The organism is Nocardia sp. NPDC050378 (assembly GCF_040655675.1).
In the GTDB taxonomy this organism is placed as follows: domain Bacteria; phylum Actinomycetota; class Actinomycetes; order Mycobacteriales; family Mycobacteriaceae; genus Nocardia; species Nocardia coubleae.
Map to the genome: position 1 here is coordinate 55,201 of NZ_JBFAKI010000020.1, position 49,750 is coordinate 104,950.

General features: G+C 69.1%; 48 protein-coding genes (1 of these 48 cut by a window edge). 15 read left to right on the top strand and 33 right to left on the bottom strand.

Annotated features, from left to right (window positions below):
* From AB0I35_RS28780 to AB0I35_RS28790, 3 genes are all read right to left on the bottom strand, one after another.
* Nucleotides 1-74, bottom strand: the beginning of a protein-coding gene (locus tag AB0I35_RS28780) for a sucrase ferredoxin (RefSeq protein WP_357399474.1). The gene continues 838 nt to the left of window position 1, outside the view; only the first 74 of its 912 coding nucleotides appear in the window; its start codon is at nt 72-74; its stop codon lies beyond the left edge, outside the window.
* 149 nt (nt 75-223) lie between these two features.
* On the bottom strand, nt 224-1,726 hold the full coding sequence (locus tag AB0I35_RS28785) for a DNA polymerase Y family protein (RefSeq protein ID WP_357399510.1): 1,503 nt from the start codon (nt 1,724-1,726) through the stop codon (nt 224-226).
* Nucleotides 1,727-1,959: 233 nt separating this feature from the next.
* Nucleotides 1,960-2,715, bottom strand: a complete 756-nt coding sequence (locus tag AB0I35_RS28790) for a hypothetical protein (protein WP_357147100.1) — start codon at nt 2,713-2,715, stop codon at nt 1,960-1,962.
* Between the two features lie 188 nt (nt 2,716-2,903).
* Here AB0I35_RS28790 and AB0I35_RS28795 point away from each other — a divergent pair, with 188 nt between their 5' ends.
* Nucleotides 2,904-4,037, top strand: coding sequence for a serine/threonine-protein kinase (locus AB0I35_RS28795; protein WP_357399475.1), 1,134 nt, complete (start codon nt 2,904-2,906; stop codon nt 4,035-4,037).
* Between the two features lie 170 nt (nt 4,038-4,207).
* Here the strand turns inward: AB0I35_RS28795 and AB0I35_RS28800 are convergent, their stop codons facing one another.
* Nucleotides 4,208-4,843: a response regulator transcription factor gene (locus tag AB0I35_RS28800; RefSeq protein WP_067491188.1), complete on the bottom strand. Its 636-nt coding sequence runs from the start codon at nt 4,841-4,843 to the stop codon at nt 4,208-4,210.
* 161 nt (nt 4,844-5,004) lie between these two features.
* The gene (locus AB0I35_RS28805; protein ID WP_357399476.1) at nt 5,005-6,684 is read right to left on the bottom strand and encodes a PspC domain-containing protein; all 1,680 of its coding nucleotides are present in this window, start codon (nt 6,682-6,684) and stop codon (nt 5,005-5,007) included.
* Nucleotides 6,685-6,963: 279 nt separating this feature from the next.
* Here AB0I35_RS28805 and AB0I35_RS28810 point away from each other — a divergent pair, with 279 nt between their 5' ends.
* The 4 genes from AB0I35_RS28810 (at nt 6,964) to AB0I35_RS28825 (ending at nt 9,938) form a co-directional block, all read left to right on the top strand.
* Complete coding sequence (locus AB0I35_RS28810) at nt 6,964-7,593, top strand: MspA family porin (protein WP_357399477.1); 630 nt, start codon at nt 6,964-6,966, stop codon at nt 7,591-7,593.
* A gap of 100 nt (nt 7,594-7,693) precedes the next feature.
* Nucleotides 7,694-9,529, top strand: a complete 1,836-nt coding sequence (locus AB0I35_RS28815; RefSeq protein ID WP_357399478.1) for a PspC domain-containing protein — start codon at nt 7,694-7,696, stop codon at nt 9,527-9,529.
* Nucleotides 9,522-9,728, top strand: coding sequence for a hypothetical protein (locus AB0I35_RS28820; RefSeq protein ID WP_357399479.1), 207 nt, complete (start codon nt 9,522-9,524; stop codon nt 9,726-9,728). The genes AB0I35_RS28815 and AB0I35_RS28820 overlap by 8 nt, the downstream gene beginning before the upstream one ends.
* A 69-nt stretch (nt 9,729-9,797) precedes the next feature.
* Nucleotides 9,798-9,938 (top strand): hypothetical protein, encoded by a 141-nt coding sequence (locus tag AB0I35_RS28825; RefSeq protein ID WP_357399480.1) that lies wholly within the window; start codon nt 9,798-9,800, stop codon nt 9,936-9,938.
* 1 nt (nt 9,939) lies between these two features.
* Here AB0I35_RS28825 and guaA read toward each other — a convergent pair whose 3' ends face one another.
* Nucleotides 9,940-11,511, bottom strand: a complete 1,572-nt coding sequence (gene guaA, locus AB0I35_RS28830; RefSeq protein ID WP_357399481.1) for a glutamine-hydrolyzing GMP synthase — start codon at nt 11,509-11,511, stop codon at nt 9,940-9,942.
* A gap of 133 nt (nt 11,512-11,644) precedes the next feature.
* Between guaA and AB0I35_RS28835 the strand changes: the two genes are divergently transcribed.
* Entirely contained in the window at nt 11,645-12,445 is an 801-nt protein-coding gene (locus tag AB0I35_RS28835; RefSeq protein WP_357399482.1) for an alpha/beta hydrolase, read from the top strand.
* On the opposite strand, the gene AB0I35_RS28840 is transcribed toward AB0I35_RS28835, so the two are convergent.
* Both AB0I35_RS28840 and guaB read right to left on the bottom strand, forming a co-directional pair.
* Nucleotides 12,442-13,596, bottom strand: a complete 1,155-nt coding sequence (locus AB0I35_RS28840; RefSeq protein WP_357399483.1) for a GuaB3 family IMP dehydrogenase-related protein — start codon at nt 13,594-13,596, stop codon at nt 12,442-12,444. The genes AB0I35_RS28835 and AB0I35_RS28840 overlap by 4 nt on opposite strands.
* A gap of 111 nt (nt 13,597-13,707) precedes the next feature.
* A complete protein-coding gene (gene guaB / locus AB0I35_RS28845; RefSeq protein ID WP_067490877.1) occupies nt 13,708-15,252 on the bottom strand; it encodes an IMP dehydrogenase in 1,545 nt (514 codons plus the stop codon).
* 214 nt (nt 15,253-15,466) lie between these two features.
* On the opposite strand from guaB, the gene AB0I35_RS28850 reads away from it, so the two are divergent.
* Entirely contained in the window at nt 15,467-15,880 is a 414-nt protein-coding gene (locus AB0I35_RS28850; protein ID WP_022567296.1) for a DUF5319 domain-containing protein, read from the top strand.
* Nucleotides 15,881-16,008: 128 nt separating this feature from the next.
* On the opposite strand, the gene AB0I35_RS28855 is transcribed toward AB0I35_RS28850, so the two are convergent.
* From AB0I35_RS28855 to AB0I35_RS28865, 3 genes are all read right to left on the bottom strand, one after another.
* Nucleotides 16,009-17,079 (bottom strand): anti-sigma-D factor RsdA, encoded by a 1,071-nt coding sequence (locus AB0I35_RS28855; protein WP_357399484.1) that lies wholly within the window; start codon nt 17,077-17,079, stop codon nt 16,009-16,011.
* Nucleotides 17,072-17,650, bottom strand: coding sequence for a sigma-70 family RNA polymerase sigma factor (locus AB0I35_RS28860; protein WP_067490881.1), 579 nt, complete (start codon nt 17,648-17,650; stop codon nt 17,072-17,074). The genes AB0I35_RS28855 and AB0I35_RS28860 overlap by 8 nt, the downstream gene beginning before the upstream one ends.
* Before the next feature lie 156 nt (nt 17,651-17,806).
* On the bottom strand, nt 17,807-18,637 hold the full coding sequence (locus tag AB0I35_RS28865; protein ID WP_357399485.1) for a hypothetical protein: 831 nt from the start codon (nt 18,635-18,637) through the stop codon (nt 17,807-17,809).
* A 621-nt stretch (nt 18,638-19,258) separates the two neighbouring features.
* Here AB0I35_RS28865 and AB0I35_RS28870 point away from each other — a divergent pair.
* The 3 genes from AB0I35_RS28870 to AB0I35_RS28880 all read left to right on the top strand — a co-directional run bounded on the left by AB0I35_RS28870 (nt 19,259) and on the right by AB0I35_RS28880 (nt 20,560).
* Nucleotides 19,259-19,552 (top strand): WhiB family transcriptional regulator, encoded by a 294-nt coding sequence (locus AB0I35_RS28870; protein ID WP_022567299.1) that lies wholly within the window; start codon nt 19,259-19,261, stop codon nt 19,550-19,552.
* A gap of 179 nt (nt 19,553-19,731) precedes the next feature.
* Nucleotides 19,732-20,307: a sigma-70 family RNA polymerase sigma factor gene (locus tag AB0I35_RS28875; protein ID WP_067490885.1), complete on the top strand. Its 576-nt coding sequence runs from the start codon at nt 19,732-19,734 to the stop codon at nt 20,305-20,307.
* A gap of 1 nt (nt 20,308) precedes the next feature.
* The gene (locus tag AB0I35_RS28880) at nt 20,309-20,560 is read left to right on the top strand and encodes a hypothetical protein (protein ID WP_357399486.1); all 252 of its coding nucleotides are present in this window, start codon (nt 20,309-20,311) and stop codon (nt 20,558-20,560) included.
* A 56-nt stretch (nt 20,561-20,616) separates the two neighbouring features.
* Here AB0I35_RS28880 and groL read toward each other — a convergent pair whose 3' ends face one another.
* Both groL and groES read right to left on the bottom strand, forming a co-directional pair.
* Entirely contained in the window at nt 20,617-22,230 is a 1,614-nt protein-coding gene (groL, locus tag AB0I35_RS28885; protein ID WP_357399487.1) for a chaperonin GroEL, read from the bottom strand.
* A 78-nt stretch (nt 22,231-22,308) separates the two neighbouring features.
* A complete protein-coding gene (gene groES, locus AB0I35_RS28890) occupies nt 22,309-22,608 on the bottom strand; it encodes a co-chaperone GroES (RefSeq protein ID WP_067490891.1) in 300 nt (99 codons plus the stop codon).
* Between the two features lie 366 nt (nt 22,609-22,974).
* Between groES and AB0I35_RS28895 the strand changes: the two genes are divergently transcribed.
* Entirely contained in the window at nt 22,975-24,474 is a 1,500-nt protein-coding gene (locus AB0I35_RS28895) for an Hsp70 family protein (RefSeq protein WP_357399488.1), read from the top strand.
* Between the two features lie 167 nt (nt 24,475-24,641).
* Here the strand turns inward: AB0I35_RS28895 and tsaD are convergent, their stop codons facing one another.
* From tsaD to AB0I35_RS28930, 7 genes are all read right to left on the bottom strand, one after another.
* Nucleotides 24,642-25,685, bottom strand: a complete 1,044-nt coding sequence (gene tsaD, locus AB0I35_RS28900) for a tRNA (adenosine(37)-N6)-threonylcarbamoyltransferase complex transferase subunit TsaD (protein ID WP_357399489.1) — start codon at nt 25,683-25,685, stop codon at nt 24,642-24,644.
* Nucleotides 25,686-25,749: 64 nt separating this feature from the next.
* Nucleotides 25,750-26,265, bottom strand: a complete 516-nt coding sequence (gene rimI, locus AB0I35_RS28905; RefSeq protein WP_357399490.1) for a ribosomal protein S18-alanine N-acetyltransferase — start codon at nt 26,263-26,265, stop codon at nt 25,750-25,752.
* A complete protein-coding gene (tsaB, locus tag AB0I35_RS28910; protein WP_357399491.1) occupies nt 26,262-26,951 on the bottom strand; it encodes a tRNA (adenosine(37)-N6)-threonylcarbamoyltransferase complex dimerization subunit type 1 TsaB in 690 nt (229 codons plus the stop codon). Before tsaB ends, rimI begins: the two co-directional genes overlap by 4 nt.
* Before the next feature lie 66 nt (nt 26,952-27,017).
* Nucleotides 27,018-27,473 carry a tRNA (adenosine(37)-N6)-threonylcarbamoyltransferase complex ATPase subunit type 1 TsaE gene (gene tsaE, locus AB0I35_RS28915; RefSeq protein WP_357399492.1) on the bottom strand — a complete coding sequence of 152 codons (456 nt, stop codon included), beginning with the start codon at nt 27,471-27,473 and terminating at the stop codon, nt 27,018-27,020.
* Nucleotides 27,466-28,536 (bottom strand): alpha/beta hydrolase, encoded by a 1,071-nt coding sequence (locus AB0I35_RS28920; protein WP_357399493.1) that lies wholly within the window; start codon nt 28,534-28,536, stop codon nt 27,466-27,468. The genes tsaE and AB0I35_RS28920 overlap by 8 nt, the downstream gene beginning before the upstream one ends.
* The gene (gene alr / locus AB0I35_RS28925) at nt 28,533-29,687 is read right to left on the bottom strand and encodes an alanine racemase (protein WP_357399511.1); all 1,155 of its coding nucleotides are present in this window, start codon (nt 29,685-29,687) and stop codon (nt 28,533-28,535) included. Before alr ends, AB0I35_RS28920 begins: the two co-directional genes overlap by 4 nt.
* 276 nt (nt 29,688-29,963) lie before the next feature.
* Nucleotides 29,964-31,436 carry an NAD(P)H-hydrate dehydratase gene (locus tag AB0I35_RS28930; protein ID WP_357399494.1) on the bottom strand — a complete coding sequence of 491 codons (1,473 nt, stop codon included), beginning with the start codon at nt 31,434-31,436 and terminating at the stop codon, nt 29,964-29,966.
* Nucleotides 31,437-31,509: 73 nt separating this feature from the next.
* Between AB0I35_RS28930 and AB0I35_RS28935 the strand changes: the two genes are divergently transcribed.
* Nucleotides 31,510-31,929 (top strand): cupredoxin family copper-binding protein, encoded by a 420-nt coding sequence (locus AB0I35_RS28935; protein WP_357399495.1) that lies wholly within the window; start codon nt 31,510-31,512, stop codon nt 31,927-31,929.
* 3 nt (nt 31,930-31,932) lie between these two features.
* On the opposite strand, the gene glmS is transcribed toward AB0I35_RS28935, so the two are convergent.
* Entirely contained in the window at nt 31,933-33,810 is a 1,878-nt protein-coding gene (glmS, locus tag AB0I35_RS28940) for a glutamine--fructose-6-phosphate transaminase (isomerizing) (protein WP_357399496.1), read from the bottom strand.
* Between the two features lie 36 nt (nt 33,811-33,846).
* On the opposite strand from glmS, the gene AB0I35_RS28945 reads away from it, so the two are divergent.
* Complete coding sequence (locus AB0I35_RS28945) at nt 33,847-34,701, top strand: dienelactone hydrolase family protein (RefSeq protein ID WP_357399497.1); 855 nt, start codon at nt 33,847-33,849, stop codon at nt 34,699-34,701.
* 13 nt (nt 34,702-34,714) lie between these two features.
* Here the strand turns inward: AB0I35_RS28945 and AB0I35_RS28950 are convergent, their stop codons facing one another.
* From AB0I35_RS28950 to AB0I35_RS28975, 6 genes are all read right to left on the bottom strand, one after another.
* On the bottom strand, nt 34,715-35,827 hold the full coding sequence (locus AB0I35_RS28950; RefSeq protein ID WP_357399498.1) for a serine/threonine-protein kinase: 1,113 nt from the start codon (nt 35,825-35,827) through the stop codon (nt 34,715-34,717).
* 191 nt (nt 35,828-36,018) lie between these two features.
* Nucleotides 36,019-36,444 (bottom strand): hypothetical protein, encoded by a 426-nt coding sequence (locus tag AB0I35_RS28955; RefSeq protein ID WP_357147160.1) that lies wholly within the window; start codon nt 36,442-36,444, stop codon nt 36,019-36,021.
* A 41-nt stretch (nt 36,445-36,485) separates the two neighbouring features.
* A complete protein-coding gene (locus tag AB0I35_RS28960; protein ID WP_357399499.1) occupies nt 36,486-38,225 on the bottom strand; it encodes a hypothetical protein in 1,740 nt (579 codons plus the stop codon).
* An 8-nt stretch (nt 38,226-38,233) separates the two neighbouring features.
* Nucleotides 38,234-38,566, bottom strand: coding sequence for a hypothetical protein (locus AB0I35_RS28965; RefSeq protein WP_357399500.1), 333 nt, complete (start codon nt 38,564-38,566; stop codon nt 38,234-38,236).
* Nucleotides 38,567-38,650: 84 nt separating this feature from the next.
* Nucleotides 38,651-38,959: a DUF6802 family protein gene (locus AB0I35_RS28970; RefSeq protein ID WP_357399501.1), complete on the bottom strand. Its 309-nt coding sequence runs from the start codon at nt 38,957-38,959 to the stop codon at nt 38,651-38,653.
* A 90-nt stretch (nt 38,960-39,049) separates the two neighbouring features.
* Nucleotides 39,050-39,241 (bottom strand): PspC domain-containing protein, encoded by a 192-nt coding sequence (locus tag AB0I35_RS28975; RefSeq protein ID WP_357399502.1) that lies wholly within the window; start codon nt 39,239-39,241, stop codon nt 39,050-39,052.
* A 145-nt stretch (nt 39,242-39,386) separates the two neighbouring features.
* On the opposite strand from AB0I35_RS28975, the gene AB0I35_RS28980 reads away from it, so the two are divergent.
* A complete protein-coding gene (locus AB0I35_RS28980) occupies nt 39,387-41,027 on the top strand; it encodes an ABC-F family ATP-binding cassette domain-containing protein (protein ID WP_357399503.1) in 1,641 nt (546 codons plus the stop codon).
* A gap of 21 nt (nt 41,028-41,048) precedes the next feature.
* On the opposite strand, the gene AB0I35_RS28985 is transcribed toward AB0I35_RS28980, so the two are convergent.
* From AB0I35_RS28985 to AB0I35_RS29010, 6 genes are all read right to left on the bottom strand, one after another.
* Nucleotides 41,049-41,390, bottom strand: a complete 342-nt coding sequence (locus AB0I35_RS28985; protein ID WP_357399504.1) for a hypothetical protein — start codon at nt 41,388-41,390, stop codon at nt 41,049-41,051.
* 130 nt (nt 41,391-41,520) lie between these two features.
* Nucleotides 41,521-42,858 (bottom strand): phosphoglucosamine mutase, encoded by a 1,338-nt coding sequence (gene glmM, locus AB0I35_RS28990; protein WP_357399505.1) that lies wholly within the window; start codon nt 42,856-42,858, stop codon nt 41,521-41,523.
* Nucleotides 42,859-42,997: 139 nt separating this feature from the next.
* The gene (rpsI, locus tag AB0I35_RS28995; protein ID WP_084457283.1) at nt 42,998-43,519 is read right to left on the bottom strand and encodes a 30S ribosomal protein S9; all 522 of its coding nucleotides are present in this window, start codon (nt 43,517-43,519) and stop codon (nt 42,998-43,000) included.
* On the bottom strand, nt 43,516-43,959 hold the full coding sequence (gene rplM, locus AB0I35_RS29000) for a 50S ribosomal protein L13 (RefSeq protein WP_022567307.1): 444 nt from the start codon (nt 43,957-43,959) through the stop codon (nt 43,516-43,518). The genes rpsI and rplM overlap by 4 nt, the downstream gene beginning before the upstream one ends.
* Before the next feature lie 181 nt (nt 43,960-44,140).
* Complete coding sequence (locus AB0I35_RS29005; protein ID WP_357399506.1) at nt 44,141-45,442, bottom strand: hypothetical protein; 1,302 nt, start codon at nt 45,440-45,442, stop codon at nt 44,141-44,143.
* A 73-nt stretch (nt 45,443-45,515) separates the two neighbouring features.
* Nucleotides 45,516-48,053 (bottom strand): FHA domain-containing protein, encoded by a 2,538-nt coding sequence (locus AB0I35_RS29010; RefSeq protein ID WP_357399507.1) that lies wholly within the window; start codon nt 48,051-48,053, stop codon nt 45,516-45,518.
* A 107-nt stretch (nt 48,054-48,160) separates the two neighbouring features.
* On the opposite strand from AB0I35_RS29010, the gene AB0I35_RS29015 reads away from it, so the two are divergent.
* A complete protein-coding gene (locus AB0I35_RS29015; RefSeq protein ID WP_357399508.1) occupies nt 48,161-49,606 on the top strand; it encodes a metallopeptidase in 1,446 nt (481 codons plus the stop codon).
* Nucleotides 49,607-49,750: the final 144 nt, after the last annotated feature.

Genomic DNA, 49,750 nt, shown 5'->3' on the forward strand with positions numbered 1-49,750 from the left:
GCGTGCACCGCCGTACCGAGCAGCGGAAGGTCGGCAGCCGCCGCCGAACACACCATGCCCTCGAACGGATTCATCACCGCGCCTCCTTCCTCGCTCGCCGGGTCGGTCCCTGACCGGAGTTCACTGTAGAGGCGCCCCGCAGTGCACGGCTCACACCCTCGCTGAGCAGCGGTGACACCGAAGCAGTCCACGGCCGAGGAGATCGAACGGCAGCAGCGCGGTGCTACTCGTAGACCCCTTCGGCATGCCAGTTCCGCTCGTCGTGGACGAGTAGGACCGCGCGGATCTCGGTGGGACGGGCGTCGAGCTGGACCTGGACGCGGACGGCCGTGGTGGCGTGTTCGGCGGCGGACCACCAGCGTTCCACGACCGGCCAGGGACCTGCCCAGCCGAGCAGGGACCACTGTTTGCGGCCCCAGCGCAGGATCGCGGGGTCGGCGGTGAACAGGCCTCGGTCGGTGACGCCGACCTCGGTGCCGTCGGCGGCGGTCAGGTGGACGGTGGGACGGTGCAGCAGGAGCAGGGTGGGGGCCGGTTCGGGGAGGCGGCCGGGCCACGGGTGGGCGGGGTCCGCGCTCGGGGTGAGTTCGTCACCGAGGGCGATCATGGTGATGCGTTCGGCGGGGCCACGGCCGCCACTGAGCACACCGATGCGCACCGCTTCACCGCCGAGCAGACCCTGCACCCGCACCAGCGCGCGTCTGGCGCGTTCGGTCTGCTCCCCCTCACCGCCCCACAGACCGAGCTGCAACGCACCCGAGGCGACCACTTCGACCGGTTCCAGGGTGAGCGCGACGATGGGACCGGTCGGGCGGGCGCGATGGGTGAGCCAGCCGTCGAGTTGCCAGCGGACCCGGTCGGCGGTGTCGGGTGGGGTGAGCGGGCGCGCGCACCGCCAGATCCTGGTGAGTTCCTCACCGGTCTCGGTGCGGGCGGTGACGGCGAGCCGGGTGCACGACACCCCCGCCGCCGACAGGGCCGCGTGCAAGCGGGTGGACAGCTGCCTGCCCGCGAAGGCGGCCGCGTCGACCCGGTCGATGGGTGGGTCACAGGCCAGCTCGACGCTCAGTTCCGGGGCAGGTCTACGCGCCGAAGGCGGACGTTCCGGAAGGGCGCACGCCATGCGATGGGCGTGCCCGGCGTCGGCACCGAACCGGGACGTCACCTCGGCGGGCGTGAGCCGGGCGAAGTCGCCGATGCGGCGTAGACCCAAGCGGTGCAGCAGGTCAGCGAGGTCGGCGCGTTCCGGTGCGGCCAGGCTCGGTTCGGCCGCGAGCTCGGACACGGGCAGCGACGCGAGGTAGCGCGCACCCGCCCCCGGCTCGACGATCGCGCCACGCCTGGCCGCGATGACCGCCGTCGACATGGCATCGGCGATCCCGATCTGAGCCTCGGCGCCTGCCACCGCGACCGCATCGATCAACCGCTCGGCCGCCGCCTCCTCGGACCCGAAATACCGTGTGGCACCCCCTGCCGCGAGCACGATCAGCCCCGGCCGCAACACCTCGGCCCCCGGCACGGTGGCATCGACAGCCGCGACCACCGGTTCGAACAGTCGCGCATCCCGATCCGGATCGTCCTGGGCTACAACGAGTTCGGGACAGCACCCTTGCGCGTCCCGCCTGCGCATCCCACGCCGCACCCCTTCGGCCCGCGCGATCGCCGAACAGGCGACAACCCGGTTCCCGCGCAACACCGCGATCGGCCGCTGCGCCGCCACCCCCATCCCGGCCGCCGCCGCCACCGCAGGCCAATCCGGGCACCACACCGCGACCACCCGATCAGCGCGCCCCACAACAACACCTCGACCCCGCCGCGATCCCCCACGCCGACACACTCGGCCACCCCGCCACGGCGATCCGAGCCGAGCACCTTCGCACCAGCGCTCGCCCGACGGGTGCCAGATCGGCGACGCGGGTGTTCATGCCTGTCGCGCGGGGCTGGGTAACGGGCCGGTCGTCATGACACGGCCTCGCGTAAGGCGGTCACTTCGGTTGGGCGGGCGACGTTCTCGCGGGCCAGCCATTCGGTGCGGCCCGCGCGGGCGCACAGGTCCATGCGGCCCTGGCGGGGTGGGCCCGCCTTGGCGCTGACGCGCACGTCGAGGCAGACCGAGCGCAGGCGACCGCGGCCGGGGCCCAGTCCGTCGTAACCGGCGACGCGGGTGTCCAGGCGCAGCGCCGGGTTGGTCCACTCACCGCCCGCGACGACGAGAGTGGTGCCACGGTTGCGGGCGCGGGCGGCGAGCACGCGGCAGCGGGCCGGGGGGACGGCGAGGCCGTGCAGGCCGAGGACCACCAGGTCCAGGCCGTCGAGCAGGACCGCGGCCACCTCGGCGGGGTCGGGACCCGGGTCGGGGACGACCGCGAGCCGCGACAGCTGCGCACCCATCTCGGCGGCGGCCAGCAAACCGAGCCGCGGCAGCCCGACCACCGCCGCGTGACCACCGCCCGCGGTGACCGCGGCGAGCAGACCGGTGAGCAGCGAGTGCGCACCGGAGTAGGCGACCACCGACCCCTTCGGCAGTCCGCCGTCGGGAAGCAGGTCGGCCAACGGCGCGGGAACGGGCAGCAGATCGCGGCGAAGTGGCTGTTCACGGGGTATGTGCGCGGCCACGGACGCACCGCGCCCCGGCACCGAGGCCATCCGCCTGCGCAACTCGTCGAGCGTGTGCTCGCGCGTACCCGGCTCGGGCGGCAAACCGTTCGAACCCATCAACACCACCTACTTCCACGATGGACCCGCGAGCGGCGAACCGCTCGTCACCGAAACGACAGCACCGTTCCAGCTATCGATCGTATTCGAATATACGTTCGATCGCGACCAGGGTGACAGGCACCCCTGTCCCTGTCCACAGGGAAGATCCCGGCCAGTCAGCGGCAGATTCGGCTACCCTCGCACCCGTGACCGAACGTGCTCGCCCCCATATCGGCCCCGACTACCTGGTCGCGGGCCGCTACCGCCTGCAGTCGAAGCTGGGCGGGGGTGGCATGGGCGCGGTCTGGCTGGCCACCGATCGGCTGCTCAACCGGGAAGTCGCGATCAAGCAGGTGCTCACCACCGCCGGCCTGAGCGAGGCCGAGGCCGAGCGGGTACGCAACAGCATCGTGCACGAGGGCCGGGTGGCGGCCAAGCTGTCGCACGAACACGCCATCGCCGTCTACGACGTGGTGATCGAAGCGGGCGAACCCTGGCTCGTCATGGAGTACTTACCCTCGCGCAGTGTGGCCAAGGCGCTCGCGCTGGTGGACGCGCTGCCCGCGGTGGAGGTCGCCCAGATCGGCGCGCAGGTGGCCGACGCGCTCGCCGCCGCCCACGCCGCGGGCATCGTGCACCGCGATATCAAACCGGGCAACATCCTCGTCGCCGACCGCGGCCCCGACCTGGGCAAGGCGAAACTCAGCGACTTCGGCATCTCCCGCGGCGCGGGCGACGCGCACGGTGACGAACCCGACGGCGTGATCACCGGCACCCCCGCCTACCTGCCGCCCGAGGTGGCACGTGGCGCCCAGCCCACCGAGGCCAGCGACGTGTTCTCCCTCGGCGCCACCCTCTACACCGCGCTCGAGGGTCAGCCGCCGTTCGGTTTCGACGACGACGAGAACGACGTGGTCACCCGCGCCGCGATGGGCCGCATCATCCCGCCCACCCGCAGCGGCATCCTCACCCAGCCGCTGCTGCACATGCTCGAACCCGCGCCGCAGCGCCGCCCGACCATGGCCGAGGCCCGCGACGAAATCCTCACGGCCGCTTTCGGTCCCGGCACCGGCGCCTACATTCTCGGTGTCCCGCTGCGCACCGAGGACGGCACCATCCCGGCGTGGGCGTCGCGCAACGGCGCCAGCGGCGTGCGCAGCCCCAATGCCCAGCCGCTGCCCCGCCCGCACCGGGCACCCCTGGCCGCCGCGCAGACCGCGCGCCCACAACGCACCGGCAGCTTCTTCGACGACCTGCCCAACGGTGCGCCCTTGGCGATCGGCGCAGGCGTGCTGATCGGGCTGGTCATCCTCATCGCCCTCATCATCGCGGTGATGTAGGCGGGTCCGAGACGCCGTCGCCGAGCCATCGACCGTGCGCACGCCAGGTGCGAGCGCCGAGCGAGATTCGAGCCCGCGCGACTGGGCGGTGTGCCCGCGACAATCGAGCCTGCGCAATGCGACCGCGCGATCGTCGATCGGGCCGCGGCGGTGGCGTATGTGCCGAGCGATCACTCGATCCGGCGGCGATGGGCCCATCTGGTCAGTGCGTTGCGGTTGGACTGCTGCGTTTTGCGCAGCACGTTCGAGGCGTGGGTCTCCACGGTTTTCACCGAGATGAACAGGCTTTCGGCGATCTCGCGGTAGGTGTATCCGCGGGCGAGCAAACGCAGGACTTCCAGTTCGCGTGGGGTCAGTGAGTCCAGTTCGGGGTCGAGTGGCGGTTCGGGGACCGGGGAGCGGCCGGTGAACGAGTCGAGGACGAAACCGGCCAGCCGTGGACTGAACACCGCGTCACCGCCCGCGACGCGGCGGATGCCGTCGGCCAGCTCGGCGCCGGAGATGGTCTTGGTGACATACCCGCGCGCGCCCGCCCGGATCACCGCGATCACGTCCTCGGCCGCGTCCGACACGCTCAACGCCAAACAGACCGGGCCCGAGGCGATTCCGCTCAGCACCGCCACACCGCCGCCGTCGGGCATGTGCACATCGAGCAGCACCACATCCGGTTTCGCGGCATCGATCCCGGCGACGGCCTCCGCCACGGCCCCGGCCTCACCGACCACCTCCATGTCGGCTTCCCGGCTCAGTTCCGCTCGCACCCCCGACCGGAAGACCGCGTGATCGTCGACCAGAAACACCCGCACACTCACTCGAGACTCCTCATTCGAACCGCGAACCTGATGCTCATCGGTACCACACCACGATGTCCGCACGGCGCGATCGGGCCATCAGCGACCACACCACGGTGTCCGGGCACGCGACCACGCCGGCCACCTCACGACGTCCGGGCCACGCAACCGGGCCCTCAGCGGTCGACCGGATGATCGCGGTCCACCTGGTCCAGCCCCAGCGCGGCGGTGGGCGCATCGGCGGAGGCGGCGACCGGCTGTTGCTCCTCGCTCGGCTCGGCGGTACCGGAGTCCGTGCGCGGCATGACGATCCGCACCTCGGTGCCGCGCCCGACGGTCGAGTCGATCTCGGCGGTACCGCCGCGCCGCTCGACGCGCGCGCAGATCGACTTGGCGATCCCGCGCCGGTCGGCGGGCACCGACGACGCGTCGAAACCGGCGCCGCGGTCGCGGACGAAAATGCTCACCTGGTGCGGTTCTGTCTCGGCGAACAGGTCGATCTCGGGTACGTCGGCGTGCTTGGCCGCGTTGACCAGTGCCTCACGGGTGGCGCCGAGCAGGGCCGTGAAGTGCTCCTTGGGCAGCCCGGCGCCGGTGTCGCCGGGGTCCATCGCGACATCGCCGACGGTGACGGGGGTGACCTTCACACCGTGCTGGTCCTCCACCTCGCCCGCGATGGTGCGCAGGGCGGCGGACAGGCTCGAATGCGCGGGCGCGGCATCGTCGAAGAGCCATTTGCGCAGTTCGCGTTCCTGGCTGCGGGCCAGGCGCAGCACTTCCTGCGGGTCCTCGGCTTGCCGCTGGATCAGCGCGAGGGTTTGCAGCACCGAGTCGTGCAGGTGGGAGGCGATCTCCTCGCGTTCCTCGTTGCGGATGCGGGCGCCGCGTTCGGCGTTGAGGGCGCGGACCATGCGCAGCCACAGCGGCACCGTGAGCAGGCCCGCGCCGACCAGGGTGACGGCCACCGCGATCAAGGCCGAACCGAGCGAGCTCAGGTCGATACGGGCCAGCACGACGACACCGAGCCCGAACACGATCAGCGTCGCCCCGGCCACGATGCGCGACCAGGTGACCACCGACGGTCGCGCGGGCAACCCGAACAGCGCCCGGGGTCCCGGCGCGGCCACATCGTATTCACGCCACACCAGCGCGGCGCCGACCGCGACGACGACGACCGGCACGATCACCTTCGCCGCCGTGCCCTGGAACAACCAGCCGACGGTGACCGCGAGCACCATCCCGAGCAGCGCCAGCCCGATCGCCTGCCTGCGCTCGTCGCCGGTCGGTGCGGTCGCGTCGCCACCGGCGGGCGTGAAGATCCACAGCAGGCCGTAGGCCACCAGGCCCGCACCGACCAGCGCGGACAGCAGCACGAACGCCAGCCGCACCTTGAACACGTCGACGCCGAGATGATCGGCCAGGCCGCCCGCGACGCCACCGATCACCCGGCCACCGGTCCGCCGGACCAGCCGGGGAGTCGTCGGCGACGCCGGGTCGCCGGGTTCGGACGCGGGAACCGGGAGCACACCGGGGAGATACCCACGCGGCACGCCGTAACCCTGCGGCGGGACGGGCGAGTAGCCGACGGCCGGACGGTACGGCGGCGGCGTGGGCAGGTACTGCGCGCCAGGACGATACTGCTGGGCGACACCGTACTGCTGAGCCCCGCCGTACTCCGGGCCGCCACCGTACTGCTGAGCCGCTCGCCGGTACTGCCGGACAGCTTCGCGATACCGCCTGCCGATCGGCCGAGGCGCCACGTGCCCCGGCATGCGCGCGGAGCCGTTGATCCCGGGGGCGAAACCGGGCCCGGGTAGCCCCTGGGCGGCGGTGCGGGTGGGAACAGACGGATCCATACTTCGATACTGGCACGCGGGAGCGGTGGCCGACATCAGGAAAGACCCTGATCTGTGCCCCGATGTCCCCGGTTCCGTGCCGACCTGCGGCGCGCCCTCTCCGGTCCGGACAGAAATAAGCGATGACCTGCGACTATCCGCAAACCGGTGCGGCTGGGGAAAACCGGCGGAGGAGGAGCTTTCAGCGATCGCACCGGTATTTCGAAAGCCCGGGCACAGATGATCTTCCTACGTTGATGGCAGGCCGGAACCACGGCCGCCGCTTCAGGGGAGGAACACGTGAACATCATCACCACTGTGCTGGGTGCCGCCACCATCGGACTGAGCACTCTCGGGATGACACCGATCGCCTCGGCCACGCCGATGGCACCGCACGAATCGACCTATCACGGCCCAGAGGGCTTCCAGCTCACCATCGGCCATACCGACCAGTCCTACCGGCTGGTCCCGCCGCTCAACGCCATGCCGACCAACCGCGAGGTGTTTCTGAACAACACCGCCTACGTCACCGCACCGCCCGGCGCGACCGGTGACCTCAGTTCCGGTTACCTCGTGGCCTGTGCCGTCGACCTGGAATTGTCGGTCGGCATCGACGGCGGGATCTCGGTGGACGCGGGAGCGAGCGTCGGATTCGGGTCGTCGGGTCCAGACGCCTCGGTCGACCTCGGTCCGTCGATCTCGGCGGGTCTGGATCTGAGTTTGTCGCTCGCCCCCGGCGAGATCAAGAAGATCGACATGGGATCGATGCCGTTGAGCTCGGGCACCACCTACCTGGTGAACCGCGACTTCCACCTGATGGTCGGCAACTGCGGCGGCCCGCTCAATGTGTACTCGTGGGCGACGGTCACCGCCGGAACCGGGAATGTGGAGGCGACGAACTCGGTGTTCGGCGACACCATGTTCCTGTGAACGCGCCCGCCGAACCCGGCAGGTGACCACGCATCCCCGGGGCAATTATCAGGGTTCCCCCCGATGCGTCCGAGGGGTCGCACAGCACACCATGGAACCCATGAGCAGAACGAGCTTCGGCGATCAGGTTCAGCAGATGTGGCACACGCGGCCCGTCCGGCTGCCCAGGCAGGGGCCGATCGCCGGCGTGGCCGCCGGGTTCGGCGTGCGGTACGGCATCGACCCGGTGCTGGTGCGGGTGGCGTTCGTGGTGTCGACCATTTTCGGCGGGGCGGGGGTCATCCTGTACCTGCTGGCGTGGCTGGTGCTCGGCTCCGCGGGCAACGAGCCGTCGGCGGCCGAGTCGCTCAGCGGGCGCGGGTCGCACTCGCAGACCAAGACCATCGTGTTGATCGTGGCACTGGCCATCGCGGTGTCGACCATGGGCCCGGTCGGCTTGGGGCTCGGCGGGTCAGGGGTGATCAGCATGGGTCTGATGCTGGCCGGATGGTGGATGCTCTACCTGCGTCATCCGGAGCTGCCCTCCGGTTTCGACAGTCCTCTCGCCCCGCTCGGCACCACCGGGTATCCCGGCGCCGGCTACCCGAACGCCATGTACCCGTACACCCCCGAGGGGATGTACACGCCCTACACCAAGCTGCCGGATGCCTACGTCCCCGATCCGGCGACGACCGTGTTACCGCGCACCGAAAGTTCCGCGGCGACAGCGGAATCCACTCCCCTGCTGCGGGTGGACGAGGCCGCGACCTCGGTCCTGCACCGGCCGGCCGGTTCCGCGCCGTCGACCGCTGCCGACACCGTCGCACCGGACGCGCAGACGACAGTCCTGCACAAGTCCGCCGATTCCGCACCGTCCACGATCAACCGTGGCACCGCCACACCGGACGCCGAAACGGCAGGCGACGCAACCGGTGCGGTTCAGGCCTCGGCTACATCGGCGGACCCGGCACTCCAGAAGACCTCTAAGACAGACACCGGTCGTGAGTCCGACAACGACGGCATCATCGACCTCGAAAAGTCCGCGCAGACCGACCAGGTCGTAGCCGACGCCGAGTCTCCGGCGGCTTCCAAGTGGCCGACAGAAGGGGCGACAACCGACCGGCCGGCGACCGACCCGGCGCCCACCGCTCAGGTGCCGAACGCCCCGGCGCCGACCGCTCTGTCGCCGACCGGCCCGTCCCCGTCCGACCTGTCACCGACCCGCGACACCGCGATTCTGCACAAGACCCCCGCGCCGAACGGTCCCAACCTCCGCGCGCAGGTGCCCCCCGGCTGGGATCCCCTGGCCGTAGCCCCGCTGGCCTGGGAACTCCCCGAAGCAGTCCCCACCTTCGCCCCCGTCGCCCCGCCTCCACCGAAACGCCCCCGCTCACGGCTCACACCGGTCACCATCGGCCTGGCCATCCTGGCCGCCGCGATCGCGGGCGCGGCAGCGGCATCGGGCGTGGAATGGATGACCCCGGCCCGTATCGCCGCCATCGCCTTGGCCGTGGTCGGCCTCGGCCTCGTCGCCGGTGCGTTCCTGCGACGTGGCTACGGGCTGCTGGTCCTCACCGCACCGCTGGCCGGATTCGTCCTGCTCGCCTCGCTGGTCGGACCCATCGACTTCGAGAACAGTGGCAATGTCGGTGACCGCGTGTGGGCGCCGACCTCCGTGCAGGAGCTACAGCCTCGCTACACCCTCGACATCGGTTCGGGCACACTGGATCTGCGCGGCCTCACCCTCACCGAATCGCGGAGCGTCGAGGTAGCGGTGAACATCGGCGATACGAAAATCCATCTGCCCGAAGGGATGACGGTGAACACCACCTGCGACATCCGGGTCGCCGACAACCCCTGCGACGAGGGACTGAGCGGGCCGAACACCCCCGGCGCGCCCGTCCTCGACCTGCACATCAAGATGCACCTCGGTGACGTGGAGGTGACCCGTGGCTGACTCGACGAAAACCGAACGCCGCCCGGCCCTTTCCCTGCTCTGCACCGGCCTGCTCGCCCTCGCGGTGAGCGTGTGGGCGCTGCTCGGCGCCCCGACCCCCGACGGCGGCGGCATCCTGCCCATCGGCTGGGGTGTGGTGATCGTGGCCAGCGTCATCGGATTGCTGCTGGTGTTTTCCCCCCGCCGCCGACGGCACTGACGAAAGACCGACATGACCGAGAAATGGCCCGTCACCGTGACGGGCCATTTCTGTGGAAAGGCAACGGCAATGGCGAATCCCGCAGACCGGCAGGCGGCCACCCCCGTGGCCAAAGCGCTGCCACCGACCACCCACCGACCGCAGACCGGCGGTTTCCTCCTGGGCAGGCTGCTGCTCACCCAGGCGATGCCACGACCGCGACCGGCCTAGCTCACTCCCACTCGATGGTGCCCGGCGGCTTGCTCGTCACGTCGAGTACTACGCGGTTCACCTCGGCCACCTCGTTGGTGATGCGGGTGGAGATGCGTTCGAGCACGTCGTAGGGCAGGCGGGTCCAGTCCGCGGTCATCGCGTCCTCGCTCGACACCGGGCGAAGCACGATCGGGTGACCGTAGGTGCGGCCGTCACCCTGCACGCCCACCGAGCGCACATCGGCGAGCAGCACCACCGGGCACTGCCAGATCTGCTTGTCCAGGCCGGCGGCGGTGAGCTCCTCGCGGGCGATGGCGTCGGCCTGACGCAGCAGGTCGAGCCGGTCGGCGGTCACCTCGCCGACGATGCGGATGGCCAGGCCGGGGCCCGGGAAGGGCTGGCGCGCGACGATTTCCTCGGGCAGGCCGAGTTCGCGACCGACCGCACGGACCTCGTCCTTGAACAGCAACCGCAGCGGCTCGACCAGCTCGAACTCGAGATCGTCGGGCAGGCCGCCGACATTGTGGTGGCTCTTGATGTTGGCGGTGCCGGTGCCGCCACCGGACTCGACCACATCCGGGTACAGCGTGCCCTGCACCAGGAACTCGACCTTCGGTGCCGTCCCGTCGCCACCCTGTTCGGCGACGATGCCGGCCACCGCGTCCTCGAAGGACCGGATGAACTCGCGGCCGATGATCTTGCGCTTCTCCTCCGGATCGGAGACGCCCTTCAGTTCGCCGAGGAACTTGTCGACCGCGTCGACGGTGACCAGCTTGGCCCCGGTCGCGGCGACGAAATCGTGCTGCACCTGCTCGCGCTCGCCCGCGCGCAGCAGACCGTGGTCGACGAACACACAGGTGAGGCGGTCACCGATGGCACGCTGCACCAGCGCGGCGGCGACGGCGGAATCGACACCGCCGGACAGCCCACAGATGGCGTGGCCGTGACCGATCTGGGCACGCACGTCCTCGATCAGGGCCTCGGCGATATTGGCCGGGGTCCACGCCGCGGGAATGCCCGCCAGCTCGTGCAGGAAGCGGCTCAGCACCTGCTGGCCGTGCGGGGAATGCAGCACCTCGGGGTGGTACTGCACACCGGCCAGCCGACGCGCGCGGTCCTCGAACGCGGCGACCGGCGCACCGGCGGTGGTACCGGTGACCTCGAACCCCTCGGGGGCGTCGGTCACGGCGTCACCGTGACTCATCCACACCGGCTGGATCGTCGGCAGGCCGCCGTGCAGCACACCGCCGTCGATATTGAGTTCGGTGCGGCCGTATTCGCGGGTGCCGGTGTGCGCGACGGTGCCACCGAGCGCCTGCGCCATGGCCTGGAAGCCGTAGCAGATGCCGAACACGGGCACGTCGAGGTCGAACAGCCGCGCGTCGAGCTGCGGGGCGCCCTCGGCGTACACGCTGGACGGGCCGCCGGACAGGATCACCGCGAGCGGCTGCTTCTCGGCGATCTCCTCGACCGTCATGGTGTGCGGAATGACCTCGGAGAACACCCTGGCCTCACGCACCCGGCGGGCGATCAGCTGTGCGTATTGTGCGCCGAAGTCGACGACGAGGACCGGTCTCTGAGTTTCTGCCACCTGCCCAGTTTAGTGAGGGTGACAGACGGCCGAGCACGGGGCATCGATGCCCGTGCCGCGCCACGCTGTGACAGACCACGACGCACCGTGATTCCTTGCGCGGGGCGGGGTGGTGCTGGCTATCCTCGTGCTCGTGCCATTCGCCCGCGCGATCGATGCCGACATCTACTACGAGGACAGCGGTGGCACGGGTCCGGTGGTGTTGCTCGCCCACGAATTCTTCATGGACCGCACGATGTTCGAGGCGCAGCAGACCGCACTCGCCCCCGAATTCCGGGTCGTCGCATGGGACGCGCGCGGCCACGGCCGCACCAGGGACCAGCGGTTACCGTTCACCTACTGGACCGCCGCCCGCGACGCGCTGACCGTGCTCGACGCGCTCGGCGTCGAACGCGCGGTCGTCGGCGGCACGGCTCAGGGTGGGTTCACCGCGCTGCGCACCGCGCTCGTCGCCCCCGAACGGGTGGCCGCGCTCATCCTCATCAGCACCGAAGCCCACGGGCCCACCCGCGAACAGTCAACCGCCACACAGCGATTCCTCGACGGATGGCACGACCGCAGTTCCCGCGAGGAGGCCGCGGCCCAGCTCGCCGACTGGCTCATCGGCGACGATCACCGCTACCGCGATATCTGGACCCGCCGCTGGGTCGGCGACGCGCACAACGGGCTCGACGCGGCCGTCGGCTGCCTGCTCGGGCGCGATTCGGTGCTCGAACGGCTGCCTGAGATCACCTGCCCCGCGCTGGTCATCCACGCCACCCACAGCGGCATCGCCGGGAAGAGAGCCCGCATGCTCGCCGAGGGGCTCACCGCCTCCACCTACGTGGAGATCGACGGTGCCCGCCTCGGTGTCACGATGACCCACGCGGAACCGGTCAACGCGGCCATCAGCCGGTTCCTGCGCGAACGGGTGTCACTGGCCCATGTTCGTTAGCGGACGCTGAGCCCGACCTTCTGGAATTCCTTGAGGTCGGAGTAACCGGCCTTGGCCATCGACCGGCGCAGACCACCGACCAGGTTCAGCGAACCGAACGGGTCGTCGGAGGGGCCGTAGAGGACGCGCTCGAGGCTCGGGCGGTCGGTGGCGCCGTCGGGACCGTCGAGCCACGACTCGTCGACCGGCAGGAACGAACCGCGCGGCACCGAGGGGTGCGCGGTGGCCGAGGGCCAGTACCAGCCGTGACCCGGCGCCTCGGCCGACACCGACAGCGGCACACCGAGCATCACGGCGTCGGCGCCGCAGGCGATGGCCTTGGCCAGCTGGCCGGAGGTGGCCACGTCACCGTCGGCGATCACGTGCACGTAGCGGCCACCGGTCTCGTCGAGGTAGTCGCGGCGCGCGGCGGCGGCGTCGGCGATCGCCGTGGCCATCGGCACACCGATACCGAGCACCTCGCCGGTGGTGGTCGCACCCGGGAAGGAGCCGTACCCGACGATGACGCCCGCCGCACCCGTGCGCATCAGGTGCAGGGCGGTGCGGTGATCGCTCACGCCACCGGCCACGACCGGCACATCGAGTTCGGCGATGAAGGTCTTGAGGTTGAGCGGTTCACCGTCACCGACGTGCTCGGCGGAGATGATGGTGCCCTGCACCACCAGCAGTTCGACACCGGCCTGCACCAGCGCGGGCGTGAGCGCTCGAGCGTTCTGCGGGCTCACCCGCACGGCGGTGGTCACACCGGCGGCGCGCACCTGGGCCACGGCGGCGGCGAGCAGGTCGGGCTGCATCGGGGCGGCGTGCAGTTCCTGGAGTAAGGAGATCGCGCGTTCGTAACCCCCCTTGTCGACCAGATCGATCAGCTGATCGATCTTGACCTGCACATCGGCGTGCCGAGCCCACAGACCCTCGCCGTTGATCACGCCGAGGCCACCACGGCGCCCGAGCTCGATCGCGAACTCCGGCGAGACCAGTGCGTCGGTGGGGTGCGCGAGCACGGGGATCTCGAAGCGGTAGGCGTCGAGCTGCCAGGCCAGCGAGACCTGCTTCGACGACCGCGTCCGCCGCGAGGGCACGATATCGACGTCGTCCAGCTCGTACGTCCGACGAGCGACCCGCCCCATACCGATTTCCACCATGTCACGCACAGTTGCTCCCTGTGTCCGGGCGCGCGTGTGCGCGCGTTTTCACAAACCTGACGGCTTGCATGGCTGTGCGCCGGGAGCGTACCCCCCGGCGCACAAACGCATCTATTGTACTCAGCCGCGGCCGGTGTAGTTCGGGGCCTCGACGGTCATGGTGATGTCGTGCGGGTGGCTCTCCTTGAGGCCCGCGGCGGTGATCTGCACGAACTGGGCGCCCTGGAGGTGCTCGATGTTCTGCGAACCGGTGTAGCCCATCGCGGCGCGCAGGCCGCCGACGAGCTGGTGGATCACCTGGTTCACCGGGCCACGGAACGGGACGCGGCCCTCGATGCCCTCGGGGACCAGCTTGTCCTCGGCGAGCACGTCGTCCTGGAAGTAGCGGTCCTTGGAGTAGGACTTGGCCTGGCCGCGGCCCTGCATCGCGCCGAGCGAACCCATGCCGCGGTAGCTCTTGAACTGCTTGCCGTTCACCAGGATCAGATCGCCGGGCGACTCGGCGGTGCCCGCGAGCAGCGAGCCGAGCATCACCGTGGACGCACCGGCGGCGATGGCCTTGGCCACATCGCCGGAGTACTGCACACCACCGTCGGCGATCACCGGCACACCGGCTGGCTTGCACGCCGCGACGGCCTCGAGGATCGCGGTGATCTGCGGCGCGCCGACACCGGCCACCACGCGGGTGGTGCAGATGGAGCCGGGACCGACACCCACCTTGACAGCGTCGACGCCGGCCTCGACGAGCGCGGCGGCACCGGCCCGGGTGGCGACGTTGCCGCCGACGACCTGGATGCGGTCGCCCACTTCGGCCTTCACCTTGGCGACCATCTGCAGCACCTGCGACTGGTGCCCGTGCGCGGTGTCGACGATCAGCACGTCGACGCCCGCGTCGGCCAGGGTCATCGCGCGCGACCAGGAGTCCTCCCCCACACCGATCGCCGCACCGACGAGCAGGCGGCCGTCGCGGTCCTTGGTGGCGTTGGGGTACTGATCGGTCTTGACGAAGTCCTTGACCGTGATGAGCCCGCGCAGGCGGCCGTTGCCGTCGACGATGGGCAGCTTCTCGATCTTGTGGCGGCGCAGCAGACCGAGCGCGGCCTCGGCGGTGACGCCCTCCTGGGCGGTGATCAGCGGCGCCTTGGTCATCACCTCGTCGACGCGGCGGTCCTGATCGACCTCGAAACGCATGTCGCGGTTGGTGATGATGCCGACGAGCGAACCGGTCTCGTCCACCACGGGCAGGCCCGAGATGCGGAAACGGGCGCACATGGCGTCCACGTCGGCGAGGGTGTCGTTCGGCCGACAGGTGACCGGGTCGGTCACCATGCCCGCCTCGGACCGCTTCACGGTCTCCACCTGGGCGGCCTGATCGGCGGCCGACAGATTGCGGTGCAGCACACCCATGCCGCCCGCACGCGCCATGGCGATCGCCATGCGCGCCTCGGTGACGGTGTCCATGGCCGAACTCACCAGCGGGGTGCGCAGCGTGATGTCACGCGTGAGCCTGCTGGAGGTCTCGACGGAGCTGGGGATGAGATCCGAGGCGGCAGGCAGCAACAGCACGTCGTCGAACGTGAGGCCGAGCATGGCGATCTTGTTCGGATCGTCGCCACCCGTAGGAGGGCGCACCGCGATTCGTTCGCCCGACACGGGATTACTCATTCGGATCGACCCCTCCTGGTCGTCGGAGTACCGACGCAGGAGATGACGCGCGTCGGTGCTGAGCGGAAAGCTTGATGGTCGGTGAGAACAAGCTCGCCGACGCCTGCATTCCATGGTATCGGTCGGCCGTGACACGCTGTGCAGTGAGCCCTCGCGCAAAACTTGCCAGGTGCATCGCTGGCGCAGACCGGCCACCACTGCGTACCGTGGGGTTGTGCGTGACCATCTACCACCTGGCCTGCCGCCGGATCCCTTCGCCGGAGACCCCTCCGACCCGTCTGCCGCGCTCGATGCCATCGAGCCCGGTGAGCCGCTGGATCCACATGAGCGCCTCGCGGTCGAGGAAGATCTCGCCGACCTCGCGGTCTACGAAGCCCTGCTCGCCCATCGTGGCATCCGCGGGCTCGTCGTCAGCTGCGAGGACTGTCGGCAAGATCACTACCACGACTGGGACATGCTGCGGGCGAACCTGCTGCAGCTACTCGTCGACGGCACTGTACGGCCGCACGAGCCCGCCTACGACCCGACGCCCGAGGCGTACGTCACCTGGGACTACTGCCGCGGCTACGCGGACGCCTCGATGAACGAGGCCTTCCACGGCGACGGGTTCGACGGGTTCGACAACTGAGCGCTCACTGATCGGCGGGCCGAGCACATGTGGTCCCGCGTGAGTCGCGCACGCGCCGGACGGCCCCCGATGCGGACGACACGAAAGAGGCCCCGAACCACTGTGGTTCGGGGCCTCTTTCGTGTCGATCAGGGAGTGCCGGGAAGCGACGGGATCGAGATGGTCGGAACGGCCGTCGGCACAGGCTGCGTAGGCGGAACCGCCGTCGGAGCGGTCGGCGGCGGTTCTGCGATGGTCGTCGGGGGTTGGGTCGGTTCGGGGGTGACCGGCGGCGGCGTCGGTGGGACCGTGGTCACCGGCGGTGGCGACGGCTCGGTGGGTCGGGGATCCACGGTCTCCGGGGCAGGCGTGAGCATGATCTCCGGCGGCACGGTGGAATCCGTCGTGCCCGAGTTACCCGGGTCGATCGGCGCCGCGGGGTCGGTGGTCCCCGGCTTGGCCGGCGACGGAGAAGGTGCGGACGGCGACGAAGACGGTGCGGTGGTACCCGGCAGCGGCGCGGGCGGCAGCAGCGACCCGAGTTCGGGTGCCTGCTTCACCAGCTGATCGCGCAGCAGGTTCCAGCGAGCCAGCAAGTCCTCGCGCTTCTTCGGGTCGCTGACCTGATCGGCGGTCGCCGAGGCCTGCTCCAGCTTGGCGCGAGCCTGTTCCGGATTGCCCGCGGCGATCATGTTCTGCGCGGCGGCCAGGTCGTCGTCGGCGCGAGCCACGACGGTGGTCTGTGCTTGTTCGCTGAACACGACTTCCTTGACCCGCCACAGCGGATCACCGGGTGCCGCACTGTAGGAGAACGCCGTGACACCGCCGAACACCACGGCGAGTGCCGCGGCGGACCCCAGCAGGGGCCGGACCAGACGCAGACGTCCGCGCGAGGAGGCTCCGGTTCGAACCTGCCTGGCACCGATCTCCTGATCGACCGCCGCGAAGACGGTGTCGAGATCGGGGCCCGCCGGCATCGGCTCGGCCAACAGATCGGCCCGCCAATCCGCGAGCAGTGACGCCAGCTGGAACTCCTCGGGGCTGTCGGTATGCACCGGCCCGTCGCTCGCGATCGCGTCGATCAGCGCATCGTCGCTGCGCACCGCCGCGATGTCGACCGGACCGGAATCGCCGGTACCCTCGGCGGCGTAGGGACCGCTGTCGTGCGACCCACGCCAAACCTTCCGGTCGCCTCGACCGCGCTCGCCATCCCTAGCCATACATTTCACCTGCCCTCGCCACTTGTGACTTCAGTTTTGCGAGTGCCCTGTGCTGGGCCACCCGTATCGCCCCCGCCGTGCTGCCCACGGCGACTGCGGTTTCCTCTGCTGACAGACCCATCACCAGTCGCAAGATCAGGATTTCCCGATGTTTCTCGGGGAGCGTGGCGAGCAGAGTGTTCATCTGCCTGCTGGTCTCCGAGTCGAGAGCTCGCTGTTCCGGTCCGTGGTCGGTGGATATGACATCTGGTACTTCGGCCATCGCCTCCGCCTTGTTACGGGCGGCATTGCGGTGGGCGTCGGCGACCTTGTGCGAGGCGATCCCGTACACGAAGGCCATGAAGGGCCGACCCTGATCCTGATAGCGGGGCAGGGCGGTCATCACAGCCAAACAGACCTCTTGCGCAACATCGTCCGCGGAGAGCTGCCCGCGCTCCGCGGCACCGATCCGCGCCCTGCAGTAGCGAACCACCAAGGGACGGACCAGTTCCAGTACCTGAGCTAAAGCGGTCCTGTCGCCCTGCGCAGCCGCAGCGACGGCGAGGTCCAACTCTTCGCCCATATGCGTCATCGTCAGAGATTTTCCTGGCGTTACGAGTGGCGCGGTCACATGTGACCGAGCTTCCACCGATGTGGCGGAACGGAACTAACAATAGCGACCCGATGATCACCCGCCAGCGGCCCCGGGTTGTTCTGAGGGTGCTCTCAGGAAGATCACCGGGCGGCCTCATCGGGGTGATGACCGGAAGTGTCCCCCGAGGGAACGGATATGTGCGGTGTGATCTGCGGCTTCGTTCGCGGCGGCCGCCGCGGCGGTGGGCTCCGCGGCCACTCCGGCGCGCAGCATCGCGCACGCCCAGCGCAGGGGCAGCAGGGCGTTGTCACGGCACTCGGAGTCGATTTTCTCGGCCAGTCGCGCGGCCGCCGCGAGCTCTCCGGCGGCGGCGGTGGCGGCAGCGACGAGCAGTGCCGATTTCACCCGGTGCCGCACCGAGGGAAGGTCCTCGGCCAGCGCGGCGGCGCGCGTGGCGTCGTCCAGCGCGAATTCGCCGCGGGCCAGCGCGGTTTCGGCGCGGACCCAGTGCCAGCGCACCCGCGCCCGGGCAGGCGCCTCGTCGAGCAGCGGTTCCACCCGGCCGAGCAGCCGGGCGGCGAGGGCGAGGCGGCCGGTGCCGAGGGCGTCGGCGGCCAGACCGGTGTAGGCGTCGGCCAGGGCCTCGGCGCGGGCGGCTCCGGTCGCGGCGCAGGCGAGGCGGGCCGCGCGCCCGTCGTTGGCGGCGGCGGCGCCGTGCCAGCCGAGCTGACGCAGCAGCGAGCCCGTGGTGCTCTCGACCAACGAGGCCAAGCCGGGATCGAGGCGGGTGCGGGCGAGTACCCGCAGGTCGGCGCGGGCGGCGGCGTAGTGGCCCTGCCCACCGAGGGCGACCGCCCGGTGCCAGCGCGAGCGCGGGTCGGCAGGCTCCGGCAACTGCGCAGCGGCCCGGCCGGGGGTCGGACCGAAGGCTGTCGAAGCGAGGATTTCGGAACCGATATCCGCCGATGAGGCCGCAGTATGCACGCGGTGACTCTAGCTCCCGATGGTCATCGTCGTTTCTCGTGATATGTCACCACCGCCGCCGGGCAGCAACCGTTCAGCTTTTCTTTCCGTGCCCGATGTTGCCATCAGGTAAATCTCCGCTCCCGGATGCCCCCGGCGCAAAGTCTCGAATTCACATGCGTTTCTCGCAATTAACCTGAGGGTCCTCTTTGTGCCATGTCCGAGGTTACGGTCCCGGGAGCCCCTGTGACCCGGCGCACGCCGCTGAGCGGGGCGTCGAGCCCGCCAAATGCGTCAAAATGGCTGTCACCAGGGGAAATAGCCGTGAGCTTCCACAGACCCACTCGACCCATCCATAGCCAACCGAACAGTATGGACGGACAGGGAGTGAAATGTAAACAGTTCGCAGGTTAAATTTCAGCGTTGATGATTTGCTGAACCAATGCGCGGAACTATTGACGGAATTTCCCGCCGAGCCCTAACGTAGCTCATCGCCGGGAACGGCGCCGCGCGAAATTGCAGCGACCATCCACTCGGCACCGTCAGGCACCGTCGAGCCGGCCACTCAACCGAGGGGCCGCGTTGACCTGCCGCACCACTCGCTCGACAACGCTGACGAGCTCGCACCACAAGGAGTTCACCATGCCCATGCCCACCCACCTCCCCGGTCCGAACGCCGACGTCTGGGATTGGCAGATGCGTGGCTCGTGCCGCGGCCAGGACTCGGCCGTCTTCTTCCACCCCGACGGCGAACGTGGCCGCGCCCGCACCGCGCGCGAGATGCGCGCCAAGGAGATCTGCCGGGCCTGCCCCGTACTCATGCAGTGCCGCACCCACGCCCTCAAGGTCAGCGAGCCCTACGGCATCTGGGGTGGCATGTCCGAGACCGAACGCGAGATGCACGCCCGCCGCAACCGGCGGCGCATGGCGGTCTAGAGCCCTTCGCGGAACCCTCCGCAAATCCGTTCCCATCCATCCTGCGTGGGGCGCCGAATTCCTAGCAAACAGCTGGCACCCGATTCGAGGCACCCCGCTCGCAGGGGTGTCATAGCCTCGGGCTACATTCGTGACCGATGACACAGAATGGGTTCCGAAGCGAAGCCTTCCCACCGAGCGTGGATTCTGCGGTTACCGCACGCGCGGCCGAAGGAGTCGAGCTAGCTGCACTGTTGGAACGATGCGGCCTTGCCGACCAGCAAGCCTTTGCCGAACTGTACGACCGGACCTGCGCCCGCGTCTTCGGCCTGATCCTGCGGGTGCTCCACGACCCCGGGTACGCCGAGGAGACGACGCAGGAGGTCTACCTTCAGATCTGGCGCACCGCAACGAGTTTCGACCCCGCCAAGGGGTCGGCGGTGACCTGGCTGATGACGCTGGCCCACCGCCGCGCGGTCGACCGGGTTCGTGCCGAGCAAGCCCACACCCAGCGCGAGGTCGCGTACGGGATCCGGGTACTCGGTCACGAATTCGACGAGGTCACGGAGGAGGTGGAACGCAGACTCGAACAGCAGGCCGTCCGGCGCGGGCTCTCGACATTGACCGAGACCCAGCGCGAGGCGATCTCGCTCGCCTACTACGGCGGGCGGACCTATGCGGAGGTAGCTCAGCACCTCGGCATCGGATTACCGACCGTTAAGTCCCGGATTCGGGACGGATTGACACGACTGAAGAAAAGTTTGGGGGTGACGTGAGATGAACGACGCCCAGATCGATCTCGCGCACACCGTCGCGCTCGGATTGATCGACGACGAAGACCATCACGCGATCCAGACCATCATCGATACCGAAGACCCCACCCTGTGTACCGAGTTTCTGCACGAGATCCGCGCCACCCGCACGGCTCTCACCGAACTCTCGGAACTCACCGCCACCCCACCACCCCCGTCTCTGCGCGCTCGGCTACTGGCCGCGATCGAGGCCGAGGAACCACCCGTAGCCAGCTAGACGCACAACGAAAGGCCCCCGGACCCGACAGGTCAGGGGGCCTTCGTCATGTCAACTCAGTGCGCGTGACCGTGACCGTGTCCGTGGTCGTCGGCCTCCTCGGCCGGCTTCTCCACGATGGCGCTCTCGGTGGTCAGGATCATCCGGGCGACGGACGCGGCGTTCACCACGGCCGAGCGGGTGACCTTGACCGGGTCGACGACACCATCGGTGAGCAGGTCGCCGTAGGTGAGGGTGGCGGCGTTGAAGCCGTCCTTGCCCTCGGCCACCTTGCTGACCACCACGGCGCCGTCGAGACCCGCGTTGGTGGCGATCCAGAACAGCGGCGCCTCGAGGCCCTTGCGGACCACCTCGACACCGACGGCCTTGTCGCCGGTCAGCGAGTCACGCAGCTCCACCAGGGCGGCGGCGGCCTGCACCAGCGCCGAGCCACCACCGGGGACGATGCCCTCCTCGACCGCGGCCTTGGCGGCGGCGACCGCGTCGTCGACGCGGTACTTGCGCTCCTTGAGCGCGGTCTCGGTGGCCGCGCCGACCTTGATCACCGCGACACCGCCGGCCAGCTTGGCGAGGCGCTCTTCGAGCTTCTCGCGGTCCCAGTCGGAATCGGTGGCCTCGATCTCGCGGCGCAGCTGCGCGCTACGGGCCGCGATGTCGGCCTCGGTGCCCGCACCGTCGATGAGGACGGTCTCGTCCTTGGTGACGACGACGCGACGCGCCTGACCGAGCTGCTCAAGGGTGGCCTCGCGCAGGGTGACGCCGAGATCGGGGTTGATCACGGTGCCACCGGTGACGACGGCGAGGTCGTCGAGGAACGCCTTGCGGCGGTCACCGAAGAACGGCGCCTTCACCGCGACGGCCTTGATGGTCTTGCGGATCGAGTTGACCACCAGGGTCGACAGCGCTTCGCCGTCGACGTCCTCGGCCACGATCAGCACGCCCTTACCGGACTCGGCGATCTTCTCGAGCACCGGCAGCAGGTCGGGCAGCGAGCTGATCTTGTCGCGGTGCAGCAGGACGTAGGTGTCCTCCAGCACGGCCTGCTGAGTTTCGGGATCGGTCTGGAAGTAGGGCGAGAGGTAACCCTTGTCGAACTGCACACCCTCGGTGACGACGAGTTCGGTCTGCGTGGTCGAGGACTCCTCGACGGTGACCACGCCGTCCTTGCCGACGGTGGTGAGCGCCTTGCCGACCATGTCGCCGATCTCCTCGTCACGCGAGGAGACGGTGGCGACCTGGGCGATGGCCTGGGCACCCTCGACCGGGGTGGCCGCGGCGAGCAGCACCTCCGACACCTTCTCGGCGGCGAGCGCGATGCCCTGGCCGAGCGTGATGGGGTTGGCGCCCGCGGCGACGTTCTTCAGGCCGGCGCGCACGAACGCCTGGGCCAGCACGGTGGCGGTGGTCGTACCGTCGCCCGCGACGTCGTTGGTCTTGGTGGCGACGCTCTTGACGAGCTGGGCGCCGAGGTTCTCGAAGGGGTCCTCGAGGTCGATGTCACGCGCGATGGTGACACCGTCGTTGGTCACGGTGGGGCCACCGAAAGCCTTGGCCAGGACCACGTGGCGGCCGCGTGGGCCGAGGGTGACCTTGACCGCGTCGGCCAGCTTGTCCACACCGCGTTCCAGTGCCCGACGAGCCTGCTCGTCGAACCGGATCTGCTTGGGCATTAAAAGCTCCTGTGTTTTAACGCATTCCGCCCCGGGTCGGTGAAGACGCCGGGGCGGAACGCTGGTGCGGCGTCGGCCTTACTTGGTGACGACGGCCAGGATGTCGCGCGCCGAGAGGATGAGGTATTCCTCGCCCTGGTACTTGATCTCGGTGCCGCCGTACTTGCTGTAGATGACGACGTCGCCTTCCTTGACATCGACGGGGATGCGGTCACCCTTTTCGGTGATCCGGCCCTCGCCGACGGCGATGACGGTGCCCTCCTGCGGCTTCTCCTTGGCCGTGTCCGGGATGACCAGGCCGGAGGCCGTCGTCGTCTCGGCCTCGTTGGCCTGGACGAGGATCTTGTCCTCGAGCGGCTTGATGTTCACGCTCGCCACGTTGAGCCCTCCACTTTCAGGGGAATTCGGTTGTCCGGAACTGTTGCCCCGGACCGGGTTCGGTTCAGCATGCGACCCTGCGCGCAGGCCCCGTCGTCGCGGGTGCCGGGACTCCGAGCCCAGTAGTCGTCGATGGCACAAGCACAGCTACACAGTGCCGACTAGCACTCTATACGCGAGAGTGCCAGCGCTCAAGGTCGGGTTCTGCCAATGTCGCATTATCGACACGCCCGCGCGTAATGGTGATCTTCACATCGACCGGATGAATCTGTAACGTTCGCATAACAAGCTGTGACAGAGTATGCATATCGTTCCATTCGAGATGGTCGGCCTCCGTTGGAACCATCCGCTCGAAGGGAGGTGAACATGCGAACATCCCTCGGCATTTCCGCCGGGAACGAGGTGGTGTGCTCGGCTCTGGTCGCCACCGCTCCATCCGGCGAACAGAACTTCGACTACCGCGTCGTCTCCGCCGACGCCGCCCACTCCGACCTCGGCGACCTCGTGTCGTCGTCGATCGAATTGATGACCAACCAGTTACCCGTGTCCCAGCAGCACGTGGAGCTGGATGGTGAACCGCTCGGACGCTACTCCACCGGCGCGCACCGCCGTGCCGTCGCCACGCGCTCGCGTCCACCGACCAGTGTGGCCGTCGCCTACCGCAACCGCGAGCAGGCCCAGGCCATCCGGGCCGCGTGTTCGCACCACCGCGATCTGCACCTGGTCCCCGAAGGCGCCGCCGCGCTCGCCTATCTGCGCGATACCGGTCTGCTCGACCGGTATTCGACCGTGGCCGTGGTCGACCTCGGCGCCACCGGCCTCACCGTCACCGTGGCCGACCGGGCCGACGGTACGGTCCTGCACACCGAACGCACCCCGACCCTCAGCGGCAACGCCATCGACGAGCTGATCTACCACCACCTCGTCGACCTGCACTACGCCCGGCGCGGGACCAGGCCCAACCGCCAGACCCTCACCAATCGCGGTCGCGCGGCCAAGGAACACCTCACTGTCGCGCCCGCCGTCACCATCGACCATGTGGCCGGGCAGCCGCTGAAACTCACGCGCTCCGATTTCGAAGAGCTCATCGGCGGGCTGCTGCGCAATATCGCGGTGTTCTCGGCCTCGGTGTTCACCAGGGCGCCGAAGTACCCCGAGGCGGTCGCGGTGATCGGCGGCTGCGCGAACATCCCGAGTGTCGTCGACACCCTCGACGCGCGCCTGGACGTCCCCGTGGTCACGGTGCCCGATCCCGAGGCCGTGATCGCCAAGGGCGCGGCCCTGCTCGCCGACGCGGCGGCCCCCTCGGGTCTACAGGTGGCCGCCCTCGGCGACGCGCCGAGCGGCACCTTCGCCAAGGTGATCGGCACGCTGGCGGGTGCGGTGGTCGTGGTCGGGCTGGTGATCGGTTACGGCGTGCGGACCATCTCGCCGGATGCCCCCGACGTGACGCCCGCAGGCACCAGCAGCACCGTGCGCCAGCCGCCGTTACCCGTGGTGCCGCAGGCACCGACACCCACCTATCGAGAGAGCACCGACCGCACCGGGGTCACCGTGGCCCCGCCGGTCGTCGAGTCGCCCGCTCCCTCCCAGGAGCCGACCACCACGACACCGCCGACGTCCACACCGTCGACCACCCCCGCGCCGTCCCCCTCGCCCACGACGACGGCACCCACCCTGCGCCCCGACCCGAACCTCCCGCAGATCCCCTACCCCGAATCGCCGGGCGGCATCAACAGCGGGTCCGGTCGCGGCCAGCAGCGTCCGTCGACGCCGAACACCTCACCCACCCAGGCACCGGCCAGCAGCAGCCTCGTGGTTCCGCCGCCGACAACAGGCGTAACCCCCCTCGTCCCGGTCAACTAGAACTTCTGCGGGGGCCCACCGGAACCGGCACCCAGAAGCACAGGCTTGACCAGCAGAGCTGCGAACCAGGCCCAAGGCGGACCAGCACCAGCGCAGGAGCCATCGGCCCAGGGACGGCAGCCTGAACTTCGCGGGTCGACCGAACTCTCCGCAGCGACCGAGCAGATCTAGCGCAGCGCGCTCACCGACACCGGCAGCCCCGGGTCGGTCGCCACTGTCAGCTCGGCGGGTTCAGCGCCCGCGGCGATCACATGCGCGCCGAGAGCCGCGATCATCACACCGTTGTCCGTGCACAGTCGCGGCTTGGGCACCCGAAGGGTCAATCCGGCTGCGGCGCAGCGCTCCTCGGCCAGCGAGCGGATCCGCGAGTTCGCCGTGGCACCGCCGCCGAGCACGATCGTGTCGACACCGACATCGGTCGCCGCGCGCACCGCTTTCATCGTCAGCACATCGGCCACGGCCTCCTGGAACGACGCGGCGATATCCGGGATCGGAAGCTGGTCGGGCGTGCTGCCCCGGCGCTGCGCGGCTTCCACATACCGCGCGACCGCGGTTTTGAGGCCGGAGAAGGAGAAGTCGTAGCGGGCGTCGCGCGGGCCGGTCATGCCGCGCGGGAAGGCGATGGCGCGCGGGTCGCCGTCCTGTGCCATGGCGTCCAGCGCGGGGCCACCGGGGTAGCCCAGGCCAAGCAACCGGGCGACCTTGTCGAACGCCTCGCCCGCGGCGTCGTCGACGGTGCTGCCCAGCTCGATGATGGGCGAGCCGAGATCGCTCACCTGCAGCAGATGCGTGTGCCCACCCGACACGAGCAACGCCACCGCTGGCGGCAGCGGACCGTGTTCGAGGGTGTCGACCGCGACATGCCCGCCGAGGTGGTTGAGCGCGTAGAACGGCACGTCCCAGGCCGCCGCGTACGCCTTGGCGGCGGCGACACCCACCAGCAGCGCACCGGCGAGACCGGGCCCGATGGTGACGGCGAGCGCGTCCGGCTTGCTGATCCCGGCGGCTGCCAGCGCGCGGCGCATGGCGGGCACGATCGCCTCGAGGTGTGCGCGCGAGGCGATCTCGGGCACCACACCGCCGAAACGGGCGTGCTGGTCGACACTCGAGGCCACCTCGTCGGCGAGCAGTTCGACCGACCCGTCGGGGTGACGGCGCACGATGCCGACACCCGTTTCGTCGCACGAACTCTCGATCCCCATGACGATCACGCCGCGACCCCGCTCACAGTCGATCCGATCCGGTAGGCGAATACGGCAGCACAGCGTGCGCCGTTCACGACAGCACCTCGTCCTGGCGACCGCGCGCGGCCCACTCGTCGGCCGCGGCGGTGAGCTCCGGACGCCGCATCGTGTACGCGTCCGCACCACTCGGGTGGTAGTAGTTCTTGCGCAACCCGATGATGTGGAAGCCGTGCTTGGCGTAGAGCGCGATCGCGGGCGCGTTGTCGGTGCGGACCTCGAGGAACACCGGGCCACCGCGCTCGGCCGCCGTCGCCAGCAGTGCCTCGAGCAGCAGGGTCCCGATGCCACCGCGATGACACTGCGGGTCGACCCCGATGGTGTGCACCTCGGCCTCGGGATGGGCGTTGTCACCGAGCAGCGCGATGCCCGCGTAGCCGACCATGGTGTCGTGCTCGTCGCGGGCGGTGATGTAGCGGTTGTGCGCCCCGGCCAGTTCGGACCGGAACGACACCGCCTGCCAGGGATCGTCCTCCGGGAACAGCAGGTGTTCGAGTTCGACGCAGCGGTCGATGTCGTGCACGGTCATCGGGGCGATGCGGTAGGTCACGAGGCGCCCGCCAGGGTGCGGAAGCTGTTCTCCACGGCGTCGGGCCGACGCAGGTACAGGGGCACGAGCGCCTCGGGCACCGCACCGGCCAGCAGGGCGGGCGCGGCGACGGCGACCAGGCCCGCGGGCGACGGCGTCTCGTTCGGCAGGACCGGCAGGTCGAAGTCGTCGACGTGGGCGGCCGACCCCGCGATGGCGACGGCGTCGCCCAGCGGTACGTCGGCGGGTTTGCACACCTCGGGCCCGGCCACACGCGCACCGTCGAGGTAGCGCGCCCAGTACACCTCGCGCCTGCGCGCGTCGGTGACCACCAGCAGTTCGCCGGCCTCGCGTTGTTCGCCCGCGCTGTCGGCGGCGATGGCGTCGAGGCTGCACACGCCGTGCACGGGTAGCCCGAGCGCGTCGCCGAAGGCGGCCGCGGTGGCCATGCCCACGCGCAGGCCGGTGAACGGGCCGGGCCCGATCCCGACGACGACGGCGTCGAGGTCGGCGCGGGCGACCCCGGCTTCGGCGAGGCATTCGAGGATCTGTGGGGTGAGGACCTCGGCGTGGGCGCGTGCGTCGACCTTCACCCGGGTGGCGAGGGTGGCCACGGCGGGTTCGGAGTCCGCGTCGTCGGCCGGTGACAGATGCACCAATCCCGCTGTAACGGCAGGTGTCGCGGTGTCGACTGCTAGTACGAGCATGATTGTCTCAACAATACCGGGTGGTATCCGCGACCGGCGCGCACTGGTGGATCGGGTCCGCGCGCGTCAGCCGATCCATTCCCAGATCGCCGTGCGCACATCGGATTCCGGTTCCCTGACCAATTGCACGCGCAGGTGCCGGTCGGCGAGGTGTTCGACCACGCCCTTGCCCCACTCCACGACGACCACCGCGTGGTTCAGGTCGGTGTCGAGGTCGAGGGAATCGAGCTCGTCGAGGTCGCCGGCGAGCCGGTAGGCGTCGACGTGGACCATCGGCACCCCGGGCGAGCCGTCGGGTCGCTGCCCGGCGCGGTGGGCGCGCGCGATGATGAACGTCGGCGAGCTCACCCGCCCCTGCACACCGAGACCGGCGGCGATGCCCCTGGTCAAGGCGGTCTTGCCGGCGCCGAGTGGGCCGTCGAGCACCACCAGATCGCCGGGGCGAAGTGTCTGCGCGAGTTCGCGGCCGAGCGCCTCGGTGTCCTCGACCGACGGCAGGACGCGGGTACGTGGGTCAGCCACCGACGGCCTCCCCGCCGAAGCTCTCGGCGCCCGCACGGGCGAGCAGCCGGTCGAGCGCGTCGAGGGCCACCTGGGGGAACTGCAGGTGCGGCATGTGCGCCCCCTCACCGATCCTCACCAGCTCGCAGTTGGGCAGTGCCTCGGCGAGCAGGCGCGAGTTCTCGAACGGGATCACCATGTCGTGCGCGCCGCCGAGGACGAGCACGGGCAGCTTGTTCAGTGTCGGCAGCGCGGCCGATTCATCGTGCAACTCAATCGTTTTCAGGAACTTCTCGACCGTGGCGACCGGTGTGCGGTCGATCATCATGGTGGTGAATCGCGACAGCGTGGGACTCACCGGCCCGTGGAACGAGCTGACGTGCAGGATCGGCGTCACCACGTGCTTGCTCGCCGAGCGCCCGAACTGCACCAGCGCGGGCGCCGACCGCACCGCCAGCCCGAAAACGCCCAGCGCCGGATGCCGCAGCAGCTGCAGCAAGCCGGTCGAGGTGACCTCGGCAGCGGCGGTGTTGAGCAGGGCGACCCCGATCACCCTGGTGGCGAACAGGTCGGGGAACTGCGCGGCCGCCGCGAGCACCGCCATCCCGCCGAGCGAATGTCCGACCAGCACCACCGGCCCCTTCGGCGCGCAGGTGCCGATCACGGTCGCCACGTCGCGGCCGAGCTGGGCGATGGTGCAGCTGTCGGTGCTCGGCGTGCCGGAGCGACCGTGGCCGCGCTGGTCGAAGAACACCATCCGGATCCGCGGACCCCACTGCTGGGCCAGGTCGCGGCGCTGGAAGTGGAACGAGTCCATGCTGTTGCAGAAGCCGTGGACGAACACGAGCGTCACCTCGGCGGTGTCGTCGCCGTAGGTGCGGGTGGCCAGCGACACACCGTCGTCGGCACGGACCTCACCGGGCTCGTCCTCATCGATCAGGGCGAAGTTCTCGTCGCGGTACTCGTCGCGTTCGGCGGGCCAGCGCACCCGCGCGCCGATGCGGCGCAGCGTGTGGGCGAGGGCGAGGGCCCCGAGCACGCCGGCGGTGGCGAACCCGCCGCGCACCACCTGGCGGCGCCTCATCGACCGGTCCCCACGTAGCGGCGGACCGCGCGACCGCGTGGCGAGCACACGATCTCGTAGTCGATCGTGTCGAGCAGCCGTGCCCAGTCCAGGGCGTGCGGGTGTCCCGCGCCGCCACCGAACAGCACCGCCCGGTCGCCCGCGCGTACATTGCCGACGTTGTCGCCCAGGTCGACCATGAACTGGTCCATGCACACCCTTCCGACATTGCGGTGCAAAGCACCGCCCAGCCACACCTCGAAACGCCCACTGAGCGAACGGAACACACCATCGGCATACCCGGCGGGCACCAGCGCAACCGTGGTGTCGCGCGGGGCGATCCACCGATGCCCGTAGGAAACGCCCTCCCCCGCGGCCACTCGTTTGACGAGCGTCACCTCGGCCTGCAGCGTCATCGCCGGGCGCAACCCGAAGTCGCCGAGCTCCGGGATCGGAGAGAGCCCGTAGACGGCGATACCGGGCCGGACCAGGTCGAAGTGCAGGTCCGGGCGGGTGAGGGTGGCGGCCGAGTTCGACAGGTGGACCAGCTCGGGTTCGAGCCCGTGCTCCTTGGCCAGCGCGATGGCCTCGAGGAACCGTTCCCGCTGCCGGTCGATGGCGGGGTTGCCCGGTTCGTCGGCGTGCGCGAGGTGGGAGAAGATGGCGCGCAACCGCACCACGCCATCCTCGGAGAGGGCGCGCACAGCCGTCAGGACCTGCGGATACTCGGAGACCGCCACGCCGTTGCGGTTGAGTCCGGTGTCGACCTTGAGCGAGATCGTCGCGGTGCGCCCCGTCTTGCGCGCCGCCTGCTCGACCACCCGCACCTGCTCGAGCGAGGACAGTCCGATCTCCACGTCGGCCGCGATCGCGGCGGCGTAATCGGCGTCGATGGTGTTGAGCCAGCACAGGATCGGCGCGTCGATGCCCGCCGCCCGCAATTCCAGTGCCTCCGCGATCGTGGTGACCCCGAGTTCCCGCGCGCCCGCGCCCAACGCGGCACGCGCGACCTGCACCGCACCGTGGTTGTACCCGTCGGCCTTGACCACGACCATCACTGCGGCACCCTGTGCGAAGCCACGCAGCACGCGCACGTTGTGAGCGATGGCGTCGAGGTCGATGACTGTCTCCACTTGCACTGTTCTCTTCCGCCTCTCCGCGATCTTGGCCAGACTCGGGCTCGGAGCATCCTGGGGACGCGGCAAGCTTTCGAAGCGTGGCCGGGGCAGCCCGTACCCGGTGAGTTACCCATGTGCGCGCTTCCGCCTGCCGTCGACTCTAGGCCAGCTGTTGCGCCTCCCCGCGACTCAGGGCCGTTCCGCCTGCCCCTGACCTCGGCTGGGTTTGCACCGAAGCCGACGGGACCGGTCCTACAGTCGACCTACCAGTGGTTTTCGACGCATCGTCGGGCACAGATTCGTCACCCGCTACTACCGGCGGGTGTTCGATCACCTCGCCGAGAGTGGCGCCTGGGTTCCCTGTGGTTCGCGGGTCGGCGCGAGTTCCCGGAGTAGTCGCACCGCCGGTCGGACGTGGTTGAGCAGTGGGGTTGCCGAGATGGGCGCGCCTGCGGTCCGGGCGTCGTGAGCGGCCAGGTTGGCGGCGAGGGCGTGTACTCGGGCCGCGGCCGCCGCCGCCCAGGTCGGGGGTTTGCCTGCGGCGAGCAGGGCGCCGATGATGCCGGCGAGGATGTCACCGGAGCCCGCGGTGGCGGCCCACGATGCGCCCGCGTCGTTGACCAGGGTGGTCTCACCCGGGGTCGCGATGACGGTGGCGCGCCCCTTGAGCAGCACCGTCACACCCCATTGCTCGGCGAGGCGACGTACGGCTGTCACTCGGTCGGGTCCGAGCGCTGCCCCCGTGAGGCGGGCGAATTCGCCTGCGTGCGGGGTGAGGACGGTCGGGGCTCGGCGGTCGCGCACCAGATCGGGTTCGTGGGCGAGGATGCTGAGGCCGTCGGCGTCCACTACGACCGGCAGGTCTGTGGCGAGTATCCGGGCGAGCCCGTCGCGGGCGTCGAGGCCGACACCCGGCCCGAATACCCAGGCCTGCACCCGGCCTGTCTCGTGGATATTCGGCGCGGCAACAACTTCCGGGAGATGTTTCACGACCTCGGTATCACTGCCCGCGTAGCGCACCATTCCCGAGGTCGCGGCGACGGCAGCGCCCGTGCAGAGCACCCCGGCGCCCGGATATTTCGAGCTACCCGCACAGACGCCGGTCACGCCCTGCGAGTATTTGTCGTCGAAGGCGCCCGGTACCGGCCATCGGGCGCCTACCTCGGCCGGGTCGAGTTGCGCCAGCGCTGGAGCGGGGAGCTGTAAACCGATGGGCACCAGGACGATTCGTCCGCAACTCGCGGCCGCCAGAGCGTGTACCGGCTTGTAGGCCCCGAACGTCGCTGTCACGTCCGCGCGCACGGCGGGCCCCTCGATGGCCCCGGTGTCCGGGTCGACGCCGCTGGGCAGGTCGGCGGAAATGATCGGAACATCGACGGCGGCAACCATTTCCGCGGCCGCAGGTCGCAACGGTCCCTTGCCGGAGATGCCGACGATGGCGTCGACCACCACGTCGACCTCGCCCAGCCGATCGACCACTCGACCACCGGCCTGCCGAAAAGCCCCGAGCCCCCGCGCATGCGCGCGCTCGGGGTTCAGCAGCACCGCCTGCACCGCCACCCCTCGTCGCCGCAGCATCGCACCGGCCCACAGTCCGTCGCCGCCGTTGTCGCCGGAACCGACCAGCAGGCCGACCGAACGCCCGACCAGTCCCCCTGTACGCGAACGCAATTCATCGGCGACCACCCGCGCCAACCCGAACGCCGCGCGCCGCATCGGCACACCGTCGGGTACCCGGGTGAACAGTTCCGCCTCGGCCGCCCGGACCTGATCGACAGTGAAATAGTCACGCCGAGCAACCATCGTTCGCCTCCCGCCTGCGCCCGCCGCGGGCCACGACCGTCCCGCGATCGTTCGCAGACTACGCTGCACAACCATGTCGATGGTTCGTCACCGCGCCGCACGGGTTGCCGCCGGATTCACCGTGGTCGCCGCCCTGCTCGTCGCCGGTTGCTCCGGCGACGCGGACAACGCCGCCACCACCACAACCCGCAAACCCCGCCCGGTCAGCACCACGACCACCCCGTCGGTCCAGGTGGACGCCGCCCTCACGGTCGAGGTCAGCGACATGAAGTACAGCCCGGCCCAGGCGACCGTCAAGGTGGGCCAGACCGTCACCTGGAAGTTCTCCGACAAGGCCCCCCACAACGTGCAGGGCATCGGCGACAAGGCGATGGGCATCAACAGCCCCATCATCGACAAGGGCGAATGGTCCTACACCTTCACCCAGCCCGGCACCTACCGCTACCTGTGCTCCCTGCACCCCGACATGCGCGGCCAGATCACCGTCGAATAGGCCCTATTCGACGGTGACGGACTTCGCCAGGTTGCGCGGCTTGTCGACGTCGTAGCCGCGTGCCTGTGCCACCTCGGCGGCGAAGATCTGCAGCGGAACCGTCGACAGCAACGGCTGGAACAGGGTCGGGGCGGCCGGGATCTCGATGAGGTCGTCGGCGAACGGGCGGACCGTGTCGTCGCCTTCCTCCGCGATCACGATCGTGCGCGCCCCACGGGCCTGGATCTCACGAATGTTGCTGAGCAGCTTGGAGTGCAGCACCGCGCGGCCCTTGGGCGACGGCATCACCACGATCACCGGCAGACCGTCTTCGATCAGCGCGATCGGCCCGTGCTTGAGCTCGCCCGCCGCGAAACCCTCGGCATGCATGTAGGCCAGCTCCTTGAGCTTGAGCGCACCCTCCAGCGCCACCGGGTAGCCCACGTGGCGGCCGAGGAACAGCACCGTCGGCACGTGCGCCAGCTCGCGGGCGATGGCACGCACCTGCGGCGCGGTATCGAGCACCCGCGCGATCAGCTTCGGCATCGACTCGAGCTCGGCGAACTCGCGGGCCACCTCGTCGGGGTATTTGGTGCCGCGCGCCTGCGCCAGCGCCAGGCCGACCAGATAGTTGGCGGCCACCTGCGCCAGGAACGCCTTGGTCGAGGCCACGCCGATCTCGGGCCCGGTGCGGGTGTAGATCACCGCGTCGGACTCGCGCGGGATCTGCGCGCCGTTGGTGTTGCAGATCGCGAGCACGCGCGCCTTCTGCTCCTTGGCGTGGCGCACCGCTTCCAGCGTGTCGGCGGTCTCGCCCGACTGCGAGATCGCGACCACCAGCGTCGACCGGTCCAGCACCGGGTCGCGGTAACGGAATTCGCTGGCCAGCTCCACTTCCACCGGCACCCGCGTCCAGTGCTCGATGGCGTATTTGGCCAGCAGACCCGCGTGGTAGGAGCTGCCGCACGCCACCACGAACACCTTGTCGAATTCGCGCAGTTCCTGGTCGGCGAGGCGCTGCTCGTCGAGCACGATCCGGCCGCCGTTCTCGTCGACGACGAAATGCCCGATCAGGGTGTCGGCGACGGCGGTCGGCTGCTCCTCGATCTCCTTGAGCATGAAGTAGTCGTGGCCGCCCTTCTCGGCGGCGGCCAGATCCCAGTCGATGGTGAACGGCCTGCTCGTCACGTCGGAATTGCCGTCGAAGTCGGTGACGGTGTAGCTGTCGGCGGTGATGACCACGGCCTGGTTCTGGCCGAGTTCCACGGCTTCGCGGGTGTGCTCGATGAACGCGGTGACATCGGAGGCGATGAACATCTCACCCTGCCCGACCCCGACCACCAGCGGCGTCGACTGCCGGGCCGCGACGATCGTGCCCGGATGATCGGCATGGGTGAACACCAGCGTGAACGCGCCGTCGAGGCGGCGAAGCACGGCGAGGACGCTCGCGGTGAAGTCCCCGGCGGTCGGCCCCTCGGCGTACGCGCGGGCCACCAGATGCACCGCGACCTCGGTGTCGGTGTCGCTGAGCAGCTCGATCCCGGCGTCCTCCAGCTCGCGACGCAGCGGTGCGAAGTTCTCGATGATGCCGTTGTGGACCACGGCCAGCTTGCCGGAGGGGTCACGGTGCGGATGGGCGTTGCGGTCGGTCGGCGCGCCGTGCGTGGCCCACCTGGTGTGGCCCATTCCGCTGGTCCCGGCGAATTTCCCCGCACCCGCCTCGCCCAGTTCGGCTTCCAGATTCGCCAGCCGCCCCGCCTTGCGTTCGACCGCGATTCCCCCGTCCCCGTCGAGAATCGCCACCCCCGCGGAGTCGTAACCCCGGTACTCCATGCGACGCAACGCGTCGACGACAACGCCGAGCGCATCCCGGTATCCGACGTAGCCAACGATTCCGCACATGGTCCACCACCCTACTGATCGGATACTCTTCACGCCGTGTCGGACTCCGTGAAATCGCTCCTGAGCACCCTGTCCATGCGCGGTCCTCACCGGGTGCTGCGTGGCAACCTCGGGATCGCCGGTCAACCCGGCGTCGTCTATACGCCGGAGTCCGGGCTGAACCTGCCCGCGGTCGCGTTCGCGCACAGCTGGCTGACCAGCGCAGAGAACTACAAGGGCCTGCTCGAGCACGTCGCCTCGTGGGGTTTCGTCGTCGCTGCCCCCGACACCGAACGCGGACCGATCCCGTCACACCTCGACCTCGCCACCGACTTGCTCACCACCCTCGACATCGTGAGCAAGGTCCGTCTCGGCGACGGAACCATCAGCGTGCACCCCGACCGCCTCGCCCTGGCCGGTCACGGCATGGGCGCGGGTGCCGCTGTCATCGCCGCCGCCCAGCGCACCGTCGCCACCGTCGCCGCCCTCTTCCCCGCGCCCACTTCCCCCGCCGCGGAGAACATCGCCACCGACCTCGACACCCCAGCCCTGATCCTGGCAGGCGACGACCTCGACTCCATCAACTCCAACGCCCGCCCCCTCGCCACCGCCTGGTCGGGCCCCTGCCTCCTGCGCCGCCTCGACGGCGCCACCCACAACGGCATCATCGAAGGCCGCCGCCTCTTCGCCGCCCTCGGCGCGGGCCGCTACGAATACAAAACCGACAAGGCCACCCGAGCCCTCCTCACCGGCTACCTCCTCGCCACCGTCCTGGGCGACAAAAAATACAAGCCTTTCGCCGACCCCGAAGCGTCCATCCCCCACACCACGATCATCGACCCCCACGCCGAGGTGGAAGTGGAAACCCCGAAGCTGTCCATCGGCACGATCGCCAAACTCATCAAGGGCTGACAGTCAGCTGGTATCAGCGGGCGACGTTGGTGAAGGCGAGGATCCAGGCCAGCACCACAACCAGCACTGACACGTAGAACAGGGTGAGGAGCACGCGCGGACCCAAGCTGGTCGACCGTCCGTCGGAATCCATGCCGATAGCCGGTTCGTCGACGCCCGCCCGAGTCGTCATCGCGACCCCTACTGGCCCGCTTCTCACCACAGGTGTTCGCGGCGGGCCAGCGTCGAGGGTGCCACGATCGACAACTATGGTCGGCGCGCTCCGGTGCGGCACCGCCCGTCGGGACACGTCGACAGGATCAGGATCACCGAGGAAGGACCGGCTCACGGCAGCGGCGAAATCGCCACACGAATCGAACCGATCCGCAGGCCTTTTCGCGGTCGCCCGGGCCAGAGCCTCGTCCAGTGCGGGCGGAAGTTCGGGACGAACACCTACGATCGAGGGAATAGTCGCGGACATGTGTGCCTGAATCACTGCTACCGGATTGGTAGCTTCGAATGGGGAGCGACCAGACAACAGCGCGAAGAAGGTGCAGGCAAGCGAATACTGATCGCACTGCGGTCCGAGCGCCAGCCCGGCCAGCTGCTCAGGCGACGCGTAAGCCAAAGTAGCGGTGAAGGTTCCAGTCCTGGTCAGCGGACTACGATCGAAATGCAACCGGGCAATGCCGAAGTCCGCCAACAACACCCGCTCGGGACGACCCGGATCCGCCGTTGCGAGCAGCACATTGGCTGGCTTGACATCCCGATGCAGGACCCCACGACTGTGCGCGAAATCCAGCGCCTCGGCGACTTCTGACACGATCCGCACGGCCCGCAGCGGTTCGAGTACTCCCACCGCCGCAGCGTCGGTGCCCGGCACATACTGCATCGCGATCCACGGGCGATTCCCCTCGACCCCCCGGTCGTAGACCGTCACGATATTCGGATGATCCAGGCGCGCAGCAAGATCCGCCTCCCGCTCGAACCGAGCCCGTGCCTCCGCATCGCCGAACATCTGCTCATCGAGCACCTTCACCGCCACCGACCGCGGCAGCCGAGGATGCCGCGCCAAATACACAGCCCCCATCCCACCCCGCCCGAGCAACCGCTCAAACTCATACCCCGCGACAGACCCCATGCTCATCAGTTCATTCCCCCTCGTCGGCCGCCCAGAATACGCATGCGACCGGGCTACTGTCGGCGCAACGGGTAGTCACCGTGACGGTCTCCTAGAGGCCGGACCCGGAACCCCGCGATTCCGCCTTCAACAACCTGTCCCCCAACGCATCCGCCGAACACGTCTCCATCGATCCTGCTCGGACCCCATCGACCGGCTCAGTCCAGCCATGTCGAGCGGCGGTAATACTCGGCCTCTGGATCGTAGTCGCCGTCCGAGGGGGCGACCGTCGATCTGGCCTGCCGCGCGGCACGTGCCCGGGCGACCGCCGCCCGGATTTCGGCCTGCCGCTGCTCTTCGGGAGTCATGGTCGGGTCCGGTACGAAGGGAGCGGGGGCGGGGGCGGCAGTCGTGCGGACAGGAGCTTCGTAAGCTGGTTCCGGCTGCACAGGTTGCGGCTCAGCGGTTTCGGCTGCCTCAGCTTCCTCCTCGGCCAGTTCTCGCAAGCGAGCGGCTGCGTCGACGGCCAATTGTTCCGCGCGCATCGCAGTCTGCCGATTAGCCTCGTCGATCTCGCCCATCAGCAGCGAAGACCGCCGCCGCGCTTCCGCCGCGATCTGCTCGATCTCTGCCGCGTAGTCCACGATCGCCTATCCTTCCGAAATCGAGGGCGATTCGCCAACGATCACAGTGGACCTGCCTCGGCAAGGACCGCTCCGCTGTCACCCGGATCGCTCACGGGTAGATCGATGCTCGGTACATGCTCATTGTCTGTTCCCTGCTGGAGCGGGCGTGGGGCGACAGGAACACCGCCCGCTACCGAGCCCGACGACTCTTCGCCCGAACCGATTTCGCTTGTCACCGGGGCATCGCTGAGGTCGGGGGTCTGCGGCCCGGTCGCATCGGGGGCGCTCGAATCGCTGCTGGTATCGGCACCGGCTTCACCTTGGCCTGTACCGGACTGTGGTGTGCCCGAACCGAGGATGCCGGTGGACTCGTCCTCGGCGGTCGACGGGGCGGATTCCTGCGTCAATACGGGTTGCCCGTTCTCGTCCAACGACAGCGTGTATTGGTTCGTGGCACCGCTGGCGTCAGTTGTCGTCAGCGACAACCCATTCGGGCCCGCCTCGATGCTCACCTCGGTTCCGCCGAGCTGGAACGTGGCCTCGTGCTCCTGGGAGAGCAGGTTGTTCGCCTGTTCGGTGAGCTGCTCGATGCCGTCGCCGATCGACGTGCCGACCGATTCGATGGTGGAGGTGAGCGTAGTCCCGAGGTCGCCGGTCAGCGCCTCGGACGCGGTCGTGGCGAGATCGCCGACCGTCGAGGCGATGGTTGACAAGGCCGAGCTCATGTCGGTGGTCGAGTCATCGGTCGTCGTCGAGTCGTCGTCGGTGGACTCTTTAGTCCCGGTCGCTGTCTTCGCAGTCGACCCGTTGGACGTGTCACCGATTTGTGTACCTGCAGCCGAGGTTTGACCAGCGGCGTCCCCTGTCTGGCCACCCGAGCCTCCTTGGTCACCTTTCGCCTTCGACTGGTCGCCGGCCGCAGGTTGGTCATCCTTGGTCTGCTTGTCTTGGGCAGGCGCTACTCCGGTTCCCGACACAGACGGATAACCGCGCTCGACAACACCGGCGGCCGCTGTCTCCACTGCCGTGAACAAATTCTCGATAGCAATTTTGGTCGTGGTGCACTGGTCGTTGAAGATCCGCACCTTGTCGTTGTAGTCCGGCATGAAGACGATCGACAGCCAACGCTTACAGATGTCTTTGATCGCGTCCTTGTATTCTTGGGAAGTCGTATTTTCAATACCCGCAGTGGTGTCTGCAATATCCGTCACGCCGGCCGAGTTGCGATGGGAGGTCATCGCTGTCAGCTCGCTGTCGAGGACACCGCTCCCGGTTTTCGCCCCGTCGATCACACTGTCGATACCGATCGGATCCAGTCCGCCGACCGTCGGCACCGCCTTCTGGTTCCCCCCGACGTACTTGTCCACCGAGCCGTCCATCAGCTTCAGCACTGTATCCGCCTTGGCTTTCACCAGCCCGGGGATCTGTGCCGCCGCCGCTGTCAGCGCCACTTCGAAATTCCGCACCGCATCGCGATCCTCGCCTGCCATCGTGGCGATCCGACCCAGCTGCGCGGCAGCAGCTTCGGCGGCCGCGCCCTGCCATCCGGACTGCATCGATTGCGCGGCCGACTGTTGGGCAGCGACTTCGGCGTCAGCCGTGGTCAACAGCTGGCGTACCGCGACGGCCGCGGCGTCCAGCTTGGTGATGTTCATCTGGCGCTCGTTGTCGTACGGTCGCACCAATTCGTAGAAGTCGAAGCTTCCGCCGAAGGCGTCAACATACCGCGGACCCAGTTGCTCGAAATACTGCAGGCCGGGAGCACCGTCATCGAGAAGGCTGTCGATCGACTTGGTCACGGCCGCACCTACTTCGCCGGAGCGGGGGCGGCGCCGTCGAGCCCGCGCGCGGTACTCACGTCGACATCGGTGTACTCGACGGCCGCCTTACCGATCGCGTCCGCGAGCCCCTCCGAGGCACTCGTCCAGACCTTGGCCCAGCCGACCACCCGACCCAACGCCAGATCGATCTTCTGCCCGCTGCCGGTGTAAGCCCTCCCGGCGTCGGCCGCGACCCATTCCAGGGTGTCGACCGCCTTCGCCGAGGTACGGGTCGCTGTCACGGTGTCCCGCACCGTGTCGGCGGTCTGCTTCATCGCGACCTGATCGACGATGACCCCGCCGGAAGCTTTGTCGCCCATCTCCCCCACCTCCCCAACACACAGCGCCCGGATGACGCCCTACCTACTTCGACGCGCGAACCCGTCCATCGGTTCCCGCGAAATCTACTTTCCCAGATTCCCCTGATCGGTCCGCCGCCACTCCGACGTCCCGTCCGGATGCCGGTGGTACTCCCACGCCGCGTAGTCACCGTCGTCCTCGATCACCGTCACGTGGTCGGCCAGACCGTCCTCGTCGTAGTCGGACCAGATGGTGGTGGAGTTGGGGTCGGTGTGGGTGAGGGAGTCGGCGACGCCGTCGGTGTCGAGGTCCTGGGAGGGGGAGTTGAGTTCGACGGGGCCGAGGCTGTCGAGGGGCGTGTGCGCGTCGATGTCGGGTAGGCCGAAGCCGGGGATGTCGCCCGAGGTGACCATGGCTCCTCCTCAAACGGGAACTCGCGGATGACGGCGCGGCGGAACTCCACCATCCTGTCATCCGCGAGCGGCTCACGGCCACGTCGGGTGTTACTTCTTCGGCATGATCACCCACAGGATCAGGTACAGCAGGAACTGGGGTCCGGGCAGCAGACACGAGGCGACGAAGGCGAGGCGGACGACGCTCGGGCTCCACCCGAAGTAGTCGGCGATGCCGCCGCAGACGCCTGCGATCCATTTGTCGCTGGTCGAGCGGGTGAAGCGGCGGGCGGGGGCAGTCATGATGGTGTGCCTTCCTGTCGAGCGGTGATGATTCAACTGTGCCGGCGGGTGCCACTGCCCGGCATCGGTCGACGGACCCATCCACACCCTGATTTCGGGCCACCCCATCTCAGGGTCACACCCTGAGATCGGGCAGACTCGAGCGGTGAGCACGACACTGCACGCCAGCGGCCTGTCCGCGGGACACGCCGAACGGACCCTGTTCGCCGACCTCGATTTCACCCTCGCGCCGGGCGATGTGATCGGGCTGGTCGGCGTGAACGGCGCGGGCAAGTCGACGCTGCTGCGGATGCTGGCCGAGCGCGACGCGGGCGACGGGACCATCACGCTGAGCCCGCCGGATGCCACCGTCGGCTACCTGGCGCAGGAACCGGAGCGCATCGAGGGCGAGACCGTGCTCGAATTCCTCTCCCGCCGAACGGGCGTGGCGCAGGCGCAGCGGGTGATGGACGCCGCGGCCGAGCGCCTCGGCGAGGGCGGAGACGACGACTACTCCCCCGCGCTGGAACATTGGCTGGCCCTCGGCGGCGCGGACCTGGAGCAGCGGGCCGAGGAGGTCGCGGCCGAACTCGGCCTCATCGATGGTCTGGCCGGTGGCCTCGACACCCCGATGACGGGCCTGTCGGGTGGCCAGGCGGCGCGCGCCGGGCTGGCGTCGGTGTTGTTGTCGCGCTTCGACATTCTGCTGCTCGACGAACCGACCAACGATCTCGACCTCGACGGCCTGGAACGGCTGGAACGTTTCGTCACCGGCGTGCGGGTGCCGCTGATGGTGATCAGCCACGACCGGGAGTTCCTGGCGCGCACCGTGAATCGTGTGCTGGAACTGGACCTGGCCCAGCAGCAGTACGGCATGTACGACGGTGGCTACGAGGCGTATCTCACCGAGCGCGAGATCGCCCGCAAACACGCGCGCGAGCAGTTCGACGAATTCGCCGACACCAAAGCTGGTTTGGAGGCACGCGCCCAGATGCAGCGCAACTGGCTCGAGCACGGTGTGCGCAATGCCCGGCGCAAAGGCAAGAACGACTCGGACAAGATGGGCCGCAAAACGCGCGCCGAGTCCACCGAGAAGCAGGCGGCGAAGGCCCGGCAGACGCAGCGCCGCATCGAACGGCTCGAGGTGGTCGAGGAACCGCGCAAGGAGTGGGAGCTGCGGATGGAGATCGCCACCGCACCGCGCAGCGGAGCCGTGGTCGCCACCGCGAACAACGCGACGGTCACCCGTGGTGAGTTCACGCTGGGGCCGATCACCACTCAGATCGACTGGGCGGACCGGATCGTGCTCACCGGCGCCAACGGCTCGGGCAAGTCCACCCTGCTCGGGCTGCTGCTCGGCAAGATCGCTCCCGATTCCGGTTCTGCCGCTGTGGGTTCCGGTGTCGCCATCGGCGAGGTGGACCAGGCGCGTGGCCTGTTCCGCGGCCCCGAACGGCTGGTCGACACCTTCGGCGCGGCGATGCCGGAATGGCCCGATGCCGATGTCCGCACGCTGCTGGCCAAGTTCGGGCTGCGTGGTCCGCATGTGATCCGGGCGTGCGACACGCTCTCACCGGGTGAACGCACCCGCGCGGCCCTCGCCCTGCTCCAGGCGCGCGGAGTGAACCTGCTCGTCTTGGACGAACCGACCAACCACCTCGACCTGCCCGCCATCGAACAGCTCGAGCAGGCGGTCGAATCCTTCACGGGCACCCTGATTCTGGTGACGCACGACCGCCGCATGCTGGATTCTGTGCGAGCGACCCGCCGCTGGCACATGGCCGCCGGGCTGCTCACCGAGAAATAGGACGCCCCCGGCAAGTTCTGATCAGATCGGTTGGACCACAGCCGTTTCCGTCGCACCGAACAGGTCGATATCGGACCCGAACTTGATCCCGACCAATCCGGCGACGAGCGTGGCGAGCAGGATCGCGACAACCGCGATCAGCGGCCGTGAGCGCGGCGAAGGCCGTGGCACCGCTACGGCGCCGCTGCGCGACGACTCGGCCTCGATGCGCTGACCGTATCCTTCGTCGCGGATCGGCACCGTCGGCGAATACCCCTGCGGCACTTCACGACAGCCCGGCCGTCCGCACGCCCCACCGCAGCGGTGGGGCTCGCCGTACTCGTAGTACTGATCCTGGTAGTTGCGGGCAGGCAGCGGCGCCATGATCGGCCCCCTTCGAATCGTGCTGCGCGCCAAACTCTCCGGTGCGCCGAGCGAGCACACGCGCCACGGGCACACAGGTCCTTACGGCGTACGCCGATAGTAGATGCAGCGGCGACGGCACGCCAGCGGATCAGACGGCGGCGACCTGCTTGGCCAGGTCGTCGGCCAGCTGACGCGCCTGCGCCGGATCGGTGGCCTCCACCATCACCCGAACCAGCTGCTCGGTGCCGCTGGGCCGCAACAGTACCCGGCCCGACTCGCCGAGCATGCGCTCCGCCTCGGCCACCGCGTCGCGCACCTGCGGGGCGGCGGCGACCGCCGCCTTGTCCGACACCTTCACGTTCACCAACACCTGCGGCACGGTGCTCATCACCGACGCCAGGTCCCCGAGCCCGCGACCGGTCTGGGCCATCCGCGCCATCAAGCGCAGGCCGGTGAGCACACCGTCCCCGGTGGTGCCGTAGCGCGGGAAAACCACGTGACCGGACTGTTCGCCACCGAGGCTGAACCCGCCGCGACGCAGTTCCTCGAGTACGTAGCGGTCACCGACAGCGGCGGTGAGCACGCGAATACCGGCCTCGCGCATGGCGATATGCAGACCGAGGTTGCTCATCACCGTGGCAACCAGGGTGTCCTCGACCAGTTCGCCCGACTCCCGCATGGCCAGCGCGAGTACCGCCATGATCTTGTCGCCGTCGACCACCTCGCCCGCGGCGTCGACCGCGAGGCACCGGTCGGCGTCGCCGTCGAGCGCGACACCCAGATCGGCGCCGTGGGCGAGCACCGCGGCGCGAACCGCGTCCAGGTGGGTGGAGCCGCAGCCGTCGTTGATGTTGAGACCGTTGGGTTCGGCGTTGATCGCGATCACCGTCGCGCCCGCCTCCCGGTACACCTGCGGCGCCACCTCGGCGGCCGCGCCGTGCGCGCAGTCGACCACGACGGTGAGCCCGGACAGGTTCTCCCCGGTCGATTCGAGCAGATGCTCGACATAGCGTTCGTGGGTGCCCTCGACGGTGTAGTCGCCGCGCACGCGGCCGATGCCCGCGCCGGTCGGGCGCACGGTGGCGCCGTCGGCGATCAGGGCCTCGATCCGCTGTTCCACGGCGTCGTCGAGCTTGTGCCCGCCCGCCGCGAAGATCTTGATGCCGTTGTCGGGCATGGGGTTGTGCGAGGCCGAGATCATCACGCCGAAGCACGCGTCGTACAGGCCGGTGAGGTAGGCGACGGCCGGGGTGGGCAGCACACCGACGGACAGCACGTCGACACCGGTGGCGGTCAGGCCCGCGGTCACCGCGGCCTCGAGCATCTCACCGCTGGCGCGTGGATCACGGCCGAGCACCGCGACCGGACGCTTCTTGCCCCGGCTGAGCACCTGCGCCGCCGCACCGGCGACCCGCATCGCCAGCTCCGGGCTCAAAGACTCGTTGGCGAGCCCACGAACGCCGTCCGTACCGAAAAGCTGTCCCATACCTGCCCCTTGTAGGTGGTCCATATACAGCACGAGAGCAGGCGACCAGCCGTGCTGGAAGCCTGCTCTCGCACACGTGCTCCGCAGACCGTACCGCCTCAGCCAAGGTAGGCGAAGACGGTGGTCGGCAGTGCCGAAATCAGCGCTTCGAGTACTGAGGCGCCTTACGGGCCTTCTTGAGGCCGTACTTCTTGCGCTCGGTGGCACGCGGGTCACGAGTCAGGAAGCCGGCACGCTTGAGCGCGGGGCGATCCTCGGGGGTGACCTCGATCAGCGCACGGGCGATGGCCAGACGCAGAGCGCCCGCCTGACCCGAGGGGCCGCCGCCGTGCAGCAGGGCGACGATGTCGAAGGACTCGGTCCGCTCGACGGTCACCAGCGGGGACTTCACCAGCTGCTGGTGCACCTTGTTCGGGAAGTAATCCTCGATGGTGCGGCCGTTGAGGGTGAAGTTGCCGGAGCCCGGAACCAGTCGCACGCGGACGACGGCTTCCTTACGGCGGCCGACGGTCTGCACGGGACGATCGATCACGATCGGCTCGTAGGACGCCTCGTAGACGGCCTCGCCCTCGTCGTAGCCTTCGCCGTCTTCGACGACCTCGACCACGGTCTCGTCGACCGCGTCGAACTCTTCGGGGGTGAACTCTTCAGGAGCGGTCACTGGGCCACCTGCTTGATCTCGAACGGAACCGGCTGCTGCGCGGCGTGGGGGTGGTTCGGGCCTGCGTAGACCTTCAGCTTGCCCGCGATCGCGTTACCCAGCTTGTTCTTCGGGATCATGCCCTTGACGGCCTTCTCCACGAGACGATCGGGACGGGTCGCCAACACCTCGCCGACAGTGCGCGACTTGAGGCCGCCCGGGTGTCCGCTGTGGTGGTGGATCAGCTTGTCCTGCTTCTTGTTGCCGGAGATGGCAACCTTGTCCGCGTTGATGATGATGACGAAGTCGCCACCATCGACGTGGGGTGCGTAGGTCGGCTTGCCCTTGCCGCGCAGCAGGCCAGCGGCCTGCACGGCGAGACGGCCGAGGACTACGTCAGTGGCATCGATGACGTACCACTTGCGGGTGACGTCACCTGCCTTGGGGCTGTACGTAGGCACAGTCGTTCCCTGTCTGTCGTCGGTGTTGCCGGCCAACTGTTATGGATCCCGTAAATCGGGATTTGTCCCGGCGGCCGGTGGAGACCCGGGACATCGCGGAGACACCGAACCGCGAACGGGTCGACGTTCCACACGCCAGCGGCCAACGATACCAGCCGGGTATGACGCCCCCACAATCGGACTAGATGACCACCGGCGGGCCCGGGTCGGTGGTGCGCGCCGGACCCGGGATCAGGTAGCGCAGGTTGTCGATGCCGGGGGTGGCGCACCCCTCGACGATGCTGCCGTCCGCGGTCGCGATGCCGTCGGGCGGCGTGGTGTTGACGTACGGGGTGAACGCGCAGTCCGAGGCGTCGGCCGCGAGGGTGGTGTCGGTCTGCCAGCCGGTGGCGGCGAGCGCCAGCGCGCCGAGCACGGCGGGTGCGCCGAAGAAACCCTTCTTGACCTTGCCGAGGAGTTTTCCGCGCTGGTCGGCTTCGTCGTCGAGCGCGTGTCGGCCACCGGACTGGGCGGGCGGTCCGGCCACGAAACCGGCGGGCCCCGGCGGCTGGGCGGCGGGCGGCGCGGCCGGCGGCGCACCCCAGCCGACCTGGGCGGCGTAGGCCTGCCCTGGATGCTGCGGCTCGGGGTAGTCGTCCTCGTCGAACGGCTCGGTGACCAGCAGATGCGCGGCGCCGAGCACCAGCGCGTGCATCGGGTGATCGGCCACCTGCAGCCGCTGCCCGAGGTGGTTCTGGAAGGCCAGGCGCAGCGCGTCGTTGAAGCAGACGTTGCCCGCGAGCAGCACCGTCGAGGTGTCGGCGCCGATGGAACGGGCCGCGGCCATCGCCTCGATCACCACGTTGTCGGCGGTGCGCGCGTCGCGCAGCGCCTCCGGGTTCACCGAGACCTCCACCGATTCGGTCGGCTGCTCGTCGTCACCGTGCACCGCGACGACCAGCAGCGTGCGGCCGTCGGAGTAGATGCCGGTGGCGCCGATGCCGGTGTGGTGCCGCTCGCTCGGCGGCGAGACCAGGCCGAGCGCGCGCAGGTATCCCGACAGCGCGACGCTCTCCGGTAGCGGTTCGACGACCACGTCGAGCTGTTCGACCAGCCCGGCGTAGACCTCGACCTTCTCCTCCGGCCAGCTGTCCGGATACGGCAACGCCACCAGCTGCGGCTTACCGCGCAGATACTTGCCGACGGCGGCCAGCGGGTTGTAGAGCCTGGCCCGGAACACCAGTTCGGCGGGCCAGGTCGCACCGGCGATCACGATCTGCGGGTGCCCGAGGATGTCGCGCACGTCGGCGATCGCCATCCCCAGATCGGGTCGCTGCCGGTCGACACCGGCGGTGTGCAACCTGCCCGCGGCGTCGGCGAGCAGGTAGGCGGGCGGGGTGTAGGTGCCCTCCACCTGAACCGGGCGGATGGGGGTCTCACCGCCACCCGCGGCGACAGACACCACATCCCACCCCAGATGCAGGGCGCCAACTCGAACGGTCACAGGCTCAAGTGTGCCCGGTCGGCGCTCGACACGCGCAGTGTGTCCGCCGAAACGGCGTCGACCTGCCCGGACATCATGCCTGCGACCGCTTCAACCGCAGGCGCGTCCAGGTGAGGAACGCCAGGGCCGAGGTGATCACGAGCACCATGGCGATGTCGAGGATCCAGATGCCGACCGAGTGTGTCCACAGCGAATCGTCCTGCGCACCCCAGAACAAGTTCTTCAGGTCGACGGTCGACGCGCCCGACGCGTACCCCCAGCGGGCCGGGAACAGGTACGACACCTGCTCGAGGCCGACGCGGTCGGTCACCGGGATCAGACCACCGGCCATCACGAGCTGCACCATGATCATCACCACCAGCATCGGCATGACCTGCTCGTTGGACTTGGCCAGGCTCGACATCAGCAGACCGAACACCACACAGCAGACCGCCGTCATGGCGATGTCGATGTAGAGCTCGATGCTGCCGTTCGGAATCACCGACCCGGCGCCGGGCGGGTTCTTGCCGAGCAGGGTGATGCCGATCAGCACCGCGGACTGCAGGAACGCCACCACGCTGAACACCGCGATCTTGGCCAGCAGGTACGCCGAGGGCAACAGCCCGACCGCCCGTTCGCGGTGGAAGATCGTCCGCTCACCGACCAGGTCACGCACACTCAGCGTCGCACCCATGAAGCACGCGCCGAGGATGAGCACCACCAGCAGCTGCTGGGTCTCGCTACCACCGGACTTGGCGAACGACCCGTCGGGCTGGGCGACCAGCGGCCCCGCGGCGAATCCGTTCTCACCCGGCACCACCAGCGACAACGCGCCGAGGATGAACGGCAACACCACCAGGAACACCAGGTAACCGCGATCGGCGAAGATCAACCGCAACTGCCTGCGCGCCAACGTGCTGAACTGCCGCATGCCACTGGACTGCGGCGGCGCACCGGCATTGCCGCGCTGCAACGGCTGGGGCGGCGGTGGCGGCGGCACATAGGCCTGCCTCGACCGATACGCCGCGAAGGCCTGGTCCGGGTTGGCGGCGACATTGGCGAAGATCTCGGCCCAGTCGCTGGTACCCATCGCCGCGCCGACGCCACCGGGGTGGCCGGCGAACGCGGTCTTGCCGCCGGGCGCGAGCAGCACCACCTGGTCACACATGTCCAGGCAGGCCACGGAGTGGGTGACCACGATGACCACGCGACCGGCGTCGGCCAGTTCGCGCAGCATCTGCATGACCTGCCGGTCCAGCGCCGGATCGAGGCCCGAGGTCGGCTCGTCGAGGATCAGCAGCGACGGACCGGTGAGCAGCTCCATCGCCACCGACGCGCGCTTGCGCTGACCGCCGGAGAGCCGGTCGACCCGGGTATCGGCGTGCTGGGTGAGCGAAAGCTCTTGCAGCACACCGTCGATCACCTGCTGACGGTCGGCCTTGGTGGTATCGGGCGGCAGCCGAAGCTCGGCGGCGAAACCGAGGGCCTGGCGGACGGTGAGCTGACGGTGCAGCACATCGTCCTGCGGGACCATGCCGATACGCGAACGCAGCGCCTCGTACTCGGCGTGCAGGTTGCGGCCCTCGAAGGTGACCACACCGCCGGAGGGCTGGGTGTTGCCCGCGATCAGCTTCGACAGCGTCGACTTGCCCGCGCCCGAGGGGCCGATCAGCGCGGTCAGCGTGCCACGCCCGGCCTGCATGTTCACATCGACGAGCAATTGCTTGTTGCCCTCGACGGTGAACCCGACCCCGTGCACCGTGAGACCCAGCTCGGCCACCGGCTTCTGCCGGTGCACCAGCGCACCCTGCGCGACGACGAAGTCGATGTTGCCGATGGTGACGATGTCACGCTCGCGCAGCACGGTGCGCTGCTGACGGTGACCGTTGACGAAGGTGCCGTTGGCCGACCCGAGGTCCTCGACGACCAGCCCCTCCGGCGAGGAAACCAGCCGCGCGTGCTTACGCGAGGCCAGCGGGTCGTTCACCACGATCTGGTTGTCGGAGGTGCGGCCGATGCTCAGCCCGCCGGGCGGGATGCGGTCACCGCGCGCCACCGGTTCGGTCGAGGCCGCCTTGCGCACCGGCGGCAGCATCGAGGAGTCGGCGCGGCGGGTCATATTGATGTTGTCCTGCGGCGCGACCGGCTGCGACGGCAACTGCGAGGTCGGCACGTACTGCGGCCGGGCAGGTGGTTGCTGCTGTTGCGGCGTCGGATGTGACGGTGGCTGGAACGCGGGGCGCTGCGGCGGACGGTGCTGCGGTTGCTGCTGCGACGGCGGCGCGACCATGGTCGCCGCGTGCCGCGATCCCGCCCCCGGCGCCGCGGGCACGAGGTGCAGCAGCGGCCCGCTGATCGCGTCGCCGAGGCGCACCTGGGTCGGCCGGTCGATCGAGACCGGCTGACTCAGCCTGCGTGCGTCGACGAAAACGCCGTTGGTACTGCCGTTGTCGGCGAGTACCCAGGCGCCGTTGCTGAAGCGCAGAGTGGCGTGCACGCGCGAGACCAGCGGACTGTCCACGAACAGGGTGACCTCGGGCGCACGGCCCATGGTGATCTGCTGGCTCGCTTCGAAGACTCGTTCGGTTCCATCATGGCGCACGGTGATGGTCTGCGCCCCCGGTGAAGACATGGAGCGGATACTATGCCATCGCCCGGACATCGGCGGTGCCCCCGAGACGGCTTCACACCCGATCCGGCGACCGACCTGCACGTGTATCCGGCCGACCAGGGGGACCGATGCCGAAAGGCCAAGTGCTCGTTGCCATCACCGCCGTGCTATGCGCACTGCTGAGTGTGGGTTGCACACGGGCGGTCGACGGCCGCGCGGTCTCGATCTACGACGACCCCTTCCGGGTGGCCGGTCTGCCGACCACCGGTGGCCCGAACGGCCCACGACCCGGCGTCGCGGATTCCTCGCTCACCGCGTCCAACGGTGACGGCGGCGAAGTCGACGCCCTCGCCCTCAACGCCATCGAGGACATCCAGACCTACTGGGAGTCGGTGTTCGGCACCGAGTTCCGAGGTGAGACGTTCGACCCGGTCACCACCCTCATCTCCTGGGACGCGCGCGCCCCACGGAACTCGGCGGTCGAGTTCTGCAAGGAAACCACCTACCACCTGGTGAACGCCGCCTACTGCCGCAGCGACAACTCCATCGGCTGGGACCGTGCGATGCTGCTGCCCACGATGAGCGAGACCTTCGGCCCGATGTCGGTGGTGATGGTGCTCGCCCACGAATACGGGCACGCCATCCAGACCATGGCCAAGATGGTCACCAAGAAGACCCCGGTACTGGTGAAGGAACAGCAAGCGGACTGTTTCGCCGGCGCGTTCATGCGCCATGTAGCCGAGGGCAAGTCGAAGCACTTCACGATCAACACCTCCGACGGCCTCAATTCCGTGCTGGCCGCGACGGTTTCGATTCGCGATTCCGACCCCGACGATCCGGAGAGCGTGCACGGTTCGGCGTTCGAGCGGGTCACGGCGGTGCAGATCGGTTTCACCGACGGTGCGCGCGGCTGCAAGGGCATCGACGAGGACGAGATCGAATCGCGCCGTGGCAATCTGCCGCAGAGTTTCTCCGGCGACCATGGACGCGGCGAGTACCCGATCACCCAGAGCAATCTGGTGGAACTGAGCAAGGCCCTGCAGGCGGTTCTGCCGGTGCGGCAGTCGCCCTCCTACGACTATTCCGGTTCGCAGGTGGAGTGCGACGACGGCGCCGTCACCAACCCGGTCACCTACTGCCCGACCGACAACGTGATCGCCACCGACGTGCCAGGCCTGGCCGAACGCGGTTCCGCCGACGACAGCGACGACGGCCCGCTCCCGGTGAAGGTGAGCGGCGACTACAACGGCTACGTCCTGTTCATCTCCCGCTACACCCTCGCCGTGCAGCGCAGCAACGGCCAAGCGCTCACCGGCGCGAAGACGGGCCTGCGCGCGGCCTGCCTGTCGGGCGTGGTCACCGGCAAACTCGCCGAGCCCGGCCGTCCGGTCAGCCAGGGCGACATCCAGCTCTCCGCGGGCGACCTGGACGAAGCGGTCTCCGGCCTGCTCACCGACGGTTTGGCCGCCAGCGACGCCGAAGGCAACACCGTCCCCAGCGGATTCTCGCGCGTCGACGCCTTCCGCGCGGGCGTCCTCAACGGCGCGACAACCTGCGAATCCCGCTACAGCTGACGACGACCACCACGACCCGACCTCGAGGAGGGTCCGCCGCGAAGCGGCGGTTCGCGGCCGTCCCGACGATCAGGTGCCGTGGCGTAGGCGACGAAGGAGCGGCCTTGTCGGCGGATGCGGGAAAAGTACTGATGTTCCAGCGGG

What these genes read in the sequence shown, in the direction of transcription:
- AB0I35_RS28785 (WP_357399510.1), bottom strand. Translation starts at nt 1,726, where the DNA reads ATGGGGGTGGCGGCGCAGCGGCCGATCGCGGTGTTGCGCGGGAACCGG.
- AB0I35_RS28790 (WP_357147100.1), bottom strand. Translation starts at nt 2,715, where the DNA reads ATGGGTTCGAACGGTTTGCCGCCCGAGCCGGGTACGCGCGAGCACACG.
- AB0I35_RS28805 (WP_357399476.1), bottom strand. Translation starts at nt 6,684, where the DNA reads ATGGATCCGTCTGTTCCCACCCGCACCGCCGCCCAGGGGCTACCCGGG.
- AB0I35_RS28815 (WP_357399478.1), top strand. Translation starts at nt 7,694, where the DNA reads ATGAGCAGAACGAGCTTCGGCGATCAGGTTCAGCAGATGTGGCACACG.
- AB0I35_RS28825 (WP_357399480.1), top strand. Translation starts at nt 9,798, where the DNA reads ATGGCGAATCCCGCAGACCGGCAGGCGGCCACCCCCGTGGCCAAAGCG.
- guaB (WP_067490877.1), bottom strand. Translation starts at nt 15,252, where the DNA reads ATGAGTAATCCCGTGTCGGGCGAACGAATCGCGGTGCGCCCTCCTACG.
- AB0I35_RS28855 (WP_357399484.1), bottom strand. Translation starts at nt 17,079, where the DNA reads ATGGCTAGGGATGGCGAGCGCGGTCGAGGCGACCGGAAGGTTTGGCGT.
- AB0I35_RS28860 (WP_067490881.1), bottom strand. Translation starts at nt 17,650, where the DNA reads ATGACGCATATGGGCGAAGAGTTGGACCTCGCCGTCGCTGCGGCTGCG.
- AB0I35_RS28870 (WP_022567299.1), top strand. Translation starts at nt 19,259, where the DNA reads ATGCCCATGCCCACCCACCTCCCCGGTCCGAACGCCGACGTCTGGGAT.
- AB0I35_RS28880 (WP_357399486.1), top strand. Translation starts at nt 20,309, where the DNA reads ATGAACGACGCCCAGATCGATCTCGCGCACACCGTCGCGCTCGGATTG.
- groL (WP_357399487.1), bottom strand. Translation starts at nt 22,230, where the DNA reads ATGCCCAAGCAGATCCGGTTCGACGAGCAGGCTCGTCGGGCACTGGAA.
- AB0I35_RS28895 (WP_357399488.1), top strand. Translation starts at nt 22,975, where the DNA reads ATGCGAACATCCCTCGGCATTTCCGCCGGGAACGAGGTGGTGTGCTCG.
- tsaB (WP_357399491.1), bottom strand. Translation starts at nt 26,951, where the DNA reads ATGCTCGTACTAGCAGTCGACACCGCGACACCTGCCGTTACAGCGGGA.
- AB0I35_RS28920 (WP_357399493.1), bottom strand. Translation starts at nt 28,536, where the DNA reads ATGAGGCGCCGCCAGGTGGTGCGCGGCGGGTTCGCCACCGCCGGCGTG.
- AB0I35_RS28930 (WP_357399494.1), bottom strand. Translation starts at nt 31,436, where the DNA reads ATGGTTGCTCGGCGTGACTATTTCACTGTCGATCAGGTCCGGGCGGCC.
- AB0I35_RS28935 (WP_357399495.1), top strand. Translation starts at nt 31,510, where the DNA reads ATGTCGATGGTTCGTCACCGCGCCGCACGGGTTGCCGCCGGATTCACC.
- glmS (WP_357399496.1), bottom strand. Translation starts at nt 33,810, where the DNA reads ATGTGCGGAATCGTTGGCTACGTCGGATACCGGGATGCGCTCGGCGTT.
- AB0I35_RS28950 (WP_357399498.1), bottom strand. Translation starts at nt 35,827, where the DNA reads ATGAGCATGGGGTCTGTCGCGGGGTATGAGTTTGAGCGGTTGCTCGGG.
- AB0I35_RS28965 (WP_357399500.1), bottom strand. Translation starts at nt 38,566, where the DNA reads ATGGGCGACAAAGCTTCCGGCGGGGTCATCGTCGATCAGGTCGCGATG.
- AB0I35_RS28970 (WP_357399501.1), bottom strand. Translation starts at nt 38,959, where the DNA reads ATGGTCACCTCGGGCGACATCCCCGGCTTCGGCCTACCCGACATCGAC.
- AB0I35_RS28975 (WP_357399502.1), bottom strand. Translation starts at nt 39,241, where the DNA reads ATGACTGCCCCCGCCCGCCGCTTCACCCGCTCGACCAGCGACAAATGG.
- AB0I35_RS28985 (WP_357399504.1), bottom strand. Translation starts at nt 41,390, where the DNA reads ATGGCGCCGCTGCCTGCCCGCAACTACCAGGATCAGTACTACGAGTAC.
- glmM (WP_357399505.1), bottom strand. Translation starts at nt 42,858, where the DNA reads ATGGGACAGCTTTTCGGTACGGACGGCGTTCGTGGGCTCGCCAACGAG.
- AB0I35_RS29010 (WP_357399507.1), bottom strand. Translation starts at nt 48,053, where the DNA reads ATGTCTTCACCGGGGGCGCAGACCATCACCGTGCGCCATGATGGAACC.
- AB0I35_RS29015 (WP_357399508.1), top strand. Translation starts at nt 48,161, where the DNA reads ATGCCGAAAGGCCAAGTGCTCGTTGCCATCACCGCCGTGCTATGCGCA.